At 37.4% G+C, this 57671-nt stretch carries 60 protein-coding genes and 5 pseudogenes (1 of these 65 running past the window's edge); 47 read left to right on the top strand and 18 right to left on the bottom strand.

Annotated elements, in window-relative coordinates; translation table 11 throughout:
• Nucleotides 1–391, top strand: partial view of a sensor histidine kinase gene (locus ACQKKK_RS21810; RefSeq protein WP_427619049.1) — the 3' portion only. The gene continues 971 nt to the left of window position 1, outside the view; the window shows 391 of its 1362 coding nt (coding positions 972–1362); its start codon lies beyond the left edge, outside the window; it ends in the stop codon at nt 389–391.
• A gap of 582 nt (nt 392–973) precedes the next feature.
• Nucleotides 974–1489 carry a hypothetical protein gene (locus ACQKKK_RS21805; RefSeq protein ID WP_427619047.1) on the top strand — a complete coding sequence of 172 codons (516 nt, stop codon included), beginning with the start codon at nt 974–976 and terminating at the stop codon, nt 1487–1489.
• A gap of 425 nt (nt 1490–1914) precedes the next feature.
• Here the strand turns inward: ACQKKK_RS21805 and ACQKKK_RS21800 are convergent, their stop codons facing one another.
• Entirely contained in the window at nt 1915–2319 is a 405-nt protein-coding gene (locus tag ACQKKK_RS21800; RefSeq protein ID WP_427619046.1) for a hypothetical protein, read from the bottom strand.
• Nucleotides 2320–2368: 49 nt separating this feature from the next.
• Nucleotides 2369–2980, bottom strand: a complete 612-nt coding sequence (locus ACQKKK_RS21795) for a TetR/AcrR family transcriptional regulator (protein ID WP_427619044.1) — start codon at nt 2978–2980, stop codon at nt 2369–2371.
• A 205-nt stretch (nt 2981–3185) separates the two neighbouring features.
• Here ACQKKK_RS21795 and ACQKKK_RS21790 point away from each other — a divergent pair.
• The 3 genes and pseudogenes from ACQKKK_RS21790 to ACQKKK_RS21780 all read left to right on the top strand — a co-directional run.
• A pseudogene (locus tag ACQKKK_RS21790) lies at nt 3186–3329 on the top strand (recombinase family protein); the annotation flags it as partial.
• Between the two features lie 247 nt (nt 3330–3576).
• Entirely contained in the window at nt 3577–4233 is a 657-nt protein-coding gene (locus tag ACQKKK_RS21785; RefSeq protein WP_427619042.1) for a GPP34 family phosphoprotein, read from the top strand.
• Nucleotides 4234–4245: 12 nt separating this feature from the next.
• Entirely contained in the window at nt 4246–4509 is a 264-nt protein-coding gene (locus tag ACQKKK_RS21780) for a MerR family transcriptional regulator (RefSeq protein WP_427619040.1), read from the top strand.
• 309 nt (nt 4510–4818) lie between these two features.
• Here ACQKKK_RS21780 and ACQKKK_RS21775 read toward each other — a convergent pair whose 3' ends face one another.
• Nucleotides 4819–6249, bottom strand: a complete 1431-nt coding sequence (locus ACQKKK_RS21775; RefSeq protein ID WP_427619038.1) for an IS4 family transposase — start codon at nt 6247–6249, stop codon at nt 4819–4821.
• A gap of 275 nt (nt 6250–6524) precedes the next feature.
• On the opposite strand from ACQKKK_RS21775, the gene ACQKKK_RS21770 reads away from it, so the two are divergent.
• The 5 genes from ACQKKK_RS21770 to ACQKKK_RS21750 all read left to right on the top strand — a co-directional run bounded on the left by ACQKKK_RS21770 (nt 6525) and on the right by ACQKKK_RS21750 (nt 12775).
• The gene (locus ACQKKK_RS21770; RefSeq protein ID WP_427619036.1) at nt 6525–6779 is read left to right on the top strand and encodes a DUF4318 domain-containing protein; all 255 of its coding nucleotides are present in this window, start codon (nt 6525–6527) and stop codon (nt 6777–6779) included.
• 800 nt (nt 6780–7579) lie between these two features.
• Nucleotides 7580–8749: a serine hydrolase domain-containing protein gene (locus ACQKKK_RS21765; RefSeq protein ID WP_427619034.1), complete on the top strand. Its 1170-nt coding sequence runs from the start codon at nt 7580–7582 to the stop codon at nt 8747–8749.
• 93 nt (nt 8750–8842) lie between these two features.
• Complete coding sequence (locus tag ACQKKK_RS21760) at nt 8843–10927, top strand: serine hydrolase domain-containing protein (protein ID WP_427619032.1); 2085 nt, start codon at nt 8843–8845, stop codon at nt 10925–10927.
• Nucleotides 10928–10939: 12 nt separating this feature from the next.
• Entirely contained in the window at nt 10940–11371 is a 432-nt protein-coding gene (locus ACQKKK_RS21755) for an S-layer homology domain-containing protein (RefSeq protein ID WP_427619030.1), read from the top strand.
• Nucleotides 11372–11389: 18 nt separating this feature from the next.
• Nucleotides 11390–12775 (top strand): IS4 family transposase, encoded by a 1386-nt coding sequence (locus tag ACQKKK_RS21750; RefSeq protein WP_427619028.1) that lies wholly within the window; start codon nt 11390–11392, stop codon nt 12773–12775.
• A gap of 48 nt (nt 12776–12823) precedes the next feature.
• On the opposite strand, the gene ACQKKK_RS21745 is transcribed toward ACQKKK_RS21750, so the two are convergent.
• Nucleotides 12824–13150: an antibiotic biosynthesis monooxygenase family protein gene (locus tag ACQKKK_RS21745; protein WP_125162436.1), complete on the bottom strand. Its 327-nt coding sequence runs from the start codon at nt 13148–13150 to the stop codon at nt 12824–12826.
• Nucleotides 13151–13518: 368 nt separating this feature from the next.
• Here ACQKKK_RS21745 and ACQKKK_RS21740 point away from each other — a divergent pair, with 368 nt between their 5' ends.
• From ACQKKK_RS21740 to ACQKKK_RS21705, 8 genes and pseudogenes are all read left to right on the top strand, one after another.
• Entirely contained in the window at nt 13519–14295 is a 777-nt protein-coding gene (locus ACQKKK_RS21740; RefSeq protein WP_427619026.1) for an aminoglycoside 6-adenylyltransferase, read from the top strand.
• Between the two features lie 47 nt (nt 14296–14342).
• Nucleotides 14343–14893, top strand: a pseudogene (locus ACQKKK_RS21735) (dihydrofolate reductase family protein).
• 245 nt (nt 14894–15138) lie between these two features.
• Nucleotides 15139–16125 (top strand): alpha/beta hydrolase, encoded by a 987-nt coding sequence (locus ACQKKK_RS21730; protein ID WP_427619024.1) that lies wholly within the window; start codon nt 15139–15141, stop codon nt 16123–16125.
• A complete protein-coding gene (locus ACQKKK_RS21725; protein ID WP_427619022.1) occupies nt 16125–16796 on the top strand; it encodes a response regulator transcription factor in 672 nt (223 codons plus the stop codon). Before ACQKKK_RS21730 ends, ACQKKK_RS21725 begins: the two co-directional genes overlap by 1 nt.
• On the top strand, nt 16793–17791 hold the full coding sequence (locus ACQKKK_RS21720; protein WP_427619021.1) for a sensor histidine kinase: 999 nt from the start codon (nt 16793–16795) through the stop codon (nt 17789–17791). Before ACQKKK_RS21725 ends, ACQKKK_RS21720 begins: the two co-directional genes overlap by 4 nt.
• 213 nt (nt 17792–18004) lie before the next feature.
• On the top strand, nt 18005–18874 hold the full coding sequence (locus tag ACQKKK_RS21715) for a cation diffusion facilitator family transporter (protein WP_427619019.1): 870 nt from the start codon (nt 18005–18007) through the stop codon (nt 18872–18874).
• A gap of 451 nt (nt 18875–19325) precedes the next feature.
• Complete coding sequence (gene abc-f / locus ACQKKK_RS21710; RefSeq protein ID WP_427619017.1) at nt 19326–20954, top strand: ribosomal protection-like ABC-F family protein; 1629 nt, start codon at nt 19326–19328, stop codon at nt 20952–20954.
• 232 nt (nt 20955–21186) lie between these two features.
• Nucleotides 21187–21471, top strand: a complete 285-nt coding sequence (locus tag ACQKKK_RS21705; protein ID WP_427619015.1) for a hypothetical protein — start codon at nt 21187–21189, stop codon at nt 21469–21471.
• A 223-nt stretch (nt 21472–21694) separates the two neighbouring features.
• Here ACQKKK_RS21705 and ACQKKK_RS21700 read toward each other — a convergent pair whose 3' ends face one another.
• Entirely contained in the window at nt 21695–22042 is a 348-nt protein-coding gene (locus tag ACQKKK_RS21700; protein ID WP_427619013.1) for a potassium channel family protein, read from the bottom strand.
• A 242-nt stretch (nt 22043–22284) separates the two neighbouring features.
• Here ACQKKK_RS21700 and ACQKKK_RS21695 point away from each other — a divergent pair.
• From ACQKKK_RS21695 to ACQKKK_RS21680, 4 genes and pseudogenes are all read left to right on the top strand, one after another.
• Nucleotides 22285–22386: pseudogene (locus tag ACQKKK_RS21695) on the top strand (VOC family protein); the annotation flags it as partial.
• Between the two features lie 364 nt (nt 22387–22750).
• Nucleotides 22751–23587, top strand: a complete 837-nt coding sequence (locus ACQKKK_RS21690; protein ID WP_427619011.1) for an alpha/beta fold hydrolase — start codon at nt 22751–22753, stop codon at nt 23585–23587.
• 41 nt (nt 23588–23628) lie between these two features.
• Nucleotides 23629–23793: pseudogene (locus ACQKKK_RS21685) on the top strand (PTS lactose/cellobiose transporter subunit IIA); the annotation flags it as partial.
• A gap of 349 nt (nt 23794–24142) precedes the next feature.
• Nucleotides 24143–25045, top strand: coding sequence for an aldo/keto reductase (locus ACQKKK_RS21680; protein ID WP_427619010.1), 903 nt, complete (start codon nt 24143–24145; stop codon nt 25043–25045).
• A 106-nt stretch (nt 25046–25151) separates the two neighbouring features.
• Here the strand turns inward: ACQKKK_RS21680 and ACQKKK_RS21675 are convergent, their stop codons facing one another.
• Entirely contained in the window at nt 25152–25589 is a 438-nt protein-coding gene (locus ACQKKK_RS21675; protein WP_427619008.1) for a VOC family protein, read from the bottom strand.
• Nucleotides 25590–25881: 292 nt separating this feature from the next.
• Here ACQKKK_RS21675 and ACQKKK_RS21670 point away from each other — a divergent pair, with 292 nt between their 5' ends.
• The 7 genes from ACQKKK_RS21670 (at nt 25882) to ACQKKK_RS21640 (ending at nt 32198) form a co-directional block, all read left to right on the top strand.
• Nucleotides 25882–27198 carry a MarR family transcriptional regulator gene (locus tag ACQKKK_RS21670; RefSeq protein ID WP_427619006.1) on the top strand — a complete coding sequence of 439 codons (1317 nt, stop codon included), beginning with the start codon at nt 25882–25884 and terminating at the stop codon, nt 27196–27198.
• 84 nt (nt 27199–27282) lie between these two features.
• On the top strand, nt 27283–28389 hold the full coding sequence (locus ACQKKK_RS21665) for a mandelate racemase/muconate lactonizing enzyme family protein (RefSeq protein ID WP_427619005.1): 1107 nt from the start codon (nt 27283–27285) through the stop codon (nt 28387–28389).
• 29 nt (nt 28390–28418) lie between these two features.
• The gene (locus ACQKKK_RS21660; protein WP_427619003.1) at nt 28419–29837 is read left to right on the top strand and encodes a YfcC family protein; all 1419 of its coding nucleotides are present in this window, start codon (nt 28419–28421) and stop codon (nt 29835–29837) included.
• 19 nt (nt 29838–29856) lie between these two features.
• The gene (locus tag ACQKKK_RS21655; RefSeq protein WP_427619001.1) at nt 29857–31008 is read left to right on the top strand and encodes a M20 peptidase aminoacylase family protein; all 1152 of its coding nucleotides are present in this window, start codon (nt 29857–29859) and stop codon (nt 31006–31008) included.
• 106 nt (nt 31009–31114) lie between these two features.
• On the top strand, nt 31115–31507 hold the full coding sequence (locus ACQKKK_RS21650; protein ID WP_427619000.1) for a hypothetical protein: 393 nt from the start codon (nt 31115–31117) through the stop codon (nt 31505–31507).
• 171 nt (nt 31508–31678) lie between these two features.
• Nucleotides 31679–31888 carry a DinB family protein gene (locus ACQKKK_RS21645; protein ID WP_427618998.1) on the top strand — a complete coding sequence of 70 codons (210 nt, stop codon included), beginning with the start codon at nt 31679–31681 and terminating at the stop codon, nt 31886–31888.
• A complete protein-coding gene (locus tag ACQKKK_RS21640) occupies nt 31878–32198 on the top strand; it encodes a DinB family protein (protein ID WP_427618996.1) in 321 nt (106 codons plus the stop codon). Before ACQKKK_RS21645 ends, ACQKKK_RS21640 begins: the two co-directional genes overlap by 11 nt.
• A gap of 614 nt (nt 32199–32812) precedes the next feature.
• Here ACQKKK_RS21640 and ACQKKK_RS21635 read toward each other — a convergent pair.
• Nucleotides 32813–32959, bottom strand: a complete 147-nt coding sequence (locus ACQKKK_RS21635) for a hypothetical protein (protein WP_427618994.1) — start codon at nt 32957–32959, stop codon at nt 32813–32815.
• Between the two features lie 526 nt (nt 32960–33485).
• On the opposite strand from ACQKKK_RS21635, the gene betA reads away from it, so the two are divergent.
• Complete coding sequence (gene betA / locus ACQKKK_RS21630; RefSeq protein ID WP_427618992.1) at nt 33486–35171, top strand: choline dehydrogenase; 1686 nt, start codon at nt 33486–33488, stop codon at nt 35169–35171.
• 308 nt (nt 35172–35479) lie between these two features.
• Here the strand turns inward: betA and ACQKKK_RS21625 are convergent, their stop codons facing one another.
• Entirely contained in the window at nt 35480–36367 is an 888-nt protein-coding gene (locus ACQKKK_RS21625; protein ID WP_427618990.1) for a glycine betaine ABC transporter substrate-binding protein, read from the bottom strand.
• Nucleotides 36368–36554: 187 nt separating this feature from the next.
• The gene (gene cudC / locus ACQKKK_RS21620; protein WP_427618988.1) at nt 36555–37106 is read right to left on the bottom strand and encodes a choline uptake/conversion transcriptional regulator CudC; all 552 of its coding nucleotides are present in this window, start codon (nt 37104–37106) and stop codon (nt 36555–36557) included.
• 289 nt (nt 37107–37395) lie between these two features.
• On the opposite strand from cudC, the gene betB reads away from it, so the two are divergent.
• The 3 genes and pseudogenes from betB to ACQKKK_RS21605 form a co-directional block, all read left to right on the top strand.
• Nucleotides 37396–38868 carry a betaine-aldehyde dehydrogenase gene (gene betB / locus ACQKKK_RS21615; protein ID WP_427618987.1) on the top strand — a complete coding sequence of 491 codons (1473 nt, stop codon included), beginning with the start codon at nt 37396–37398 and terminating at the stop codon, nt 38866–38868.
• 79 nt (nt 38869–38947) lie between these two features.
• Nucleotides 38948–39664 carry a trehalose operon repressor gene (gene treR / locus ACQKKK_RS21610; protein WP_427618985.1) on the top strand — a complete coding sequence of 239 codons (717 nt, stop codon included), beginning with the start codon at nt 38948–38950 and terminating at the stop codon, nt 39662–39664.
• A 211-nt stretch (nt 39665–39875) separates the two neighbouring features.
• Nucleotides 39876–40127: pseudogene (locus ACQKKK_RS21605) on the top strand (DUF817 family protein); the annotation flags it as partial.
• Nucleotides 40128–40187: 60 nt separating this feature from the next.
• Here the strand turns inward: ACQKKK_RS21605 and ACQKKK_RS21600 are convergent.
• Both ACQKKK_RS21600 and ACQKKK_RS21595 read right to left on the bottom strand, forming a co-directional pair.
• Nucleotides 40188–40535 carry a DMT family transporter gene (locus tag ACQKKK_RS21600; RefSeq protein ID WP_427618983.1) on the bottom strand — a complete coding sequence of 116 codons (348 nt, stop codon included), beginning with the start codon at nt 40533–40535 and terminating at the stop codon, nt 40188–40190.
• A 25-nt stretch (nt 40536–40560) separates the two neighbouring features.
• The gene (locus ACQKKK_RS21595; RefSeq protein ID WP_427618981.1) at nt 40561–40890 is read right to left on the bottom strand and encodes a DMT family transporter; all 330 of its coding nucleotides are present in this window, start codon (nt 40888–40890) and stop codon (nt 40561–40563) included.
• Between the two features lie 751 nt (nt 40891–41641).
• Here ACQKKK_RS21595 and ACQKKK_RS21590 point away from each other — a divergent pair.
• Complete coding sequence (locus ACQKKK_RS21590) at nt 41642–41875, top strand: GNAT family N-acetyltransferase (protein WP_427618979.1); 234 nt, start codon at nt 41642–41644, stop codon at nt 41873–41875.
• Nucleotides 41876–42061: 186 nt separating this feature from the next.
• On the opposite strand, the gene ACQKKK_RS21585 is transcribed toward ACQKKK_RS21590, so the two are convergent.
• The 4 genes from ACQKKK_RS21585 to ACQKKK_RS21570 all read right to left on the bottom strand — a co-directional run bounded on the left by ACQKKK_RS21585 (nt 42062) and on the right by ACQKKK_RS21570 (nt 44309).
• On the bottom strand, nt 42062–42295 hold the full coding sequence (locus tag ACQKKK_RS21585) for a CotD family spore coat protein (protein ID WP_427619077.1): 234 nt from the start codon (nt 42293–42295) through the stop codon (nt 42062–42064).
• A 207-nt stretch (nt 42296–42502) separates the two neighbouring features.
• Entirely contained in the window at nt 42503–43423 is a 921-nt protein-coding gene (locus ACQKKK_RS21580; RefSeq protein ID WP_427618977.1) for a phosphotransferase family protein, read from the bottom strand.
• Between the two features lie 590 nt (nt 43424–44013).
• On the bottom strand, nt 44014–44169 hold the full coding sequence (locus ACQKKK_RS21575; protein ID WP_427618975.1) for a hypothetical protein: 156 nt from the start codon (nt 44167–44169) through the stop codon (nt 44014–44016).
• Entirely contained in the window at nt 44157–44309 is a 153-nt protein-coding gene (locus tag ACQKKK_RS21570; RefSeq protein ID WP_427618973.1) for a hypothetical protein, read from the bottom strand. The genes ACQKKK_RS21575 and ACQKKK_RS21570 overlap by 13 nt, the downstream gene beginning before the upstream one ends.
• A gap of 568 nt (nt 44310–44877) precedes the next feature.
• On the opposite strand from ACQKKK_RS21570, the gene ACQKKK_RS21565 reads away from it, so the two are divergent.
• Both ACQKKK_RS21565 and ACQKKK_RS21560 read left to right on the top strand, forming a co-directional pair.
• Entirely contained in the window at nt 44878–45567 is a 690-nt protein-coding gene (locus tag ACQKKK_RS21565) for an N-acetylmuramoyl-L-alanine amidase (RefSeq protein WP_427618971.1), read from the top strand.
• Nucleotides 45568–46121: 554 nt separating this feature from the next.
• A complete protein-coding gene (locus tag ACQKKK_RS21560; RefSeq protein WP_427618969.1) occupies nt 46122–46250 on the top strand; it encodes a hypothetical protein in 129 nt (42 codons plus the stop codon).
• A 187-nt stretch (nt 46251–46437) separates the two neighbouring features.
• Here ACQKKK_RS21560 and ACQKKK_RS21555 read toward each other — a convergent pair whose 3' ends face one another.
• On the bottom strand, nt 46438–47076 hold the full coding sequence (locus ACQKKK_RS21555) for a LexA family protein (protein ID WP_427618967.1): 639 nt from the start codon (nt 47074–47076) through the stop codon (nt 46438–46440).
• Between the two features lie 134 nt (nt 47077–47210).
• On the opposite strand from ACQKKK_RS21555, the gene ACQKKK_RS21550 reads away from it, so the two are divergent.
• From ACQKKK_RS21550 to ACQKKK_RS21540, 3 genes are all read left to right on the top strand, one after another.
• Nucleotides 47211–47435 (top strand): helix-turn-helix transcriptional regulator, encoded by a 225-nt coding sequence (locus ACQKKK_RS21550; RefSeq protein ID WP_061462697.1) that lies wholly within the window; start codon nt 47211–47213, stop codon nt 47433–47435.
• 117 nt (nt 47436–47552) lie between these two features.
• On the top strand, nt 47553–47768 hold the full coding sequence (locus ACQKKK_RS21545) for a hypothetical protein (RefSeq protein WP_427618965.1): 216 nt from the start codon (nt 47553–47555) through the stop codon (nt 47766–47768).
• Between the two features lie 697 nt (nt 47769–48465).
• Entirely contained in the window at nt 48466–50058 is a 1593-nt protein-coding gene (locus tag ACQKKK_RS21540) for an esterase/lipase family protein (protein ID WP_427618963.1), read from the top strand.
• Between the two features lie 233 nt (nt 50059–50291).
• On the opposite strand, the gene ACQKKK_RS21535 is transcribed toward ACQKKK_RS21540, so the two are convergent.
• Nucleotides 50292–50573 carry a hypothetical protein gene (locus tag ACQKKK_RS21535; protein WP_427618961.1) on the bottom strand — a complete coding sequence of 94 codons (282 nt, stop codon included), beginning with the start codon at nt 50571–50573 and terminating at the stop codon, nt 50292–50294.
• A gap of 331 nt (nt 50574–50904) precedes the next feature.
• Between ACQKKK_RS21535 and ACQKKK_RS21530 the strand changes: the two genes are divergently transcribed.
• Both ACQKKK_RS21530 and ACQKKK_RS21525 read left to right on the top strand, forming a co-directional pair.
• A complete protein-coding gene (locus tag ACQKKK_RS21530) occupies nt 50905–51186 on the top strand; it encodes a glycoside hydrolase family 73 protein (protein ID WP_427619075.1) in 282 nt (93 codons plus the stop codon).
• 12 nt (nt 51187–51198) lie between these two features.
• A complete protein-coding gene (locus ACQKKK_RS21525; protein ID WP_427618959.1) occupies nt 51199–51492 on the top strand; it encodes a LysM peptidoglycan-binding domain-containing protein in 294 nt (97 codons plus the stop codon).
• A 247-nt stretch (nt 51493–51739) separates the two neighbouring features.
• On the opposite strand, the gene lexA is transcribed toward ACQKKK_RS21525, so the two are convergent.
• The gene (lexA, locus tag ACQKKK_RS21520; protein WP_427618957.1) at nt 51740–52363 is read right to left on the bottom strand and encodes a transcriptional repressor LexA; all 624 of its coding nucleotides are present in this window, start codon (nt 52361–52363) and stop codon (nt 51740–51742) included.
• Nucleotides 52364–52518: 155 nt separating this feature from the next.
• Between lexA and yneA the strand changes: the two genes are divergently transcribed.
• From yneA to ACQKKK_RS21490, 6 genes are all read left to right on the top strand, one after another.
• Nucleotides 52519–52830 carry a cell division suppressor protein YneA gene (yneA, locus tag ACQKKK_RS21515; protein ID WP_427618955.1) on the top strand — a complete coding sequence of 104 codons (312 nt, stop codon included), beginning with the start codon at nt 52519–52521 and terminating at the stop codon, nt 52828–52830.
• Between the two features lie 19 nt (nt 52831–52849).
• A complete protein-coding gene (locus ACQKKK_RS21510) occupies nt 52850–53506 on the top strand; it encodes a YneB family resolvase-like protein (RefSeq protein ID WP_427618953.1) in 657 nt (218 codons plus the stop codon).
• A 65-nt stretch (nt 53507–53571) separates the two neighbouring features.
• On the top strand, nt 53572–53805 hold the full coding sequence (locus ACQKKK_RS21505; RefSeq protein ID WP_061462711.1) for a DUF896 domain-containing protein: 234 nt from the start codon (nt 53572–53574) through the stop codon (nt 53803–53805).
• A 220-nt stretch (nt 53806–54025) separates the two neighbouring features.
• Complete coding sequence (tkt, locus tag ACQKKK_RS21500; protein WP_427618951.1) at nt 54026–56029, top strand: transketolase; 2004 nt, start codon at nt 54026–54028, stop codon at nt 56027–56029.
• 294 nt (nt 56030–56323) lie between these two features.
• On the top strand, nt 56324–56764 hold the full coding sequence (gene sirA / locus ACQKKK_RS21495) for a sporulation inhibitor of replication protein SirA (RefSeq protein ID WP_061462713.1): 441 nt from the start codon (nt 56324–56326) through the stop codon (nt 56762–56764).
• An 84-nt stretch (nt 56765–56848) separates the two neighbouring features.
• Nucleotides 56849–57064: a YneF family protein gene (locus tag ACQKKK_RS21490; RefSeq protein ID WP_034312934.1), complete on the top strand. Its 216-nt coding sequence runs from the start codon at nt 56849–56851 to the stop codon at nt 57062–57064.
• The last annotated feature ends 607 nt before the right edge of the window (nt 57065–57671 follow it).

The raw sequence follows: 57671 nt of genomic DNA, 5'->3' as shown, positions 1-57671 counted from the left end.
GGACAAACAGTTACATGTAATGAAAGAGGTTAAGGATATACCGAATTTTATTTATGCTGATGAGGTTGCTTTAAAAAGGGCCATTATGAATGTGATGATGAATGCCATTGAATATTCCCCTGTAAATGGTGATTTGCTGTTCACAGTTGAAACTAGTAATAGTAAGGTCCAGTTCATTATCGAGGATGCAGGAAGAGGATTTACAAAGGAAGAAATGAGTTCAGCTACAGAGCAATTTTTTAGAGGCGATAAAAGTAGAAACTCAAAACATCATCATGGAATCGGACTATATATTACGAAAAACTTTGTAAAGCAGCATGGTGGAAATATTCACTTAAGTAATTCAGAAAAGCTGTGCGGTGCAAAAGTTGTTTTGGAAATATCAGTGTAGAAGGGAGGATAGGCGAGGCTTTGTCTATTTCATAATAGATGAGATTCTATAGAGAATATGAGCGAATATGTGGCTATATGGGCTATTTTACTTTGAGTTTGTGAAATAAAAAACACAAATTTTCCATTTAGGGGGTACTTTAAAATCTTAGCTTGATAGCGATGTGGAGGTACCCCTAATACTTCTAAAAATCTATAAGAATTATATATTTAGATATACACCTCGTTAGAATATATTAATATTAAAATTCACTAGTGGTTTAACCATAAAGAAAAAAACCATCCTGTCCAAAATTCAAAGAAAATAAATTTTTTCTTGTTTAAGGGGCGATAGTTGGCTTTTGTTTGATTGCCATGTCGTTTATACGAACACGTATTGAACTAGCAAATAATTCTGCAAGTAAAATATCGTAATCTCACCAAAAAAGGCATTTTACGTATCCCTAGTATAGTTTATTGGATATACTCCTAACCTATTATAAAAAATGAATACTTCAAATTATTAGCATTAGTGTAAAAAAATATTATGATGAATTTGTATATTTTTTCGGAGATTATTATTAAGATATCAGGAGGTTTTCAATTGAAATATCTATTTAATCGGTGTTTGATTATGATCGTTTTTTTAACTTTTTCCATACTGCTTATAGGATGTTCTAATTCCACCAGTAGTAAAGTAACGATTACTAAAGAAATGGAACAAATCGTTTCAGATACCATAATGGAACAAAACAAAGATACTTTATCCGTTACAGATAAGCAATTTGAAGCACATAAAATATATGGTGCAGATGAAAAGGATGGCGTGATTAGCATCTATATATACACCTTATATGAAGGGTATAACAAATCAACTGGGACAGAAGTTCAAGCTGGAATTTCATATCCTGCACGTATTAAGTTAGCAAAAGATGAAAATGGATATGTATTAAAAGAATATAAAAAACCAGAAGAAGGTGGAGAATTCATAGACTCACTTGAAGATTTGTTTCCTAGTAAATATTCAAAACAGGTATTGAAAGATAAGGGAAATGGTGCTGATTTAGATGAACAAATGCAGAAAGAGGTTAAAAAATGGTTAAGTAAAACGAACAAATAACTATCCCTTTTTTTTATAACCACTATCTAATGGGTAGTGATTATTTAATGTTCGATGGACATAAAATTCATATTGTGTAATCCTCCCTATAACATCAATACATTATGAGGTGCAATAAAAAAAGAACTCCAGATGGAGTTACTTTAAACAATCAATCAAAAGAAAAATCTATTGGAATTAACGTTATCATACTACGAATTTAATGTATTATTCAAAAGTTAAATTTGAAGAATTACAACTAAATAATGTCATCACTACTTATGGCTCATTGAGCTCCAATAATCAATCCAATGTTGCAAATGTTTATTAAACATTATCTAATGTAGCTTTGAAATATAGTCACGATGTATCAGATCCTGATCCTTCCTTCAGAAAAGCTTCCGATTGCGGTATACTTCAAAACTATTTGCTTGCCTTTTAATCTCTTATTTCTGTTCCTTAGCAAAATAGATTCGATTTTTGGGACGTGTAAGAATAATGATTATCATAATTAACAATAACCCTTGTATCCCTTGTTCTAACCGCATCCATAATGGATATACATCCCCACCACCAATTGCTAATGCATAAATACCAAAAGCACCCGCAATAGATATAATCATAACACGTATATACGCTGATCGTTTTCTTTCCTTTAACTTAAAACCAAATCCTATATAAACCAGTGAAAGAATGGCAAGTCCCCCCGAACGCAGCCATACATATCCATTAATGTTGTCTCGAAATATAAAATCCAGTACTAAAAGCAGAATACTCATCGCAAAAAAGAAAATTTGTAATTTGATTACCTGACCAATAGCATTATCAATTGATTTATTATTACTTTGCATAAAAACACTTCTTTCTTCAAATTTAGATTCCGCTGAAGGACAATTAATTTTATTTTCGAGTTGCTAAATCAAACAGTGTTATCAATTCCTTTGTGTAGGATTCGAGATCCAAATCAGAATCCAGAGCTAACTGTAATCCAACGCCATCAATAGCATCACGAATAGTGATTGCTAATACCTTTGCAGAAAAAGCATTTAAAGTTCTAAAACTGCCATCTTGTTGCCCTTGATGTAAAAGCTGAATAATCGGTGCTAATATCTGCTCATTTGCTGTCACATCAAAGAGGCGCTTTCCTTCTTTCGTGCGGGCATTGGCCAAAATCTCTGTCACAGCAATAATATTTTGGTGGTTATCATCCATGAATTTCAAATTCGATTCAATATAAGCTTTTAAAATGTCTTTTGCAGTGCTTTTTCCTTTCATATGAGATTCCATAAAGATTGCACCTGCATGATAAACTTCTATTACAACCTGCTGTATCAGTTCATCTTTGCTGGAAAAATGATAAGAAATCACCCCTTTACTAATTCCAGCTTCCTTAGCAATCTCCGATATAGAAGCATTCACAAAACCCTTTGTAGCAATTACTTTAATTGCACAGTCAACAATTTGGGCACGTCTAGTTTCTTCAATAAAAGAACGATTTTCTTGATTATTCATCTTATCATTTGTACGCATGTACTAATTTTAGTACGTCCGTACAAAAAGTCAAGCATAATTGGAATCAAAAATAATAAAAGAAGGACTAATAAATTAGCACTTCTTTTATTATTTTATCGAAATTAAATTTTAGTAAGCCCATATAAGCTCAATATGGCTCGATTGCTGAATAACCTATTACCATGCTAATTCATACCATTACCAAAAACCATTAGGTAGACCCAAGTTGGATAAAGAAAAGCTTACTGTTGAATATTCTATAAAGGAGATAGTCTCAGCAACTGGAATATCTCAAGGCTCCTTATATAGGGCAGTCAATAGAAGGAAGCTTAAAGAAATAAAAAAATAGGGGTGTTTTATTATTTCTCCTAATTTACTTTGCGGTCTACAGCAAGAACCCTGTCACTAAGCCTAATGAAAGAAGGGGCTAACTCAAAAATCGTGAAAAAATGATTTGCTCCCAAATATTAATTTACTTGACACTAAAAGAAATAAAATGCCATAATTTAAATCTTAAGTAGTAAGTAGTAAGTAGTGTGTAGTAAACGGTAAGTTACATTATTGAATTGGACTAAAACTATTGAGAGGTGTTTTTTATGAAAGATATGGAAATTTCGCAAAAATATTTATTATTAGCACTAAATGATAAAGGCAGTGTTGCTGCTATTGGTAGTATGAGGATTCGTGCTTTTATGGTTGCAAGTGGCATTTTAGAACTTGCAGCAGAAGATATTGTTTCGTTGTCGGAGAATCAAGTGACAGTAAAACAAGATTTACCAAGTAATAAAGGGTATTTGGGTTCAATTTATAATATGATTTCCGAAGATAATTCAATACCCCTGAAAAAATTAGCAAGGGGAATAGTTACTAAACGAAATTTATTCAAGGAATTATTCAACGCAGTCGGTGATTCTTTAGTTGAATTGGATTTGGTCTCCAAAACAAATACTGGCTTATTAGGACATTCCAACCACTTTATACCTAGTGAAGGTGCCAAAAAACTAATTGTAGAGCAAATTCGTGCAGAATTATTAGAAGAGGGACCAGTTTCAACCGATACAGTTGTTCTTTCAAGTTTGTTAATAGGCAGTCGTATTTTGAAGAACTATTTCAGTAAATTTGAGGAAAAAGACCTTAACGATAAATTATCTATGCTTCGCAATGATACGGCTAACAAAGAAATTTTTGCAATGATTGATGCTATATCACACACAATTACTACAATCATTGCTTCTGCTTCTGCAGGTTCATAAGGGGGGATTTAAGTGTCAAGGAGACGTTCATTAGAAGATATTTTGAAATCTGAGTATATATCTATCGGTGAACTGGCTAGAATAACTGATTTGAGATACAGTACATTAAAATATTATACCGAAGCTAATTTAATTCCATTTGAACAATTAGATGAAAATTTAACACGTCGTTACCCTCGAGATGCAGCAGTGGAAAGAGTTGAGACTATTAAAAGCTTAAAGAAATCTGGCTTATCCATTGCGGAGATTAGAGATAAAATAGCGAAACAAAGTTAACAAAATATAACTTTTAGAGTATTGATTTGATCAAAAAAGGGTTACTACCTTAGAATCATTACGTCCGTTGATCAACCAATAATAGTAATAAGTACCGGTTACACCCTTACCGTGGTGAAAACCGGTTATTTTTACACAAATCTCCTTAGCGTTGTAAATTCGCGTTTTGCTGGTGGTACCCCATCGCTATCAAGCTAAGATCATACAACATCAATTATAGTAGAAGCTGTTTCTTTTTTCTAAAGTCTATGCGTAGAGAAGTTAAAGATTTGCATACGAAATAAACCCTAACGGGTTTCCTTTTTTGAATTAAGCCGCTTGATTATCAGACATAGTACAATTGTAAACGACACCTAATATATCAAAGACTGTTTTCTTCTCATATCGATGAGATTTTCGCCCGTTTTGTTGTAGAAGATTGAACAGGCGAAGTAACACCTTTGATAACTCTTGGGTGTCTTTTTGTATCGATTGGAAAAGAAGAAAAAAGTAATCTTTAATCATATATATGGCCTTATATTCACTCAGTTCTCGTTTCTTTTTCATAAGAAGTAATTGTCGCATTTGAAACATGGTAGAAGAACAAAGTAGAATGGCAATTAGTTGCCCATACAAATGGCATTCCAATCGCTCTCGTTTTATCTTTTTACAATGATGAATATGAAAGAATGATTTCCATGTTTTAAATAAAATCTCGATTTGCCAACGTAAAGAATACCAATCATGTACTTGTCCCATCGGGACAAGATCTATAGGGGTATTTGTCATATATACATTGATACCGCTAAGTCGTTTACTACGAGCAGAATACTTCATTCCTTTCTTTTTTTCTCTTACCGTTTGATCGTGTAATCGTTTTTGTTGTTGTTCTTTTGTTAGTCGATGAACAATCACACGAGTTGGGACTTTATCAGTCATTCCTACATAAGCGTTGGATATTTCCCCTGATTGTCCTGGATGAAGAGAGTTCATTAAAACCTCCATATCTATTTGGATATACTCTGTCCCCTTTTTAATTCTGCCATCTTGAAAATAATCAGGGTTTGGATTTTTTTGATAAATACGTGTATTCGATTTGATACGTGATATAAAATAAGCCTTTTTATCTTGTATATGTTGAAGATCTTTCAAATGAAAATAACCTAAATCTCGGATGCATAAATCATTCGCTGTTACAGTTGGGACACACAGGGAACCGTAGGTTCGATCATGTTGTTTACCTGGACCTGTATGAATATGAAGGAATTGTCCACTTAATAAATCATACTCAAGCTGTATCTTAACTCCCGCTATATGGCTGCATCCTCCCGCACCAGGGTAAATTGATGAAAATATATCCGGAAGTTGAAATACAGTTGAATCTAAAATACGAATACGCTTGAAAATAGAAGGATATGAAGAAGAAATCGGCATAGATGAGGTCAGTTTTTGGTTTAGTAGTTCAGCTAATAGATGTTGTAAAAATTGTACAGCCGCTTTATTAAATCGTTGATTCAAGCCCTCAGGGCTGATGAGTACTTCTGTTGATGCTTCTAAACAGCTAGATAACTGAGTTAAAGAAGTCATAGCTACATTTTGGTTCACCCATACACATAAAGCGACTAAATCTTTTGCTTGGTACTTACTGGCTCGTTGTACAAAACCAGCATCTCTAGCAAGATCCCGTAAGGTATTTGGAGATAAAAAACTTTGAATCTCTTGAGCAAATAGTTGTAATTCGTCAGACACAGAAACAGACATAAAAAACGCCATCCTTTCCTATGATTCTACAGAAAGAATAGCGTATTTTTTGCTTTATAGATAGTGCAAAACATTAGCTTTATAGCGATGTGGTGAGACCCCATTCCTATCAATCCAAGTAATCCACTTTTCTATATTCAATTACGTTAAGTTCCTGGAGGCTAACCAAATCCCCTGCCAGCACTTACACTCAAAAACAAGGGGTTACTTCATGGTATAATATGGATGATTTAGAATATTGATTTATATTAAGGATGAAGGGGGAGTAGATTAGGATGAAAAAGCAAAGATTTTTAAAAAAACTATTAAGAAAAAGCTTTAATATTGAACTAGATGATTCTCTTCATTATCCATCTGTTAAAACGATCTGTTCAGCTGTTGAAACCTATGCTATACAGTCTAAGGAGAAATTAAGGTTTGAAAGTAAAACAAAACCGATTACTTTTTATTTAGAAGATACATTGTATAGTGCAGATGTACGTATGGCTCGTGGAGGATATTATATATTTTGTCGAGAAGAGTTAATATGATTCTCTGTATTGGTTAAGCAAAATGAACAGACTAATTAGTACTAGTATCTAAGATTTATTTAGGGCTAGCACCACCATCAACTTAATATTTTGAAGTATCCCCAAAACGATAAAAATGAACTTCTTTCTATAAATGGCACAAATTTTTCGTTTTGGGGGCATTATAAAATTTAAACTTGATAGCGATGTGGTGGTACCCCATTGCCATCAACTTAAGAAAAGTAAACACCCCCAAAACAAAAAAATGAGCTTACTTCTCAAAATAACTAACTGTAGAGAAAGAAAATTTTCATTTAGGGGGTACTTCAAAACCTTAGCTTGCTGGCGATAGGGTCACCATATCAAAAAAAGAAAATTGTACGTTTAGACACATTTTTCAACCGCTTCCTATATGTTAAGGGATTGGTTATTTTTTTTACAGTTTTTTAAAATAAAATTCTAAATATCTAATTATAATTGGTGAAAAAGACGATCAATAGTTTGGGTACGGAAATGATTCGAATTTACATTCTTTCTTAATGCATATTATGGATAAATAAGGTAAAATATGGGTTGGGGGTATGTCTCATGTTGCGTTAATCTAGCAATAACTAAGGATACATAATATGCTTTCATACCTTTAAATAATTTTGTTATAGAAGGGGTGTAGATTTAAATGGCTCAAATTGTTGATATTGATAGATACCTTTGTACTGGGGCTTTAATCTATATGAGTGAGGGCCTTTTCCCTAAGCCTTGTCAGGAGGTAAGGAACAGTAAACAACCACCTATACAATATTAATAGAGGAGAGGAATGCCTTATGAAAATACGTAGGCAAATTACATTTGCAAGTCTGGCCCTTTTAATAGCTGGAAGTTCCCTGTTATATACAACGCCAACCTCAATTGTAAAAGCAGAGCCCACTCAAAATGTATCTAGTTCATTACAAACAAGCAACCAACGAGATCGTAATTCCGTCAAGGAAGCAATGCGGGATACATTGCAATTTGGATACCCGGGGATACTTGCTAAAACTTCTGAGCGTGGAAAAACGTGGGGTTATGCCGCTGGGATAGCGGATCTGAGAACCAAAAAACCAATGAAAACAGATTTTCGCTTTCGCATTGGTAGTGTGACGAAGACGTTCACCGCAACAGTTGTACTTCAATTAGCTGGAGAGAACCGCCTGAATCTAGACGACTCCATTGAAAAATGGTTGCCTGGTGCCATTCAAGGAAATGGATATGATGGTAACCAGATTACCATCCGGCAGATATTGAACCATACAAGTGGTATCGCTGAATACTCAAGGTCAAAAGACGCTGATTTTACGGATACAAAAAAATCGTATACGGCTGAAGAGTTAGTGAAGATGGGGGTTTCTCTGCCTCCAGACTTTGACCCAGGAGAGGGGTGGTCTTATTCAAACACAGGATACGTATTACTGGGTATTCTTATTGAAAAAGTAACTAGAAACAGCTATGCGGAAGAGATTGAAAATCGGATTATTGAACCACTTGAATTGTCGAATACATTCCTACCTGGCAATTCAAGCGTTATTCCAGGCACCAACCATGCCCGTGGATATGTCCAACTAGACGGAACAAGTGAGCTAAAAGACGTTACTTATTATAACCCAAGTGCAGGTAGCTCTGCTGGAGATATGATTTCTACTGCTGACGACTTAAACAAATTCTTCTCTTACTTGCTCGGTGGCAAATTACTGAAAGAACAACAACTAAAACAAATGCTTACTACAGTCCCTACAGGAAAAGAAGGAATCGATGGATATGGTCTTGGAATCTATGAAACTAAGCTTCCGAACGGTGTCTCGATATGGGGACACACAGGTGGCATTCTAGGGTTTACTACTCTTGTTGGGGGTACACTTGGAGGCAAGCATACGTTGGCTGTCAATTGGAACAGTTTGGGTAGCGCTGACAGTCCTAATCCTTTTAAAAATATTTTACTTGCTGAATTTAGCAAGTAGGTCAAAAGGAAGAACGGATAAATTTTATCATATTCTCATAGCTAAACAAATAAATGATGAAATCGATCACTTATCTAAGGAGGCAATTTCCTCATGAAAAATAAGCTAACTGGTGTGTTAGCCGCTATATTAGCGCTAACTATGATCCTACCAACAGGGGCGAAAGCATTTTCTGACAGTAAGACTAGAGTTGTAACTATCGAAGAAGTAGCTAGCCAAGAACTGAAGAAGATTGCAGCAGAGAAGGCTGCGCTACTCACGAAGTCCCATGGGGCGACTAGCGTGCAGTATGCGCTAATTGATAATGGCAAACTTATTTTGTCAGGGCAGGCTGGCAAGAACGATATGGAAGGGGAACAGCCGTTAACCAAAGATACTCTATACGGGATTGGTTCAGTCAGTAAAATGTATGCAACAGCGGCCGTAATGAAATTAGTCGACGAAGGAAAAGTCGATTTGGATGCTCCTGTCGTCAACTATGTTCCTGATTTTAAGATGAAAGATGAGCGGTACAAACGCATTACGCCGCGTATGTTGTTGAATCACTCCTCTGGCTTGCAAGGTTCCACGTTAAGTAATGCATTTTTATTTAACGATAATGATACCTATGCCCATGATACCTTGTTGCAGCAATTGTCGAACCAGAGCCTGAAAGCGGACCCAGGCTCGTTCTCGGTATACTGCAACGATGGCTTTACACTGGCCGAAATTTTAGTGGAAAGAGTCAGCGGTATGAGCTTTACAGAATTTCTACATCAACGGCTTACAGAACCTTTAAAGATGAATCATACAAAAACGCCGCAGGACAAATGGAGAGACGAGAAGCGGGCTGGACTTTATTTTCCGGCGTACCAAGGGCAGCTTCCAATTGAAGCAGTGAATGTGATTGGTACGGGAGGGATCTCTTCCACGGCAGAAGATATGGTAAGATTCTCACAACTATTTATGGGACAGGGAAAAGGGATCCTCTCTGATAAAGTAGTCAAGGCAATGGAGCAAGAGGAATATAAAAAAGGGATGTGGCCGGGGGATGGAGATAATATTTTTAACTATGGTCTTGGCTGGGATAGTGTGAAACTATACCCATTCAGTGAATATGGGATAAAAGCTTTGGCTAAGGGCGGCGACACGGCACTGCAACATGCTATACTGGTCGTGCTTCCGGAACAGAAAATGGCAGCAGTTGTGTTGTCATCCGGTGGACGGAGTTCTACAAATCAACTGATGGCGACTGAATTGCTGCTCGCCGTGCTTAAAGAGAACGGTACTATTAAGGACATCAAGCCGAACAAATCCTTTGGCAAGCCGGTCAAGGTCAAGATGCCTCAAGATGTGACAAAGAAAGCGGGCTTTTATGGCAATAGCGAAACTCATTTCAAAATTGAAATTTCGAAGAATGGAGAACTGTTCTTACCATCTAATCGAGAAGAAAAATATGTATATACTGCGGATGGAAGCTTTATTAATGAGAAGGGTACTTCCAAGCTCAACTTCGTGACCGAGAAGAATGGAAGAACTTATTTGAGGGAGAGCACATATAAATCGCAGCCAAGCTTAGGGCAAAGTGTGATGACTCACTATTTAGCTGAGAAACTAGAAGAAAACGTGCTATCGAAGAAAACCGCTGCTGCATGGGCAAAGCGGGAAGGTGTCAAGTTCTATCTTGTGAACGAGAAATTTAGTTCTATTGAATATCTCGTACAACCGAAACTTATTACCACACAGATTACTCGCAAGGAAGGCCTGGAAGGCTATTGGGATGGCAGAAAAATTACAGGTCCGGACACCGCGGCGCATCAGCTCCAGATCCCCGTGATGAATGGTCGTGATACGACGGAAACCCATTTCTATACAGAAGGCGGCAATGAATTTATGGAGATGGCCGGGTTGTTATACGTAAGTGGAACTAACGTAAAACCACTTGATGTAGGGCAATCATCTAAAGTTACGCTGCAAGCAAATGGGCATGCGAAATGGTTTACGATCCCGCAATCGGCAGCCGAGAAAACGATGACCGTGACGTTGCCATCGAAGGGTTCGTTCGCGGTGTATGATGAGAAGGGAGTATGCGTCGATTTTACCATTGTGAGCGGCAATAACAAAGTAAAACTGCCGAAGAACGGAACGGTTGTATTTGCTGGAGCGCCGAACTCGGAATTTGCAATCACGTTGAACTAGCTACAATTCAAGATGGACTTCAACAAAACCAGTACGACACAGAAAAGGTGTTTTGCTGGTTTTGTTTGTATTTACGCATTATCTTTACAAAGAGGCTTTCCACGAATAATATCACGCTCAAACTCTGCAAGAACAGCTAGCATACCAGTTCTGGGCGATCATCTTTTGCTCCACTCATTTTCTCGGTGTAAATACGTTCGCAGCCGGTATTATGATGTACAAGCCCTATACGATGCAGGAATTATCCGAGGTGTTTCAGCTACTAAGTTTAACCCGTATGGCACACTCACACGTCAACAGGCTGCACTTATGTTAGTACGAACACTAGAATATCTAGGTGTAGAAAAAGAGTCAAATACAGGGCCCTACCACATCGCTATCAAGCTAGTAAAAAAAATGCCGCCTAAAATGAAAAAATACGCTATTCTTTCTGTAGAATCATAGGAAAGGATGGCGTTTTTTATGTCTGTTTCTGTGTCTGACGAATTACAACTATTTGCTCAAGAGATTCAAAGTTTTTTATCTCCAAATACCTTACGGGATCTTGCTAGAGATGTTAGTTTTGTACAACGAACCAGTAAGTACCAAGCAAAAGATTTAGTTGCTTTATGTGTATGGATGAGTCAAAATGTCGCTAAAACCTCTTTAACCCAGTTATGTAGTTGTTTAGAAGCATCAACAGAAGTACTTATCAGTCCTGAGGGACTGAATCAACGATTTAATGCCACAGCCGTGCAATTTCTACAACAGGTGTTAGCTGAACTTCTCAACCAAAAGTTATCTTCAACTAAGCTGCTCTCTTCTCCATACACTTCTATTTTTAAGCGCATTCGTATCCTAGATTCAACTGCATTTCAACTTCCCGATGTATTTTCATCTGTTTATCCAGGTGCAGGAGGATGCAGTCATACAGCCGGGGTGAAGATTCAGCTTGAGTATGATCTATTAAGCGGACAGTTCCTACATATTCATACAGGTCCAGGTAAACAACATGATCGAACCTATGGTTCTCTGTGTGTCCCAACTGTGACAGCGAATGATTTATGTATCCGTGATTTAGGTTATTTTCACTTGAAAGATCTTCAACATATACAAGATAAAAAGGCTTACTATATCTCTCGTATTAAATCAAATACTCGTATTTATCAAAAAAATCCCAATCCTGATTATTTTCAAGATGGAAGAATCAAGAAAGGTACAGAGTATATACAGATAGATATGGAGGTCTTAATGAACTCACTTCAACCAGGACAAACATGCGAGATATCCGACGCTTATGTAGGAATGACTGATAAAGTACCAACTCGTGTGATTGTTCATCGGCTAACAAAAGAACAACAACAAAAACGATTACAAGATCAAGCTGTAAGAGAAAAAAAGAAAGGAATGAAGTATTCTCCTCGTAGTAAACGACTCAGTGGTATCAATGTATATATGACAAACACCCCTACAGATATTGTCCCGATGGGACAAGTACATGATTGGTACTCTTTACGTTGGCAAATCGAAATTTTATTTAAAACATGGAAATCATTCTTTCAAATTCATCAGTGTAAAAAGATAAAACCAGAAAGATGGGAGTGCCATTTGTATGGACAATTGATTGCCATTCTACTCTGTTCTTCTATCATGTTTCAAATGCGCCAATTGCTCCTCATGAAGAAAAAACGAGAGCTTAGTGAGTATAAAGCCATATATATGATTAAAGACTATTTTCTTCTTCTATTCCAAACTATACAAAAAAACACCCAAGAGCTATCAAAGGTGTTACTTCGCCTGTTCAATCTCCTACAGCAAAACGGGCGGAAATCTCATCGATATGAGAAAAAAAGCGGTCTTTTTCTATAGCTGAAAATTCATAAACACAACATCTATGTACATGATGTCTTTGTTTGCTTACTTGCTTGTATAGTCTCTTTCAACCTTGCAAATTCGGGTTGTGTATGACGAGTACCAATCTTTCATACCTTTTTCTTGTGCTTTTTTGTGAGCAGCATTTTCTTTCCAAAGCTTAATGGCATCTAGGGATTTCCAATAGGATACGGTAATTCCTACTCCGTTTTGATCTCTTACGCTTTCGACTCCTAAATAGCCATCTTGTTGGGCGGCAAGTTCGTCCATGAAATCAGCGGTTGAATTATAGCTTGTAGCGTCTTTATCGTTTCTTTGAGAAGTGAAAATACAAGCGTAATAGGGTGGTTCAGGTGTATTTGCAAGAAACATGGAATGGCGCCTCCCTCTATCTTAATATTCAAAATAATATCACAGAGGGAAGAACGTGGATAGGGGCTATTCCACGCTAAAGAAAGCTGGTTGTAAAATTGAAAACTGTTCCAGGTAAGAAAATTTTTACAAACAGCCTATGCAAGGTGAAGGGGGGACTTGACCTCTGGCCAAGAAACTAATAAAAACCAAAAAAGTTTTCAGAAGCTGTTTATTTATAAGCCTGTTAAGTGGAAGGTTTTTTTTCCTGATGCACGAATATATTACTTTAAAGGTTTTACAAAAAAAGGAGATGGTTTCTGTGTGCGGGATTTGTCAGTAAACATAAAGAAAGAGATATATTTTTACCGAAACAACGCGATATTCTTTTGAAAAAGGCATTTAAGGATTTATCAGCAGATCCTGATGTTTTAGCTATTTACCTAGCCGGTTCATTAGCAAAAGGAAACTATGATCATTACTCTGATATAGATTTGCACACCATTGTTATTTCTGAACGGAAAGCAGATTTTTTAAAGGGAAAAAGGAGTAGAGCCAATAACTGGGGAAATGTTTCATTTCATGAAGACTACCATCCTTCTTCACCGTATGTCGTCACTCATTATGATACCTTTGTGAAAGTGGATAGCTGGTATCACTCACCTGAGGAAATGGTACCTTCCATCTGGTTAAAAGAGGCTGAAGTCATTTATGATCCCTTTCATATTATGGGCCATATTGTTGAGGAATCAGCAAAGCAAGTTTATAAACCTTCAGCAGATGAAGTTGAGCATTGGAGAGGAAAGCTTCTTGCTTTTGTCCATGAAATTTACCGAGCTGTTATGAGGGAAGAAATATTTTATGCACTATCTAATCTTGATGGGGTACGGTGGCTGGTTGTGGCCGGTTGGTATATGGAAATGGAAGAACATATAGATGGGCCCTATGGAGTTTGGTCGAAAATCGAGGGCAAAAGAAGTAAATTAGATGAAAAGAAATTATCCCTTTTAGAAAGTTGGGGTTGTGGCCGTAATTCAGATGAAATTATTAAAACGTTGAGAGGTATGATCCCAGAATTCCTTAGACTAAATAAATATCTTTGTACCCAAGTGGGAGTCGAAACAAATGAAGATCATATCAAAAGAATAATGGATATGGCTATCTGATCCATTTTGCCAAAGTTTGAGGGAACGTTCATATGGAGGGATGCTTAGTGACTGAATTGATATATCATGTTGCAGTTTCGATAGACAATTTCATTGCCGACCAAGCTCTTTTGGATGGGAATATCGATCAAACACTTTTCTTATTTGTAGGTGATCATGTTCCAGATTTTTTATCCGATATTCAGCAATATGAAGCGGTGTTGATGGGAAGAAAAACGTATGAATTTGGATTTCAATTTGGGGCTAAACCGGGTGAACCAGGCTATAAGGGTTGAAACATTATATATTCTCGAACTCCCTTCAGTTTGAATCGAACGAGGAAGTAGAACTTATAAAAGGAAGCGCCGTAGCTTTTATTGAAAACCTAAAGCAGAAAAGTGACGGTAAGCTATGGCTTTGTGGTGGCTGGGAACTGGCTGGAACGTTATTGAAACATAAACTCATAGAACAATTAGTGCTGAAAGTGAATCCAATCATCATCGGTGAAGGTATACCTCTTTTCGGCAGCGCTAAGCCATGTCTGAAATTAGATTTAGTTGAAATGAAACAATATCCAAATGGAGTGAATAAACCCACGTATAATGTTATTTATACATAGGAATGTGGGACGGGCAGCTAAATAAAAACTTCATTCCCTAATTAGGGATGCTTTATTTCATGGTAGGGGTTGTGTTGAGCAGCCCTTTTCTTTTTGTTAAAGTTTACTAGTGAAGTGACTTTTTAATTCACTGGTTATTGAAGATAAATTGTGGCTTATCTTAAAAGCAAAAATATTCGATGAAAATTAATGAGAAATTTATTTTTAAATCATATCCTTTCAATATAACTTGAAAGGAGAATACTATGAAAAGATTATTTAAAGTAGTAAAGAAAGTATTTTTTATATTCATTGCTGTGATCTTACTCGCATCAGTATCTGTTTTTATTTACCATAGTTATAAATTGCACAAGGAATCAGCATTAATTAAAGTTGAGGGGAATTTAGTTAATGTTAATAACAAAGAAATTAATGTATATAATGAAGGCAGCGGTGAGGATACGTACGTTTTTATGTCTGGCTCCGGGATTGCTGCTCCTGTTTATGAAATGAAAGGACTATATAGCAAGTTTGCAATAGAAAATAAGGTTGCTGTCATTGAAAGAGCCGGATATGGATACAGTGATGTTTTTCAGGATGATAGGGATATAGATAAAATTTTGGAACAAAGCAGAAAGTCGCTAATTAAAAGTGGAAACAAACCTCCTTATATATTGGTTCCACACTCTTTATCAGGTATAGAAGCTATTTACTGGGCACAAAAATACCCAAGTGAAGTAAAGGGAATTATTGCTTTAGATATCGGTTTACCGCAACAATATGTAACTCATAAAATGGGCCTGGTTGATTCATTGACTGTAAGAGGAGTGAATATTTTAACAAAAATCGGTATTCACCGGCTTGTTCCTTCGTTTGCTTATAATCCTGTAGTGATTCAGCAATCTTTCTTAACTGACCATGAAAAAGAAATGTATAAAGCACTATCATATAAACAATTTTTTAATGATGATATGGAGCAAGAGCTTTTACAAAGTTACAATAATGGTAAAAAATCAGTGAACTTACCGATTCCAAAAGAAACACCTATTTTATTTATAGATGCGATTGCCGATCAATATAAAAATTCAAAATATACAAAACAAAAAAATGAAGATTATGAGGAGTTTGCAAAACAACTATTAAAAGGGGATGTAATAAAACTGAATGGTACGCACAGCATTTATTTATACGCGCCTGATGAGATATATGATCTTACCATGGAATTTATCAAAAAAACTGAAGGACCAAATTGATGAAGGGATATAATATTTTAATTGTTGAAGATGATTTGATGATTGGTGATTTATTGCAAAAAATATTGCAACGCGAAGGGTACAATGTATTCTGGATGAAAGAAGGTAAAGATATTATTGATATTATCCATGAGATGGATTTAGTCATTATGGATGTTATGCTCCCAGGAGAGGATGGCTATCAACTTACAAAGAAAGTGAAAAATCTAGGATTGAATATTCCAGTTATTTTGCTATCGGCTCGAAATGATATGGATAGCAAACTCCAAGGATTGACAATTGGTGAGGATTATATGACTAAGCCTTTTGATCCTAGAGAACTATGCTTAAGAATGCAGAAAATGCTAGATAATAAATATGGTACTTTCACGCATATTAAGCATTTATTTATTGACGCTGAACATAAAAAAGTATTCAAAAATGGCTTGCGTAATGAAGTGGTATTTACTGCGATAGAGCGTAAAATATTTTTCTATTTATATGAAAATAGGGATCGGATTTTAACGAAAGAACATTTTTTTGAATATTTATGGCAACTCGAAGATAGAAATCAAAATATCATTAATGTACATATAAAAAAAGTCAGGACAAAAATCAATGATAAAACGGGTGAGATCATCCAGAATATATATGGAGAAGGGTATAGATTGAATACCTATATAAAGAAATGAAATTAAAGAATAAATACCGGCTATTGTTATTTATTGCAGTTATTAGCGTACCATGTTTATTATTGTTGATTAGTATCTTAATGTCTGTAATTTATGAGAATGTCTTTAAAACGAAAAATAATGACATTCCTTTTCATGAATCTTATGCATATCCTACAATGCTAATCGTTTTTATTTTATCATTATTATTTTTAGCCTTTTTATTTTCTAAATCTATTAACTCGCTATTAAATAAAATAAATATCTTGAATAAAACCATTCGATATTTAGCTAGTGATGAAAAGATTCCGAATAAATTAGAGGTTAATGGCAATGATGAAATCGGTAAATTAATTAAATCGGTGAATTTATTAATTGAAAGAACGACCTATCGAGAATTAGAACTAAAACAACAACAGGAATTAAAAAAGGAACTCTTAAATAAATTAAGGCATGACATCAATACACCTTTAACGGCTGTTAGATTGCAATTATTTTATTTAGAAGGTCAATTTACAGATCAAGCTCCACTAATCGAGTCACTATATCAACAAATAGATTATATTTCCGAATTAACGAATGAATATAATATTCAATCCACAGATTCGTTAGATAATTCTTATATCTTAAACGATGAAGTGAATATGCATGATTTATTAGAAACAATGGTTAAAAAATGGGACTATTTATATAACATGCATGGCATTGAATTAATATATCATCCATTAAATAGAGAGTTGAAATGGATCAGTAACGACTTATGGCTCCAGAGGTTATTTGATAACATTTTCCAAAATGCGTTAAAGCACTCGAAGGCTGACAAACTTGAGATAACCATTGAAAAAAATCTGGTGATAATCAAGGATAATGGGATTGGTTTTGTTATCGATAGTAAAAGTAAGGGGCTTGGTTTAAAAATAATTGAGGACATAGCAAGGATCCTGCATATAAAATATAATTTACAATCAAATGAAAGAGGAACTTTATTTTGTTTTACTGTCGAAAAAACGATTTAAATCTCACTTAGCTCGTTATTTGCGGCGTGATGTAGGATCATTTCATACCTTTTTGTCAAGTTTCCGTAAATATTATTCTTTTCAGATAGTTTGCCGAATGCAACATAGTTATATATCACTTACTTATATAAAGCGATACAAAAAGGTTGCTATAGACCCACCCATTTTTAAGTTGATATTATATTCATGTACTTAATTGTGGGGGGAAGTCGAATGGAAGAACAAAAATATAATGACCTCAAATTAGGCGAACGTGGTGCAATCATTAGTATAATTGCTTATATTTGTCTATCGATCGTGAAATTGGTTATAGGATACATAAGTGACTCAGCTGCATTAAAGGCGGATGGTTTGAACAACACCACTGATATTATCGCCTCGATTGCTGTACTGATCGGATTAAGGCTGGCTCAAAGACCCCCCGATAAAGATCATGGTTATGGCCATTGGAAAAGTGAAACGATTGCTTCGATGGTAGCTTCATTCATCATGTTTGCTGTTGGTGTACAAGTTTTAATAGATGCCGTCGCTTCCATGCTTAAAGGTGGAAAGGAATCACCCGACATTATTGCAGGGTATGTAGGTGTTTTATCAGCAATAGCCATGTATTTTGTATACCGATATAATAAAAAGCTTGCTATAAAAATTAACAGTAAAGCCGTTATGGCAGCTTCAAAAGATAATATTTCCGATGCTTGGGTAAGTATTGGAACAGCTATTGGGATTTTCGGTTCCCAATTAAATATGCCTTGGCTTGATTCCCTTACTGCCATCATTGTTGGATTATTAATATGCAAAACAGCCTGGGATATATTCATTCAAGCCTCCCATGAACTTTCTGACGGATTTGATGAAAATAAAATTCAACTTTATAAGGATGTAATTACAAATCTGAATGGAGTCAAGGGGATAAAAGAAATTAAAGGGAGAAATTACGGGAATAATGAAGTGATTGATGTTGTCATCCTTGTCAATTCTACGTTGGATATTAAAGAAGCTCATGATATTGCGACCCATGTAGAAAAAGTGATGATGAAGAATCATGGAGTATACGATGTTCATGTCCATGTAGAGCCCAATTAATGAACTATTTTTTTTGAGCATTAAGAAAAACGGGTATAAATCAGCTTTACAAAACATATGATAATGTGCAATCATTAATTCATTACATGGAAGGAAAAGGTACCTTATACAATGAAGCAGTAATCTTATCTAATAAACAGTAAATCTAAATCTATTTCAATGGGTGTAAACGGTGTTCAATGCAAGTGAACGTTACTTTGTTTGCTTACCGGTTTTATTGGTGAGTTCTAAGTGAGCGTCACTTTATCATTTGATCAAGAATCTTTTTAGATGCCCATGTGAGATTTTTAATGATTATGTTTAGAGATGGGATTCGTCTGTTCGTTTATAGGTACTAATTTATATACAAATGCTTTTTCTGTTATCGAAATCAGGAGAGGTATATTTGGTTTATGTATATTAATTTAGTAACAGGCGATCTCTCTCTAGATAAAATAGAGGGGGATTTTTCATGTTATTTTTAAAGGCGAATGATTTAAAGAAAAGCTACGGGAACCGTGAAGTTATTTCCGTCGATTCACTTCATCTATACAGTCATGACCGTGTTGGTTTGGTTGGTAGAAATGGAGAAGGCAAGACGACCCTGCTTTCTATATTGGCAGGCGTTAAGGAACCTGATTCCGGTCATATAGAAAGCTATGGAACAGTCAGCTATATCCCACAGATAGAGGAAAATGAACAAGAAATAAGCGGAGCGTTAACGAGTATATGGAAACTGCCAAATGCGGATCAAGATATGATAAGCGGCGGCGAACGGACTCGAAGAAAAATCGCAGCTGCCCTGACTTCCAATGCGGATGTATTGATTGCGGATGAACCTACAAGCCATTTAGATTTATTCGGAATTGAACAATTGGAAAATGATTTAAAGTCTTTTAATGGTGCTATACTGCTTACTTCACATGATAAGGCATTCTTAAATCACCTTTGTACAACAATATGGGAAGTTGAGCAAGGCAAGGTTACTGTATATGAAGGGAATTACGAAGCGTATACAAAGCAAAAACAAGCAAAAACTGAAAAAGAAAAGAAGGAATTTGAAGAGTATACTCGCGAAAAGAATAGGTTGAAACAGGCTGCACAAAACCTGCAAAGCAAATCTGATTCAATTAGAAAAGCCCCTAAACGAATGGGCAATTCAGAAGCAAGGCTTCATAAACGCAGCGCTGGGAAACAAAAAGCGAAACTGAACCGTTCTGCTGAGGCGATAGAAACTCGGATCGATAAGTTAGCCAAAAAAGAAAAACCCAAGGAAGATACCCCTATCATCTTTGATATTTCAGAATTTCCATCACTGCACAGCAAAAGGGTCATTCGATTTAATGGCTGTTCCCTGAAGGTCGGTTCTAGAATGCTGAAACAACATATTTTGGGGGATGTTCCCCTAGCATGCAGACTTGCCATCGATGGTCAAAATGGTTCAGGAAAAACCACATTGATGAAAAAGATAGTGGAACGTCACACTGATATATATGTCGCGAAGCCAGCAAAGATAGGATTTTTTGCACAACAACAAGAAAACCTGAATGAAAGTAAAACGGTACTTGAAAATATTTTGGAGGATAGTCCCTACAATCAAGCCTTCATTCGTACACTATTATCTAGATTGGCTTTTAAAGGAAATGACGTTCACAAACAAGTATCACTCTTAAGCGGTGGGGAAAGAGTCAGGGCCTCGCTAGCAAAAGTTTTTTTGGGAAACTATAATGTACTGGTTTTGGATGAACCTACAAATTACCTGGATATTAATACGAAAGAGGCTTTAACTGAAGTGTTGAAAGCATATCCAGGAACCATCGTTTTTGTGACTCATGATCGTTCATTGATCCAATCACTCGCAACACATGCACTTTCATTCGAGGATGAACCTCCGAGAGTAAGGGCTGTCAATCAGTATTCAACAAAATTGGATATGGGTCAGGATGGCCATCAAGATAAACAGAATGAACTTTTTATGATTGAAGTGCAAATCATCGAGACACTTGGGAAATTGTCCAGGGTTGTGAATGAAGAGGAAAAAGTGGAATTGGATAAGGTATTCCTACAGCTCTTAAGCAAGAAAAAGCAGCTTGAAGGTTAAGTGCAATCATAAAAGGCCCTTCTCATCGAGAGGGGCCTTTTAATGGATAAAAAAATGGTTATAGTAGGTGAAGAATTAGGTTACTCAGAACATCGTATGAAGGTATTCCCTCTTTTATCAAGTTGATTTATATTCTTAAAATAGAATTCTATAAAAAGGAATTAGTAGTAATTAATGAAAAAATAGATGGGTAATGTTAAAATTAACCAGAGACATTAAGGAGGGACTTATTTTGATTGGAATTCGAATTGAAAAAATAAATGAAAATTTGATCATTAAATGGCAGTTTACCAAAGTGACAATCCCAATATCGGACATCATGGCAATAACTAACGATGATACCTATGGAGGAGAAGGGAAAAGTGCAATTAGAATCGGTTCTCCGTATCCTGCCACGGACAGGATATTGATCAAAACAACTGAAGAAACATATATCTTGTTCACTTCGAATGCCGTTTCACTTAAGAAGAGATTAACATCCTATATTAATGATAGTACAAAAACATCCAATATTTAGAAGGGTGGGTACCTTTTCGGAAACACCTGTTATTTTGGGAAGAACACTGAACGGTTTTTTCCTACAATTTTATACGTATATTAATGTACATTACTATACATGAATAATGATTATCATTTCTTCACTTGTTAATGAACTGAAGATGCAGAGTATTATTAGTGAAGGGTGATTGTTTTACGACAAATAAAAAGGAATGCCTATTTTGATTAGCATTCCTATGCATTCAGGTTTTGCTATTGTTGTTTTCGTTTTCCGGTTTCTTTATGATGGCATATGCAAGGTATCCTATTAAGCCCATAAATAATCCGGTGCCGCCTACAATATAAAATATTGTAAACACTTTTCCGAAGTTTGTCTGCGGTTCAAAACTGGGGTGTCCAACCGTGCTAAGGGTGACAACACAGAAGTAAAGCGATTCAACAACAGTCAGACCTTCCTGCTTTACATAGAAGATGGTGCCGGAAAATAACATAACCAGGACCAATACGAAAAGAACTTGGAAGTTCTTCAATTTAAATGCCGACCACAGCGCCTTTATGAAACGCTTCAATGTGAGGATAAATGAGATCATTTTTAATCGCTTTTCCTTTCGGTTTCATTACATGTTAAGTATAGTAGTAAACCCTGATAATCGATCTTGATCAGTTAACCATTCTACTATACAGGAAGCCAGTTCAGATTGACAAAAAATCGTGTTCAGTTTGGACTGGTTTGTACTAAAAGCGTTGGTAATCTATTGTCTTCTTAAGAGTTACTCGATTTATTATTGCCGTATCAGTTTCAGGAGTGGAAGAAAGGTGAAGGAAGCCGATTATGAAATCACGTATTTCTGTCATTACACTAGGTGTGAATGATTTGGAAAAATCTCTGGAATTCTATCGGGATGGCCTGGGGTTTCAAACAGAAGGGATAATGAGTGAACCAGTTGATTAACAGTCTATTCACTTGTGTTGGTATGCCCCCTGTTGGAGATATTCGTAGCATATTGTAGAGCACGACTTAAAGTCACGTGGTTCAAAAAAGTCAGTCATATGCATAACTGCAATCATCACCATCATCTTGGCAGTGGTTTCTGTGAATTAGAGTGCTTCGTCTTTTAAGTTATATTCATGATAAAAAAGGGACTATATGGGAAAATGTTACAAAACAAAAAAATCATCGGAACAATAGGATTTCATGCTTGGAGTCCTCAACATAAACGTGAATAAATAGGCTGCGGGATTCATCCAGATTATTGGAGAAAAGGATATATAGCTGAATATCTATTGGAGGTAGAAAAATGGCAAAAATTACTGTGGGAACCGAAAATCAAACACCGATTGAACTATATTATGAGGATCTTGGAACAGGGAAGCCAGTTGTATTAATTCACGGTTGGCCATTAAGTGGTCGATCTTGGGAATACCAAGTTCCTGCTCTCGTTGAGGCTGGATACAGAGTCATAACTTATGACCGTCGAGGGTTCGGGAACTCTTCACAGCCATGGAACGGTTACGATTATGATACATTCGCTACTGATTTACATCTGTTACTAGAGCATTTGGATCTCCAAAATGTGACACTGGTCGGATTTTCAATGGGGGGTGGAGAAGTAGCTCGCTATATCGGAACCTACGGAACAAATAGAGTGGAGAGGGCTGTATTTGCAGGAGCTGTACCACCATTTCTTTACAAGTCAGCAGATCATCCTGAGGGAGCAGTAGATGATGCAGCAATCCAAGGATTTGAAAATGGAGTAAAAAATGATCGCCTAGCATTTCTTGATGAGTTTACGAGAGGATTTTTTGCTGCTGGAGATCGAACTGACTTAGTCAGTGAACCATTCCGACTTTACAATAGGGATATTGCAGCGGGTGCATCACCAAAAGGGACACTAGATTGTATCGCTGCTTTCAGCAAAACGGATTTCAGAGGAGATTTAGCCAAGTTTAATATACCTACTCTAGTTATTCATAGTGATTCAGATGCAATTGTTCCATTTGAAAATAGTGGGAAGCTAACACATGAAGCTATTCCTAATTCTAAGGTAGTTTTAATAAAGGGTGGCCCACATGGATTCAATGCAACACATGCCAAAGAATTTAATGAAGCACTGCTATCATTTTTAAAGGGCTGATTACAAGTGAGCCCCAGCGAATGTAAGATGAGTTTGTTGCTGCACATAATATCCAAACCGGATTGATTCAACAAGAAGTGAGTGGTGAGGTATTCGAAATTCCAATGCTCTTAATCCATGCTCAAGATCACTTGATGACAGCCATGACAACAAAAGATTTAGCGATAGAAATCGTTGAATTAAACAAGAAAACTCCAAGGAACTAACTAAGAATTTTGATATTTCAGGCTAGCTAGATGGAAATGAATTGTTGATTATTCGATTATGAGGTTGCTGCGGCAGCCTTTTTCTTATGGATCTAACGTGGGATTCTGCATTTACCAGGGGGCGATATATAACTTTATCTAAGGTTCATGAACCTAACTTTCTAAAAATGTGGCATGAGAGGGTCACTCAAGATTAGGATTCTTCGAAACTTTAAATTATACTAAGATTCATTGTAGTAGCCAAGGATACTAGCACAGAATTAACCAATATGTTATGAAACCGCAGTATAGGTAAGAGACGTCTACTTAATTAGCTAGCCCAATCATGATATAAAAGGGGAGAAACAACATGCAAAGAGTCAATTTAACTGAAAATCTAAGTCTTTCACGTATTGTTCACGGTATGTGGAGATTGGCAGATTGGAAATTTTCCACCGAGGAAATCCTATCTCTTATTGAACATGGAATTGATCGGGGAGTCACTACATATGATCACGCTGATATATATGGTAACTACACTTGTGAAGAGATTTTTGGGAACGCCCTTTCATTAAAGCCATCGTTACGCGAAAAAATGGAGATCGTTACGAAATGTGGTATAGTCATACAATCAGAAAACCGCCCTTCTCATAAAAGTCACCATTACAACACTGATAAAACTCATATTATAAAGTCTGTTGAACAATCCCTTATGAATCTTAAAACGGAATATATTGATTTATTACTTATCCATCGTCCGGATCCCCTGATGGACCCGTCGGAAACGGCTGAGGCGTTTAATCTATTAAAAGAATCAGGAAAGGTCCGTAACTTTGGGGTATCGAACTTCAAAAAACCGCAATGGGATATGCTTCAAGCTTACCTTGAATATCCTCTAGTTACGAATCAACTGGAACTTTCTGCATACAATCTTGAAAACTTCGAAGACGGAACCATTAACTTATGTCAGGAAATGGGCGTGGCTCCTATGGCATGGTCACCACTTGCAGGAGGAAGCATCTTTGAGGAATCGAACGAAAAGGCTGTCCGCTTAAGAAAAACGTTAGAAATCGTAAGGGAAGAAATCGGTGCTAATGGAATAGATGAAGTTATGTATGCATGGCTGTTGAGACACCCTGCAAAGATCATTCCAATCGTTGGTTCCGGTAAGAAAGAACGGCTGGATAGTGCCATTGATTCACTAAATCTAAGCATGAAAAAAGAACAATGGTTTAACATTTTAACTAGCTCGATGGGGCATGATATCCCGTAATGCATTTGTACCTTTGAACAAGGACCATTTCCCTGAAGCGATGGGACTCCCGAATGGGGGTCCCATTCTTAAATTGCAAAAATAACTACTGGAAACATCTCTCCATTTAAATTGGGAATCGTTTATACCAATCTTCTAATGACATCTCTCCAAACCTTTCATCAAAGTCCAACCTTAATGGAGCGATCAATTCAAGTACATTTCCGTCTGGATCATTAAAATAAATGGCCGCATGAGCTTGCGGGTTATTATTGAGAACCAAAGGCTGCTGCCCTTCAGTAAAATTAAAGAAAGGCATATTGTCATTTCCTCTATTTTTCAGCCAATCTTTCGCAGATGGCATGTCACCTATATCAATTTTAGAGAGGAAATTTTTCACTTGGTCCGTTTCCCAAAGACCAAGCCAACTTTTCCCTTTCTCAAGCCAGAAGAAAACGACCCTCTCGCTTCGATAGGCAAGCTCTAAATCAAGTTCGCGGTAAAAATCAATCGACCTTTGCATATCTGATACTGGTAAATGCGCTTCATAGAGACCTTTGATCATCTTGAACTCCTCTCAGAAAAAACGTTGATTTGGAAACTTTTAAAGTGAAACTAAAAAGCCGGTAATTCGAAGTTGAAACCGGATAAATTCCACGTAATACAACATGCAATTTGAGAGCGCCATGCCAATGAAAAAGCCCTCCATTTACTTTTCTGAAATACGTTAAAATTTCCGATATTTGATGAAGATACTGACTTAAACTTACATGCAGGATTTTGGTGAATATTTGTAGTTACTAATACGATTCAACCGTTATAATAAAAATAAAATTTTATTTTCGAGGTGAAACAACATGAAAATCGGTGTAATAGGCTCAAAGTATTTTTTGGAATCCATATCTGTCCACTTTCCCTTGTTTCCTGAGGTACAATTCATTTCCTTTCAATATGATATGCCGGAAGAAACCAGTCTATTAATAGAAGATGCGGGTAAACAAACCGATCTAGTATTGTTTTCAGGTTCCATCCCTTTATATTATGGATACGAACAAGTTAAAAGAAATTTAATAGAAGCTATATATGTCCCTTTTGATGAATTGACAGTTGCGCTTTCGTTGTTATCTATTTCTCATACGGAAAAGGTTACTATAAATGAAATCTCAATTGATTTACCGGACAAAAACCGGTTAATGAAGGTATTGGAAGAATCGGAAGTCGTAGTAAAGTCCCTTTATGTGAAGGATTACCCTTGGATTTACAATAGGGAAGAAGGTACCCAGACACTAAATATAGGCGAATTCGTTCAATTCCATAGCAACAGGCATAAAGAAGGAAAAACCCATTTCGCACTAACGAGCATTCATGCTGTTTATCAGGAACTTCAAAGGCTATCCATTCCTTCCAGATTTATGGTTCAGCCCAAACACACCTTAATAGAAAGTCTTACAGGAGCTATATCTTTGTTGAAACTGAAGAAAACGGAAGAATCACAGATTGCTGTCATTTCCATTCAAGATTATCAACAAAAGCTTAAGGAAAGTGATCTATTTTTAAATTTTTTACAGAAATTGAGTAAGAGATTACAGGCTCGTGTTTCTCTTGAATACTTTAATCCACATTTGATTTATACTACACGCGGAGCATTGCAGGCGTTTGAATCAGATATGTATGATGAAATCATCGGACAAATGGAACAAGAATTTAAAACTCTCTTTCAAATTGGCATTGGATATGGATATACGATTCAAGAGGCGGAAAAACATTCGGCACAAGCATTATTTTTTACCGATAAATTTCTAAAAAGAAAAACGGTAGCATGCTTGGTGGATGAAGATCAAAAACTTCAGGGACCATTATTTGAAGGGAATCACCAAGTGGAATTGAAAAATGAAGATGAAACCATTCAAATACTGGCCAGGGAACTAAAAATGAGTGCGAAAAATATAAAATTGATTCATCGGTTTATTTCGATAAATCATTTTCGGGCTTTTTCTGCAGCAGAGCTAGAGGAATATATGAGATGTACTAGACGATCGGCAGAAAGATTCGTTAAAAGACTTACTGAAGGCGGCTGTCTCAGAAAAATTGGAGAGGAACATCCATATGGGCAAGGAAGACCTCGGAACTTATATGTACCTGCGGAGAAATTCAAGAAACTTGCCGAAAATTAAATTTTCAGACTTTACAGGAAAAGGAGATTGGTATATATTGTTTTTATTAACGACATATAGCGACAGTGGAAGGGGAGGTTAATTTTGCTTATTGAGCGTTGTGAAATTCATGCCACACATTTGCCATTAAAAGAGCCATTTGTCATTTCCTATGAAACATACAAGCATATGCCCTCTGTTATCGTAAAATTAATAGCCGATAACGGGCTGGTGGGATATGGGGAGGCAGTGCCTGATGAACATGTAACTGGGGAATCGTTTTATTCGACATTCGAAGTACTAAAGCATGTCCTGTTACCTGCTGTAAAGCAGGAAAACCCATTTAATATGGAAAAGATTCACGATATCATGAATTCCGCCATCAGCGGAAATCCCTCGGCAAAAGCGGCCATTGATATAGCTTGCTATGATCTGATGGGGAAATACACCAAATTGCCGATTTACGATTTATTAGGTGGGAAGTTCCATGAATCCCTCTCCTTCGCTAAGGTTTTAAGTATAGACGAACCGGGCACGATGGCTAAAAAAGCACAGGATGCTGTCGACCTAGGTTATAGCTCTTTAAAGCTTAAGGTTGGCTGGGATATTGAATCAGATGTAGATCGGATTGCTGCGGTTCGACAAAAAGTCGGGAAGAAGGTTCCAATTCGGGTTGATGCGAATCAAGGATGGGGCACTTATGCCAATGCACTTCAGGCAGTGAAGGCTTTGGAACCATTTAACCTTTCATGGTTGGAACAGCCGATTAGAATGGGGGATATTGACGGTCTTGCTGAGCTTAAGGAAAAAACGACGATACCACTAATGGCAGATGAAAGCATCCATAATGGAACACATCTGCAGGAAATCATTAAAAAGAAAGCCGTAGATAAAATCAATATTAAACTAATGAAATGCGGCGGGATCTATCAGGCTATCCAATTGGCAAAGACAGCAGAGGTCGCAGGAATCAGCTGCCAAATCGGGTCAATGGTAGAATCCTCGATCGGGTCTGCAGCAGGGTACCATACAGCCATTTCACGAAAAAACATTACCAGCACTGAATTGACTGGTCCGCTGCTATTCAGTCTCGATATTGGGAATCTTGATTATGAAATACCGTATGTCCATCTTACAAGAGAACCTGGTCTTGGAATCGTAATTAACGAGGAAGTTCTTGAGCAATTAACCATAAAAAAAGAGCTGGTTTAATTATAAGATGTCCAGGATGGGGTGAATGGATGGAAACCGAAAAAAATATTGTGCCGGTCAAGAAAAGAGCTTGGTTAAAAGTACCGCATACATACACGATTATCTTCATCATAATCATCTTGGCAGGACTTGCTTCATATGTGATTCCGGCCGGTGAATTCGACCGGGTTGAAGATGGAGAATCGGGGAGAATGCTTGTAGTCGACGGAAGCTATCATGCTATTGAACAAGACCCTGTTAGCTTTTTTGACCTTTTCACCTCCATTCCATTGGGATTGGAAAAGGGAGCCCAAATTATTTTTTATATTTTTCTTGTAAGTGGTGTATTCGCAATCATACGCACTACCGGGGCCATTGAAGCAGGGGTATACAAAGGGGTCCGATCTCTTGCGGGGAGGGAAAAGCTTTTAATTCCGTTGAGTATGCTGCTTTTTTCCATTGGCGGTTTTAGCATGGGGATGGCAGAAGAGACCATTATCTTTGTACCGATCGGTATCGCTATAGCTAGGGCAATGGGCTTTGATGCAGTTACTGGAACGGCCATGATTACACTTGGTGCAGCCAGTGGGTTTTTCGGGGGCATGCTCAATCCATTTACGGTAGGGGTGGCGCAATCACTGGCTGAAGTACCTTTATTCTCAGGAATCGGTTTTCGATTCGTTATTTATATTTTTGTACTGTCATTTGCCATTTGGTATGTTAGCCGTTATGCGAATAAGGTTAAGCGGAATCCTGAAAATAGTGTAATCTATGATATTGAACAAAAAGAAAAACAATCGGCTGGTTTGGTCGATTTCCCTGAATTGACGGGCCGACACAAGCTGGTCTTCATAGCGATGACCTTTGGGCTGGCTTTTAACATTTATGGTGTGTTCAAATGGGATTGGTTTTTAACCGAGCTCACCGCTTCTTTTTTGATTATGGGCATCGTTAGCGGGCTTGTAGGGGGTCTTCAGCTTGGGGAAATTTTCGATTCATTTATCGATGGGGCCAAAGCAGTAACATTTGGGGCTTTGATCGTCGGATTTGCAAGGGCTATAACAGTAGTACTGGAAGAAGGGAAAATCATAGATTCATTGATCTTCATGGCGGCGTCCGGAATAAGCCACCTACCGCAAACGTTGAATGTGGTAGGCATGTTCTTCACCCAAGCAATCCTGAATTTATTCATTTCTTCGGGTAGCGGACAGGCTGCCGCAACAATGCCGATCATGGTTCCCATAACGGATATATTGGGTTTGGAAAGACAGCTTGCCGTTCTTGCCTTCCAATATGGGGATTCGGTTACGAACTCTATCATTCCAACGTCATCAGCGTTGATGGGATATTTGGCCATCGCTGGGATTCCCTATGAGCGATGGGTGAAATTTATTTGGAAATTAGTTCTCGGGTGGACTTTGATTGCTTGCATTGCACTCATGGTTGCAGTGGCCCTCGGTATCTCCTGAGAGAATAAGGAGTGGTTTGATGAAGGAATTATTGAATGAAATTAAACCTCAAGTTTTAGAGATTTTCCACCACCTTCATGAGAATCCTGAAGTGAGCTGGAATGAATATGAGACTACATCTTATATTTCAAGTGTCCTCAAACAAAACGACCTTGAAGTGACCAGTTTTGTGGATATGCCTGGGATTGTGGGGAAGTGGTATCCAGAGGAAGGACGAAATAAGTTAACGGTCGGATTGAGGGCTGATATGGATGCTCTCCTTCAGGAGGTGGATGGGACAATACGTGCCAACCACTCATGTGGGCATGATGCTCACATGACGATTGTATTGGGTGTCTTGCTGTTATTAAAAAAAATGAAGGCAATTCTTCCAGGTACGTTAAAGTTTATTTTTCAGCCTGCCGAGGAAGTTGGTGAGGGTGCTTTAAAGATGATTGAAAAACGGGTATTGGATGATGTTAATTTTCTCTATGGTCTTCATTTGCGCCCCGTTCATGAGATTAAACATGGACAAGCTGCTTCAGGCATCATTCACGGGTCAGCCGATACAGTGTTTGGTGAGATTCACGGATTTGACGGACATGGTGCCAGGCCCCATTTGACTTTAAATGCCATTGAAGTGATCAGTAGCATCGTTGAACAGCTTAAAGGAATACGGCTAAACCCGCAATTATCTTATTCAGTTAAAATGACTCAGGTTTCTGCAGGAGGGGAAAATGCGAATATTATACCTGGGTCCTCCAAGTTCAGTCTGGACTTACGCGCCCAAACGAATGAAGCGATGGACGAATTGATCGAGAAGGTGGACGATGTCTTGAAGAAAATATCCATCTTCCATCAATGTCAAATTACCTTCAAGCACAAAGAAAGAGTTTATGCCGCATCCATTGATCAAGAAGCGGAACGGTTGATGGAGAAGGCAATAGAAAAAACCTTAGGGGCCAATGGGGTAGTGAAGCCCATCATCACCCCCGGAGGTGAGGATTTTCATTTTTATACAAAGGAAAGACCTGCAATCAAAGCCACGATGTTGGGTGTTGGCTGCGATTTAGAGCCAGGTTTGCACCATCCCAACATGGTGTTTAATCATGAAGCCATTTTCACGGGTATTGAGATATTAACCAGGGCAGTCATTGAAACTTTTTCTGCATATAAAAAAAGTTCCACTTAATTTTTAACCAATAATTCACTTGGATCAGACCTATCATTGAGAGAATATTTTATTTTTCATATGGAAAACAAGCGAAGGCCGCTAAAGGATTAGTGGCCTTCGCTATGTGAATACGCTTGAATGTAAAAGGTCAAACCCATTATATTTACCAGATGAAACCTTTGCTGCGGTGATCATTTTCAGCAATATCACGGCTTATGTTCGCTCAGCAAAGTCTTTGCATTTCATTGATTGCAATGGTTGGTTTTGGGTAATGAAACAGAAGATGCAACTGCCACAGTTCATTGGCCTTGGCTGGATGATGGCAGGGATCACTTTATTAGGGGTATACTTGAAGGATACAAGAAATAGCCAAGTGAATTTTAAAACAAACCTTGTGAATGGAGTTACTATTTTACATTTATTGTACATAGACAAAATTGGTTTGGCTTACAAAAGCAAATATAACCTGAAGAAAAGAAGTGAAATAAATGGCCGAGCTTTTAAAGGATTTATATAGTGAAACTTTCATTCGTGAATTCAGTGAAAAAGTAAAAGATGTCCATCCGTCCTTTGGAATGGAGTGGTTCGGCAAACTTACAAAAAAGATGGTTTTCACTGACGTCATTTGTCGGTGGAGTTGTCTTACCATATCGCTGTAATTCGAAGAAAAATGGAGGAGGAATATTTGATGAAAAAACATCATGCGTTACAGTTGTATGATCATCATGTTTGGACGAACAACAAGTTTTTCGGGAGATTGAAAGAATTGCCGAAGGACATTTATGATCGGGAAATTCAAAGTGTTTTTCCCTCGATTGCAGAGACGCTCGTTCATACTTATACGGGAGATACAATATGGCTTGGTGTAATGCGGGAGAATAGTATGGATGATATTTAAGCTTCCATCGCTCAGGCACAAGAGAAGACCAAGGATAAGGGTCTTGAAGAAATGGAGAAGCTGTTTCGTGATTTGTCAGAAGAGTATCAAAAATTTCTTAACAATGAAAGTGATTTGGATAAAGAGATTTCCCTCCCAACATCCTCAAGTTGGACTTTTAGATACTCATCTTTCCGAATTGGTTCAGCATGTTATCAACCACGGCACATATTATCGCGGAAACCTCACGGCGATGATACGTCAACAAGGTTACTCAAGCGTACCCACTGATTATGTTTTCTATCTTTATGAAATCAGTTCAACGAAATAGTTTTCCCTAAACTTCTATCAGGAAGATAAATAAAGTATGTATCTAATTTTCGCAATCGGTCGCGATTTTTTAATAAGGTTCGCTTTTCTTCATGAACTAATGGGTGCTTTACTTCAATAAGGAGGTTGCTGAGGCAGCCTATTTCTTATGCAACTAACGGGGTAGTTTAGTTCCAGAAGGAAAATTACAGACAGATATAGAAATAGTATTTACTACTTAGGTGGGAGGGTCTTAAGGTCGTTGATAAAATTACCTTTTTACTTTCTATTAAATTGTCAATTGAATGGGCGGCATGATGTAATAGCTGCTTAATCCTTTGATATATAAGGATTTTTAAGTAATTGATAACAAAATGTAAATTAAAAGAGGTTTCTCATTAGTTGACTAAACTTTTGGGAAGCTTCTTTTTTCATGTCTTCTGTCACAAAATGATAGATGATCCGGGGCGGTATCGTCATCAGTGTATCCCAGGCGTTCCATAATATCCTCTAAAAATTCGTGTATTCCTCGAACTGCCGGTAATATTGTTATCTTGTTGTTTCAGTTGTTCCCCGTTTCTTCATCCGTCATAACTTGTTGCAGCTTCTTTTCAGCGTGATGGATGGCGGAAAAATTTAATTTGGCCCCCCTTTTCCACTAGTTATCAAATAATTAAAAAAATAAAAAAATGAAAGAAAACTTTCTCGGCCAACATAAAGATCCACTTTTCTGGCAATCGAGCCTGCTGCTTTATTTTGTTTTCCATCCATTTCTTGTTCCAAGGAAATCCCTCCTATCTATGGGGATTTTATAATTCAATTGATTAAATATAACTCATTTATTCATTACTAAAACGTATCTTGAGTGAATGTAAAAAAATATATAAAAGAAGAATATAGACCCGGTTTACAAAAAAAATCCACTATGGTATATTAATAATATTAAATATGTTAAATAAAAATTTAACAAAATTAACGTAAGGGATAAAATGTTCATCATCGGGTAATGGGTTGAGGCTCGTTCCGGAAAAAATGAGGGACATCACCCATATTTTACACAGGCCATGGGGTAGTATAAACAGTCTGACATTGAACGTTAGTTAGGAGAATCCGGATTGGAAGAGTACATAGAAACGAAACATATCTATCGGAATCTAAAGCCTGTGTCAATGAATGGGTTAAAGTAAATCTATTAAAAAACTACCAAACTATTAACTGGTTTAAATAACTTAAGGGAGGGTTTTGATGAATGCTTTTAATGTTGTTTCGATCACTGCATTCAATTTCAACATTCAAGGAGGTCTAGAAGATGAATGAATCATATGACATTGTTATCATTGGTGGAGGTAGTGCGGGTTCTGTACTCGGCAACCGTTTAAGTGAAGATGGGACACGCAGTGTTCTTGTTTTAGAGGCGGGACGTAGTGATTATTCATGGGACCTATTGATCCAAATGCCAGCAGCTTTGCCGTTCCCCGCAGGGAAACGCTTATACGACTGGAGATACGCATCTGACCCTGAACCTTATATGAATGGACGACGCATCAAGCATGCCCGGGGAAAGGTGCTCGGAGGTTCGAGCTCAATCAACGGTATGATTTTCCAACGTGGCAATCCAATGGACTATGAACGTTGGGGAGCTGACCCAGGTATGGAAACATGGGGCTTTGCGCACTGTCTCCCGTATTTCAAACGCATGGAAAATGCTTTAGGGTCGGATCCAGAGGATGAACTTCGTGGCCACAATGGACCTCTCAAATTGGAACGCGGGCCTGCAACTAATCCTTTATTCCAAGCCTTCTTTGATGCAGCTGTCGAGGTTGGCCACTCACGAACACCTGATGTAAACGGTTTTCGCCAAGAGGGATTCGGACCGTTTGATAAGCATGTGTACAAAGGCAGACGTTTGTCAGCTTCACGTGCATATCTGCATCCGGTTATGAAACGTCAGAACCTCACCGTGAAAACTCGTGCTTTCGTTACAAGTATTGACTTCGATGGAAGCCGAGCCAAAGGTGTGACATATCAACGAAACGGGAAAACGCATCAAGTCAATGCAGGTGAAGTCATACTCTCTGGCGGTGCAATCAATACGCCGCAGTTACTTCAACTGTCAGGCGTGGGCGATGCTGATCACCTGCGCTCGATTGGCATCAAACCGGTAGTTGATCTTCCTGGTGTAGGCGAAAACCTACAAGATCATCTCGAAGTCTACATCCAACACGCTTGTCCGCAACCGGTTTCAGAGCAGCCGAACTTAAATAAAGCGCGGATGCCTTGGATCGGTTTGCAATGGCTGCTCAGACGCACAGGTCCAGCAGCAACCAACCATTTCGAAGGTGGAGGTTTTGTACGTTCGAACAAGAACGTCGACTACCCAAATTTGATGTTCCACTTCCTTCCGGTAGCGGTACGGTACGATGGACAAAAAGCGGACACTGATCACGGATTTCAGGTACACGTCGGACCTATGTACTCTGATGCTCGAGGGACATTAAAGATTCGTTCGAAAAATCCTAAAGAGCATCCGAGTATGGTCTACAACTATCTTTCGACCGAACAGGACCGAAAAGAGTGGGTTGAAGCGATAAAAATTTCACGTGAAATCCTATCTCAGCCAGCTATGGCACCCTACAATTCGGGAGAAATCTCCCCCGGACCTTCCGTTCGTACAGACAAGGAGATTTTGGATTGGGTGGCGACAGATGCCGAGACTGCACTTCATCCGAGTTGCACGGCAAAGATGGGGCCCGATTCAGATCCTATGTCTGTCGTAGATCCGCTAACTATGAAGGTCCATGGACTCGACAATGTACGAGTGGTCGACGCATCTGCCATGCCTTACGTAACTAACGGAAATATCCATGCACCGGTGCTGATGTTGGCGGAAAAGGCAGCGGACATAATACTTGGACGTAAACCGCTGGAGCCTATTCATGCCGACTTCTACCGTCACGGAGTACATCCAGCCGACGCAGGCACAGTAAAAGCTTAAGCTGAATAATGCTTTCCACGAGAAGGCCTCTTTCAAAATGTATTTGCCCGCAAGCATACATTTTATGAAAGAGTTCCTTCTCTTTTTTTGGCTAGAAAATGGCGATTTTGACAAAAACAAAGAGGAATTTATACAGGGAGATTTCCTAACGGCCTTCTTTACAGATATATTAGGCTATAAAAAATAAGTCTCGACCGCCCCGCGGAAAGCGAGCATCATGTAGCGGGAATCAACAATCAAGTTTAACAGAGCCAAATAAAAAAGAAGCTAGTCTCTCTAAAAATGAGGGACCAACTTCTTCATTTCTACTATTTTACCCATTCGCCAATCAATTCTTGATTCTCTTCAACCCATTTCTTAGCCCCCTCAAGAGGGTCTTCGGCACTTTCTACATAGTCGATAAGCTGGCCGATTTGTTGTTCATCCATCTTCCAATTTTTAAACCATTCACTTACTTCTGGATAATCTTTTTCAAATCCATGTCTTGTAGCATGGTGAATTTTTTCTACACTACCGAATGTGTTTTGTGGATCTTCTAGGAATTTCAAGTCATATTTGGAGAATACCCCGTGAGGGCTCCAAAGTGTTGCCACGATTGGTTTTTCATTTTCGACTGCTTTTTTAATCTCAGATAACATCGCAGGTTCAGAGCTGGGTATTAGTTCAAACTCAAGATTATAATCTTCAATTAATTTTTCCGTTACTTCCATCGTACCTGAGCCAGGATCAAAACCTATAATATCTCCATTAAACAGTTCTTTATGTTTATTTAAATCTTCTACACTATTAACTTCTTCTAAATAGGTTGGAACAACAAGTCCTACTTTAGCATTATCAAACCAAGTAGATTCTGAGAAATTAACAGTATCTTGAAATTTTTCTAAATAATTAGCATCTTGGACCGGTACCCATACTTCTAAACTAGCATCCAGTGAACCACCTTTTAAAGCCATCATCATAGGACCCATGTTCAATACGCTTAACTTTACGTTATAACCTTTATCTTCTAAAATTGCTTTCCACATATTTGTAACTGCAATATTTTCAGCCCAATTAAGTTGTCCTATCGTTAATTCCTCATCACTTACCCCTGTTTGTTCACTTTTTGTTTCCCCACTAGTGCTTCCGCATGCTGTCAGTACAACAACCAGTAGCAGAACTAAGATAAAACTAAGTTCTTTTTTCCATTTGTTCATATAGAAAAACTCCCCCTTTGTTTTTTATGTAATTAATGTAAAACATCCCAAACGTTAAATATGTTAAGAATATTTTTAACAATAATACAAAACTAACTTATCTCTTATTTAGAAGAGATAAGTACAACACTATACTGGGTAGTCAATTGCTACCTTTCTAAAGACTACCTGATAACTTCTTTTCAAATTAATCTTGCTGATCTTTAGGTATAAACTCAAATATCTTACCACTTTTTATACTAGCAACTAAGTCTTCCAACCAGTGATAGTATGTTTTTGATTCTTCTAATTGATCATAGAATTTTTTTGCCTCTGCAACAATTTCTGGTGTGCTAGTGGAATCTTTAATGACATTTATAAAATCTTCTTGCGCTTCCTCAATTGCTTCCATATTCATTTTTATTTCTCGTTCCCACATCTGACAATAAAACACCATAAAGGAACGGAAGAAATTTTTCTCAGCTACATAGGTATGTTTTCTAGAACCGCGTGTAAATGTTTTTTTCACCATTTCTATTTCTTGGAGTTTACGGACACTAGTACTCATACTCGGTTTACTCATTCCGAGCTCCGTACGCATTTCATCAAGAGTCATCTGATTTTTAAAGTACATCGTCGCATATAAATTTGCAGCAGCTGGTGTTACACCATATAAATCCATTGTCTCTGCAATTGCACCAATGATTTTATCTTTGGCTTCTTCTATTTTAATTCTGGATCTTTCAGTAGATTCACTCATAAAGTTGCTCCTTCAATATAAAGTAAAGCGTGTTAAATATTTATTAAATCTTCTTCACAAACTTTATGATAACGTGTTCAGATTAAATGTCAAATGGAAAACGTGATTTTAACGAATTTCAAATGTCTACAAACTTAGTAATTTCAACCATTCTAGTTAATCTTAATTCTTTCTAAAAGTTTGTTTTTATATTATCTTTGACAGCCTTAAAAAGACATGTTACTATTTTCAAAAAGTTAAATATATTTTTAACAAACTTAATTTATTCAAAAAACTGGAGTTGATAGATTTGAGTCTAAAACAACAACAATACATTAATGGTAAATGGGTGGGGGCAATTTCCAGTAATACGCGTGATATTATTAATCCATTTAACCAGGAAGTTATTGCTACTGTTCCAGAAGGTAATGAATCAGATGCAAAAGCAGCAATCGCTGCAGCAAGAGCAGCATTTGATAACGGAGAATGGTCTTCTACTCCAGCAACAGAACGAGGGACTATCATAAGGAAGATTGCTGAATTAATAGAAAGAGATAAAGAAGAACTTGCTAGATTGGAATCTTTAAATACTGGTAAAACAGTAGAGGAAAGCCATGGAGACATGGATGATATTGCTGGAGTATTTCGTTATTATGCAGGGCTTGCAGATAAAGATGGCGGGGAACTGATTGATTCTCCAGTACCAAACTCTATTAGTAAGGTAGTTCGCGAACCTGTTGGAGTTTGCGGTCAAATTACACCTTGGAATTACCCATTACTACAAGCATCTTGGAAATTGGCTCCAGCATTAGCTACAGGTAACACACTAATTATGAAGCCAAGTGAAATTACACCACTTACTACGATTAAAGTATTCGAACTAATGGAAGAAGCAGGAGTGCCTGCTGGTGTTGCTAACCTAGTACTTGGTGCTGGTAATACAGTTGGCTCAGAGCTATCTAGTAACATTGATGTGGACCTTATTTCCTTTACAGGTGGAATTGCATCAGGGAAGAAAATTATGCAAGCGGCAAGCGTTAATGTGAAGAAGCTTGCACTTGAACTTGGTGGGAAAAACCCTAACATCATCTTTGCTGATGCTGATTTTGAGACAGCTGTTGACCAAGCATTAAACGGGGTATTCTTCCACGCAGGACAAATTTGTTCAGCGGGTACAAGACTGATTTTAGAAGAAAGTATTCACGATGAGTTCGTTAACGCACTTGTTGAGCGAGTGGAAAAATTTAAGCTAGGAAGCGGATTTGACGAAGATACACAAATGGGCCCACTTATTTCATCAGAGCACCTTGCGAAAGTAGAAAGGTATGTAGAAACAGGTATTAAAGAAGGTGCTACATTAGTAGTTGGTGGTAGCCGTCCAGAAGAACCAGAACTACAAAATGGTTTTTTCTACCTACCTACTATTTTTACAGACTGCACAACAGACATGAGCATTGTTCAAGATGAAGCTTTTGGGCCTGTTATCACGGTTGAGAAATTCCGTACGGAAGAGGAAGCAGTAAAGCTTGCTAATGACTCAATCTACGGACTTGCTGGTGGTGTTTGGACAAACGATATTGTAAAAGCTGAACGTTGTGTAGCAAAGATGCGCATGGGTACTGTTTGGATTAATGACTTCAACGTTTACTTCCCACATGCACCATGGGGTGGATTTAAGCAGTCTGGTATTGGACGCGAACTAGGAAGACTAGGTATAGAGGAATATACAGAAACCAAGCATATATTCCAAAACCTTAAACCTGAACCTATCAACTGGTTCTAAGCTATCTATTCATTATTAATTACTATATATAAATCATATAAGAACAAGGTGTTTTTTCTGATGTAGTTAATCAAAATCAGTGTTGTTCACGCAAATATCTATCGCTTATGGTGATATCGTTTCAAAAATTGAAGGAGGAACCTTTCCGACAAATTCAAAGCTTCCTTCTGAAAGCAGCTTCATGGAAGAGTATGACATATCCAGGGATACTGTAAGAAAGTCATTACAGTTGCTTGAACAAAATGGATATATCCATAAAATCAAAGGCAAGGGTTCATTTGTCTTGGATTTCAGCAAATTTAATTTTCCTGTAACAGGGTTGATTTCCTATAAAGAAATGGTGGAAAAGTTGAATTTGCATTCCAAAACGAGCATCCATAAGTTGGAGCTTGAGACCCCCGACGCAAACATGACCAAGCTTCTGGACTTAACGGATGGTGGTAAAGTATGGAAAGTGTTCCGGGTACGCCAAATCAATGGCAAGAAAATCATACTGGACAAAGACTATTTCAAAAACGAGTTCGTAACTAACCTGACAAAGGAAATTTGTGAGGATTCGATTTATGGATATATCGAAAAGGAACTTGGGCTCCAAATCGGTTTTTCTAATAAGGAGATTACCGTGGAGCCATGCACTGAAGAAGATAAACTATTATTGGACATAGAAGACTACGATATGGTGGCAGTTGTGAAAAGTACGGTCCATTTAATCGATGGAAGCTTGTTTCAGTATAGCGAATCCAGGCATAGACCCGATAAATTCAAGTTCACGGACTTTGCTCGACGGACTTGGTGAAACTCAGATTTATATGATGGCAGGCAAAGGAAGAAATGAAAAAACAAATAGATTATCATGAAAAAAAGGCAGGGAAAATTAAATTCAATTGAAGGACTGATCCATGAAACTCAGCTCCATTCAAAAGAGAAGGTCGCGCAGGCGGCCTTTTCTAATGCAGTTAGGTTAAGATAAATTTGTAAAAAAATGTAAGTTGGATGATTACAGGGATACGTATGCCATGGCATTGTCTTTTGTATTAATCGGCTTTTTCATTTGGATTGCCGAAAATATTGCAACATTTTTTGGGGCTTGGCAATACCCAAACCAACAGCTGCAATGGGAAATTGTTCATATCGGAAAAATCAGCTCCTGGTTATTGCTTGTTATTGTCAGCTTTATGATTGTTGCACTTTTGAAACATTTAAAAGAAGATCGTTTACAAATGAACAAGGTGAATAGGGAATTCTACAAGGAATTCTAATAGCCATTGAGTTCAATTTATTTTAAGGAGCAGCTCGGGGGAGGGGGGATCGTCAAACCATTAGTTTGACGATTCTTCTGCAGGTTTGGTAGTGTGGGAAGCGTTTAGTAAAACTACTCCACCAATGATTAATACCAAGCCACCCATCGTAATGATACTAAATGGTTCATTCCATATTAGTACACCTATTGATGCAGTTAAAGCTGTGCCAATTCCTGCCCAAATGGCATATGCCAAGCTTAACGGAATTGTTATAAGACATATGGATAAGCAATAAAATGCTATTCCAAATCCAATAATGACCCCAAATGAAGCGAATAAATGGGTGAATCCTTCAGATAACTTAAGCATGGTCGTGCCAAATACTTCACTTATGATTGATATTCCTAAAGCTATGTATCCTTTCATATTATTACCTCCGTTTTTCAAAATGTTAATGAGCGCCTCCACTGGAGAGTTTCAATACAACCACTCCTCCAATGATTAGGGCTAAACCTAAAAATTTTTTCAGGTTAAAGTTTTCTTTATAAACGATAACTCCCACTAAAGCAGTTAAAGCAGTACCTATTCCTGACCATATAGCATAAGCCGTTCCAAGTGGAATTGTTTTAAGAGATAAAGACAGGCAATAAAAAGCCAAACCCATTCCAATTACAACACCAATTGAAGGGAATAACTTTTTAAATCCGTTTGATACTTTTAACATTGAGCTGCCAAATACTTCACTTATGATGGCTATTGCCAAATAAGCATATGGATTCAAGATGAACTCCTCCAATCCTTTCATTTTTTCTTCCCCAAGCATCTTAATATCCAAAGGCCCCATATTAAACTAAAACCACCTATATCCAGTCTAATAATTCTTACCGTTTCAGGATATATCTTATTCTGTTCCACAATATTATTAAGCTTATCCTATTTAAAATTCATATTATAAGCCACTTCAGATTGCTTAACAGCAGTTCGGATAATAATGAGAACAAACTTCCTTTATGTTTTTGAATCTTTAGCAACATTGAATGAGTCATAAAAAACGTCAAGATATTTCCTATATTGAATAATACCAGGGTTGCTGCCAAGCGCATCCATTACTCTAGTTGTTCTACATTTGATGGGCCATCTCGTATATCAGAAAGATTAAGTGAATATGCATTGCCTGCGTGACTTTTCTTTATATCGAATGCCATTGGGCTGATCTTTTCTTTTGCAAAGCTCGCAATATAAGAAAGTCAAACAGGAATTTTTAGGAATTTTGCCGAATCAAGTTCATTAAATGATTATGATGGGGTGAACTTCTTTCATGGAATTTATAATAAATAAAGAATGTTTCAATAAGGCGATTTCAGATGTCAGACATGCAGTTTCAATAAACCATGTTATTGTATAGACAGGGGGATTATTATGTATGTTAGTCAAACCCGGGATCATGAAGTAATTGCAAAATTAAATCAAAATGTCCACAGCCTGCATGCGAAACTATTCCTAAGTATTTTAAGGAATATAATTATAGTGCAATGAAAGAAACTTTCAAAAGTTTGGTTGAAAACAAAAGTTTTGTTTTTCTTCTTTTAAAAGAACATGAAGAACCGATCGGTTACGCATGGATTGAAATTAAAAATTATCCAGAAAGTGCTTTTAAAAATGAATATAAATCAGTATATGTGCATCAGCTTAGTATCGCTGAAAGTCAAACCCAAAAAGGTTACGGTAAAAAACTAATGAATGAGATATATGAAATTGCGAAATAGAATGATATAGATTTAATCGAACTGGATTATTGGTTTGAAAACACTGATGCAAAAGAGTTTTATAAAAAACAACACTTTAAAAAATATAGGGAGTTTGCATTTAGACAGTTGTAAATCCTTTGAATGTCAATTCCCAAAGATTGATGGAAGTAATTAACAAAAAACCCCGATTCGGGGTTTTTTAAATTAATATCTTAACATTCTCCTCGAAAAACTGGGGGATTGAGGAACTCCGCAAACAAAGCTTTGGGTATAACACTCTTTCACGATACTTCGGGTATGCGGTATATATGTCGTGAAATGTTTATTCACGGTAGTTGTATGTGTCGGGTGAAAAACCGGAATCACAGTGTTAATGACATTAGTTTTAACATATTGCTTTGGCGGGGAGATTTGAGGTGGATTATACTGAGTAGGCATTCTGTGAGGTGGGCAATATTGTGGTGGACATTGACCGCCTTTCGGATGCCCCCAGGGCTTATTATACATTTAAACACCTCCTGGATTTTTTTGGTAGTCATTGTTAGTTTATGAAAAAAGTTGATAAAGGGACTGGTATAAATGCCTTTATCAAAAGTTCATGGGCATATCAGATCTGTCATTCATTTTAAAAAAATTGAATAAACATTAATTTAAACGAATTTGGTTAATTGCTTGACGAACAAATGACTTGTGTATTTTCTTCCAGCTATTTTCCTTGCTTTTTTCGAAGCCCCATTCAGGAAAATCAGATAACCGTAATGCGGCAAATAATTGCCAGAAGGGTAAGTTTGTAAAATTCAACTCCGGCATCATGGTTTTATATTGAATGGTGAAGTCACTCATTGCGTCCATTCCAAAATGAAATAAAATCTCGAGTTGACTATTGGCAAGGTCAGCCAAAGGGTCCCCTAAGCCTGAGTCTTCCCAATCAATTATAGAAACTAGTTTATCTTCTTTCCATAATATATTTCCAGGCCAATAATCACCGTGAAGGATCACTTCCTTATTCATTGGGTGTAATGGCATGTATGATTTTAACAAATCTCTAATCAAGCTCAGATTTAAGGTTTCGTCCAGGATTACCCCATCTTTAATATCTAACATTTCCCCATATGAATTTTCTAGTTTAGGGAGGAAAGATAAAGGTAGCTTTGCACAATCAACATGATGGATTTTTGCTAGATTGATTGCCAATTGTAAGATATGATCATTAAGATTTGAGGGGGTAAAATCTGGCTTGCCCTCAATAAACTCGATAAGTATACATGGCTTGGAAAAAACCTCGCAGGATTGCTCGATGTAATAAGGCTTCGGTACAGGCAAACCAGCAGCCTTCAATATCCCTAAGAGCTTGTGTTCATCTGCCGCAATATTCGGATTCCGTTTCAAGTCATTAACACCATGCTGACGAGCGATTATCCTTATTATCCTCCCTGTAGATTGTAAAATTTCAAGTCCTGTCACCTGAGCAGAAATTCCGCCTTTTAATTCCCATGCGCGAATGAGTTTGATGCCTGGATCCAACTTTTGAACCAATTGTTCAAACTTACCAAATTCATTTTTCATACGTCTTCTCCTTTTAAAATCCCGGACAATGTTCAGGCGTTTAAGTTCACATTATAGATGGGATATCAATATTAGCGTTCAAACACTTTTTTTTCTTCTTTTAAGAAGTACCCACCAAAAAAAGAGAAAAAAATAGCACAATAGGGAAAGAAGAATCCATATTTTACGGGATGCAATTGCGAAAAGGAATTTTCAGCTGCTGTTGGCCCAAAACCAGTCTAATATAGATTATTAAGCAGCTTAAATGAGTGGAAAGACAGCAAATGGGAATAAAGGACAGTTTTACATTCGTTTTAAACATTTATCAATTTTTCTCCATTGACGTTTAAAAAGAATTTTATGTCATCACTTCTTCATCAGTTGATTCAATATAGTTTTGTATAAGGTTAATAAACACCTGTTTCATTAGGTTTTGATCACATACTGCCTTAAGGGAGGTTGTTTGGATTCAAAAATAATCCGGGTGCCTTAAATTTCACTGTAGTTCCATGAATTTAATGATATTCGATATGATGGAGTTAATATTGTTTCTACTGATTTTCATGGTTTCATCAGGTTTTGCTATAAACATAAATTCATTACCGTTGTTATTAATCCCTATCCAGTTCCACCATCATGATCTCAAGATATTCTTGGATGCTTGCATTATGTATCCGTTCACTAATGATTTGGTTAAAGAAGTCAAAGGATTCGGATTTCATGGGATATTCCAGCACCAATTCACCTGCTCTCTCTAATTTTTCCAATTCTCGAATTCTGCTTTCACTTCTTTTTTTTTCGGTGATATCGATTGCCGTTCCGATGACATCAAAGGATTCAATGATGCAAGATAATGGATATCATCGACTTCCCCTTCATAATTCACCGTTTCCCCACACCATGCCATTTTATAAAACCTTTGTTTTTGTGTTGTTTGTTCTATTGGTAAAAGTCAGATGATTTTTTTCCAATAACCATAGAAGTTGACGTGATTGATTTTGTAATGAAATCCCCTTCAACGAAAGTATGAATGAAGTCGATATCTTTTTTTATAAATTTGAATAAAAGTCCATTTCACGGGATTAGGTCACGGTAAATAACATTATCCAAACCCTTAATTTCTTTCATGTATCAGCATCCTTAAAAACCTGGTTAGTGAATTCCATGTACTATGGAACCTTTATTTAATCTAAGTTATTGTTTGACTTACCAAAGTAAAATAATAGAAGAAAGCTTTTTCAAGAAGTCAAAAAATTCTCGTTCATTGGGTGAATGTCATAATATAATGCCATAAACACCTTTAGGGGTGTATTTTTTTGGGAACGAAAGGGGAGAAGGAGTGCATCATTTCGTGTTAATCGAGGCATCCGAAATATAGAATTCTATATTATTATAAAATGAAATTTCTTTAATCCGGTAGTTATGTGTACAGGCATTTGTTAATGCGCAACATAAGATTAATAGAGGTGAGTGAAATGGTAAAAATATTTATTGATCCCGGCCACGGAGGTACGGATTCAGGATCGGTGGGTAATGGATTGAGAGAAAAGGATTTAACTTTATCCATTGCAACTAGAATCAAAGACATGTTATTAATAGAATATAATAACGTTTCTGTAAAAATGAGCAGGCCCCAAGATACGTACCCCTCTTTAGACGATCGGACGAATCAAGCGAATTCTTGGGGAGCTGACTTCTACCTCTCCATCCACATTAATGCTGGGGGAGGGACTGGGTATGAGGATTACGTTTATACGTCAACCAACCAGGTAACGAAAACGTATCAAGATCATATTCATTCAGAGGTCATGAAGCTTATCAACTTCCAAGACAGGGGACAAAAAACAGGCGATTTACATGTGCTCCGTGAAACGGACATGCCCGCACTCCTGACTGAAAATGGATTTATCGATAATGTCAATGACGCAGCCAAATTAAAAATGGCATCCTTTATCGAAACACTGGCTCGCGGACATGTAAACGGTATAGTTAAATGCTTCAATCTTACCAAGAAAATTACAGCGGTATACCATACAGTCGTTAGTGGAGACACCGTATACTCCTTAAGCCGGGCCTATGGCAGTACAGTTCAGCAAATTAAAGATTGGAACGATCTTGACAGCCAGTTCACCATTACCGTAGACCAGAAATTGCGGGTGAAATGAATAATTAATAATTGACTGGTTAAATTATTTATAACTTCCAGAAAGCACATCACGCAGAAAGTCCTTCTCTAAAAAGAGAGGGACTTTTCCCATTTCCGCCATTCTTTCAATATTGGCGGAAACCTTTGTGAATATATTGAAAATGTTTTTATGGAAGGACAAGCCATTTTTACTTTTATAACCGGTGATACAAGGGGAGATCAATAGGCGTAGCCATTCTTAATCATCAAGCCTGGCTTGGCAGTATATATAAATCGCAGTTCATCATGGAAACAAGCCTCTGACGGGATTCGAACCCGCACTCCTTTCGTAAGCATAGGTTAGGGGAGAACACGCTTCCCTACGGATTTTCACCGGCTGGAATTCCACCTGCCTCAGCTTATTTGCTTTTCGGTGCTTCTGAAACCCTTACCTTGCGACCCGGTGGCTACAATGTTTTCCGGCGCTCTTCCCTGCTAGAGCTACAGAGGCAAATACTTATCATCCCATTATACGATTCTTATATGGAGTTGTGAACCAAAGAATAAAAAGTAAGGGCAAAGGAGAATGGAAAAATGAAAATTAGATTTCCAAATACAGAAGGTTTTTTCTTATTTGGTGGAACATTTACTGGGAAAAATAACGGAGCACCTTGGCTTGGGTTGACGAAATGGTTTAGTCTGCATAAAAAGCAAGGAGATTGAAAAAAGCGTCCTGGGCGAAGTTAGTTGACGAATGCATTCAATCAATAAAAAATAATATTAAAAAGCACAAACCATAATGGCTTGTACCTAATATGTATAAGTGGATAAATGTTTGACTGAACGAATTGAATTAATCTATGTATTATAGCTTTTCACTAATTTGCTAATGAAACCCTAGAGATTGGTACTAATCGTATATTTTAATGGCCTGTACCACTTTTCCTAAAATTCGGACTCTATCATTTTTGATATGATAGGTTTTTTCTTCATAAAAAGGATCCGTACTGCAGGGAATGAGTGTGATGAGTTCTTCATTTATATTCACTTTTTTGACTGTAGCATCGTGACCATTTACTAAGACCACACCAATTTTTCCGCTGTCGACATAAGTTGTTTTTTCAACGAGGATCAATGATCCGTCACTGAATTCTTTGTTCATGCTGTTGCCTTTTACTCTCAGGAAAAAATATTCCTTATTCGATTTTAGCATGGAATTTAAAGTCGGCATATATGCTTCTATATATTCGTTGGTAAAATCAGGCTCTCCGGCAGGTATATTTCCATAGACACCAATTAATCTGACATTCTTTTCGTTTAAAAATTCCATTGCAGGACTATTTCTAATGATAGGTGCTCCTTCAATGAGGTGGGATAGCGGGATTTCGAAGCATGTGGATATCATGCTTAATTTATCCATTAAAGGTTTATTCCGTCCGGATTCCCATGCTGATACTGCCGTTGGGGCCACTTTTAATATGTTTGCCAAATCTTCTTGTGTCATTTTTCTTTCTTTTCTTAACATTTTAATCCTTTCACCAATGTGCATATTTCTTCACCTCTAACTTGAATATACACTATGAGTGAAAGTGAGTAAACTTAAAGTGCGTGAATTTTACAAAAAATCGTTGGTAACTATACTTCAAGTGTGATATTATTTTTTTAGATAGGTGGTGACAAGGTATGACAAATGTTAAGTTCACACTTAAACAAGCGAGGAAGTATAAAGGGTTAACCCAAGAGGAAATGGCTAAAGTGCTAAAAATGGCCAAGAGGACCTACATTGACTATGAGCAATATAAGATTCCTTTGCGAATCGATAAGGCGTATATGTTCGCTGAATGTGTAGGATTCTCCATCGACGATATCATTTTTTTTGACCCTCATCTACACTTCAAATGTAGCTGAAGGTTCAAGAGAAGCCATTCCTGGAATGAAAAATCTTATCAATAGTAATCCTAACCTGCCAAGGGACAAGTTCATGGTTAAGATGATTCATGTGAGAATGGAAAGAAGGTGAAAAAAGTGGAAAGAGAAATTAGGTCTATTGAAGTTGCAGTAGGAGTTGTCGTTAGCACCTTTGCGATTGGAAAGGAAATTCGTGGAGAGTTCATTGAGGATATTATCATACACGACGGTGTATTCAAACTGTACAATCGAAAGGACGAACTTATCACTGAAATCAATTATCCAGTTCTCAGGGTGAAATACAGGTATGATGGGGGAGGGGGAAGTGCTTAACGGAGTTAATAATCCAAAATCCCAATCGGCATGCTGTTGTTGTTTTTATGGAAATGTATTTCGATGGAGGTTCATGACAGCGATCTAAGTTGAATATATGGATTTTTTTGTAAAAAATAACCGATTGTTACTGGGATTCTATTATGACAGCCAATTGCTGTGAAAGACTTTTTTCAAATCGATTTATTTCTTGAAAAGGACGGATTTCAAAACAACATGATTAGGGGCAATTGAACAGTGGAATATTCGACGGAAAAATTAATAATGCGGTCAAAAAAAGTCAAGCCCTCTATCCTTTGCAGGAGAAGGGCTTGTTTTCTTTTTTTCTTCGTGTTTACTAGCAATCGCTATAAGGATATCCTTCATAATTTCTTCTGCAGCCCAATTGTTCATGAAGTGATGTGAGCCAGATAAACTCATGTATGCATCAAACTAAATCGGCTTTTCATCTTCATGAACATCTTCAAAAATGAAAAAGCCTGAATTAATAAATGAATTCAAGGAAATCTTCATACTTTATCTCTATACATAAATTTTTCTTCTAGTTTTTTTCTCCCATCTTTTATGAAGTTAGCAGGTAATGGCAGGAAAAAGTACAAATATAAACTAATGAATGATATAGAAGACCCGTAAAGGAGGGCATTGATAATTAGGTGAATTCGAAAAAATACCTTGGGATATAGGAGGAGAATAACAAATGAAAAGGAATGTAATCAAATATGTCGTTTTTCTTGTCCTCATACTAACCATATTAATTATAGCAAAGCCGAACTTTTCCTCAGCGGGAAAATTGAAGCCGCCATCCGAAACTTTCAACCCAGGGGATTGGTTTCTGGGAAGTACCCCTCCCAATCTTGACACAAATAAACCACCAATCGTATTTGTCCAAGGGAAAAATGGCAATTCAGCCAGCTGGTACGGTGAAACGGAATATCACGGTGTCAATGATATGTATACCAAGGCATATGAAGCGGGCTACCAAACGGTTTTTGTGCAGCTTTACGATTCTGCTGGAAATGGATCAGTGAGCCAATATGCTAATGGAAGGCTGCTAGCTCAAATGCTTGCAGAAATCAGTAACCATTTCGGGGGCGAAAAAGTAAATATTATAGCTCATAGCAAAGGGGGGCCAGACACCCAAGCGGCTTTAGTACACTTTGGAGCACACCAATATGTTGGAAGGGTCATCACTTTAGCTTCCCCTCATCACGGTTCCAACCTGGCTGATTTGGCATATAGCTGGTATGCGGGCTGGCTTGGTTCCTTATTGGGCCAAAAAGATGAAGGAACTTATTCTTTACAAGTTGGTAAAATGGCGGAGTTTCGTTCTGTCACGGATAACCATGCTAACTCCCGGAAAAATATGTATTTCACCGTGGCCGGTATGAATAGAGGGCCGGTTCTTTCCGCTTTATCAATGGGTGGACAATATTTATCTTCATATGGAGATAATGATGGTTTAGTGAATGTATGGAGTACAAAAATACCCTACGCGTCACATTTATTTACGGATCCAAACTATGATCACGACAATATTCGATTAGGCTCAGCCGTATTTTCAAGGATTGAACCCTATTTAAGAAGTACTTCTATTGCTGGGATTCCTGGTTTAAATCTCAATAATAAAGAAAACGTTGAAGATGATGTCATCACAACCGCTCTCTCGCAAACTGTCCTGGGAGATGTCCTGCAACAAAATGTCTGGAACGAACAAAGTTTCCATGTAAATGAAGCAGCTCCAAGTGATATAACCATATACACTGCCTCAAATGATGTCGAGGTTGAATTGATTTCTCCATCTAATAAAAAGTATACACCTTCCTTAAAAGTTCAATCTGCAAAAAATCAAACTTCCTTTTTTAATGGTGCAACCATACAAACATTTAATGGGAATAAACTTGAAATTGGTGACTGGAGAGTGCGAATGAAGACTAAATCACCAAAAGATGCATTCCTTTTCACGGCACAATTTAACGAAAAGAATCCAATTACATTAAGTATGGCTGGAAAAGTTAAGCAAAAAGATGCTAAATTTATAATTAAGAATCCGATGAATGATAAAAAAAGGCCAATCAGCACAACATTTCTGGTTCATCTAATAGATGAAAGCGGGAAAGAAATTAGTGAAAAAAGCACAATTCAGGAAATGGATACCGAAAATTTTTCGGGTTCCCTTCCAGAAGTGCCTAAATCAGGTGTTTATAATGTAACAATTGACGTCAAGGAAAAAAGCGTGAATGGCACTGAAAGAACCCGTACGCTGATTCGTTCGGTCTATATTGAAAAGTAGTGAAAATCACCAAAAAATCCCTCTCTTAATTGAGAGGTTTTTTTAGGTTGAAATGTGAGGAGGTGTGAATTGGTTTACTTGGGTTATGTTGATTCATAAGGAAAAAGCCGGGCCGTAATTGCCAAATAGGTATTTATATAAAAGCGTGATCGATGGGTATATAAGCTAGATTGGTCTCCTGCAATAATAAGATTGATGAACCTCAGGCGTGTGCTATCCTGCATAGTTTAATCCTACTTTTGATAAGATTCTCTATAAGTCAAAATACTAGTTTTGAGAGCAGCATAGTTGCCTATGCTTGCATAGCCATAAAACCAGCCCATGAAAATTCCTGCAACCAAATGATGTCGATGGCTGATGAAAATGGAAATGAATAAGCCTAGAACCAAAGCGATGGCAGGGATGAATTTTGGAGGTATTGGAAACATGACCTTAATTATTTGAGTAAGTGTCATGATGGTAGGAATGGCTATCACTGCATCCCAAAAGTTTGTATGAATGGTTGGGAAGTCCATAATGTCACCACCTTAGAAGTTTTCAAAATTAATTTTTACCATTTACAAAGGATTTATACCATATTAATTAATGCAATATAAACGATTGATCAGAGAAAGTTGATACAACAAGTTTCGAAGATTTTCAGAGTTCAATGTGAAGCCGCTCAATGTATGCTTTCTTTTTTTGATCATAGTGAAAACAATTAACCAAATATCAGTACCTTTTTTGCTGGACATGCTGTCACCCTTTTCATGGTTTAGAATACGATATGAAGGAAGATACCCAGTTAAGAAAGTGAGTCCTAATATTGGAGAGGTTCTAATGAGCAAGGAAACGTTTATTTAGGAAATTGCTCCATATGCCCAGAAAATTCAAAAGGAATTTAAAATTTTGTCTTCTGTGGTCATTGCACAGGCTTGTTTGGAGAGTGGATATGGGACAAGCTTATTAGCAAATCAAGGAAAGAATATATTCGGTACAAAAGGTGACTTTAAGGGCGAGTCAGTCATTATACAAACAATGGAATATGTCAACGGTGCACCCGTTCAAGTATGGAACAAATTCAGAAAATACCCAACATGGGAAGAAAGTCTAAGAGATCTTGCCAATCTATATGTAAAGGGAACTTAATGGAATAGAAGTTTGTATACAGCCATCATTGGAGAACAAGATTACAAAAAAGCACTCAAAGAAATATTCGATGAGGGTTACGCCTCGGATCCGAAATATATAGAAAAACTGGAGAACCTAATCGAAACAAGTGATTTAACTAAATATGATGGAAGCATCGAAGAGGTCTATCATATCGTCAAAAAAGGGGATTCCGTATCTGCGCTTGCAAAAGCATATGGTTCTACGCAAATGCAGATTCAACAGTGGAATGGATTGGTCGATCTTAACCTTATTAAAGTGAACCAAAGATTAAGAGTGAAATGAACATTAACAGGGAGCGGGATTTTATCTCGCTCTTTATTAATTTGAATTATGGTTTCATATTTTTCCTAAAGTACATATATTCAGAAAGCAATACTTTGCCTATCAACCGCCATAAATGAAAAAGGTGTTTACACGCCTATGAAAACACGCTTCTATTAAAAAAATATTTCAAACCTAGTCTTCCAAATGCATAATGAGAGAATTTCGGACATAAATTAAACAAACAAAAAAAGCGCGGTTAGCGCTTTTAATGTATTTGTCTATATAAGCCTATTACTTTTCCAAGTATCGAAACATCTCTTAAAATAATTGGTTCCATATTTGAGTTCTCAGGCTGAAGCCTTATGTAATCCGGTTCCTTAAAGAATCGTTTTACAGTGGCTTCATCATCTTCCGTCATGGCCACGACGATATCTCCATTATTTGCACTGCTTTGTTGTTTCACAATGACATAATCTCCATCATGAATTCCTGCTTCAATCATACTTTCGCCCATGATTTCTAGCATGAATACATGGTCATCATGTGGAACCATGCTTTCGGGAAGCGGAAAGTATTCTTCTATGTTCTCAATGGCCGTTATCGGCATGCCCGCAGTTACTTTTCCAAGTAATGGCACGTTCACGACACTAGCTTTGGGGATATTGTTCGCTTCCTCCAAGTTCAGTATTTCAATGGCCCTCGGCTTGGTTGGGTCACGTCTTATCAGGCCTTTACTTTCCAGGCGGGATAAATGTCCGTGTACTGTTGAACTTGATGCAAGTCCCACTGCTTCGCCAATCTCCCGGACGGAAGGTGGATACCCTTTTTGGCGGACCTCATCTTTAATGAAATCAAGGATATCTTGCTGCCGTTTTGATAGTTTAGTCATACGTGCACCTCTTCTCCAATGTTCTTTGCTCCATTATAGCATGGCCCCCAACTCTATACAAACATAAGTTCGAATTTAGTTGTTGACTGAAACAAACGTTCGTATTATAATTTTGACATAACATACGAACGAACATTCGCTTTGGAGGGATATTTATGAAAAAATTATACAAAAATTATGTTTATACTATTCTGTTAGCTGGATCAGTATTCATCTTTTCAATTTTATTCTCTTGTACATTGGACAATGATCAAAAAAAAGATTTCCTTTCTATAGAAGTAGGTAAAGGCGACACCCTATGGGGAATTGCCGAAAAATATGAAGAAGCTGATTTGACAAAAAAAGAATTCATTGGTTGGATAGAAGAGCATAATGGGGTCAGCGCGGATTCGATTAAACCTGGTCAAGTCATTGTCATACCGGTTAAAGGGGAAGAACTTGTTCAGAATTTGGCAAGTCAGCAGTAAGCAGTGAAGGTAGGGTATTATGAAGGCAATAATCTATTGTAGGGTTAGCACAGAAAAAGAGTCGCAGGAAACATCATTGGCAAGGCAGGAAGATGAATTAGTCAAATTGGCGGAAAAGTTGGATATGGAAGTTGTTTCCATAATAAAAGAGCAGGAAAGCGGTTATGAGTTAAACCGGGATGGCATTTTTGAAATGATCGAACTATTTAAGGCCAAAGAAGCCGAAGTTTTATTAATCCAGGACGAAACAAGACTGGGAAGAGGGAATGCCAAAATAGCCCTTTTCCATGTCATCCTTAAAGAAGACGTGAAAATTTATACGCTCTCACACGATGGGGAAATAGAGTTATCGGATTCGGATGCCATGGTCATCCAGATAGTCGGTATTGTAGAAGAATATCAAAGGAAATTACATAACCTAAAAATAAAACGGGGGATGAAAAGAGCCGTTGAAAAAGGCTACCGCCCTCAAAACAATCTTCAGAACCAAAGCAATTCTACTGGAAGGGAACGTATGGAGATTCCCATTGAAGAGATTATTAAACTCCGGGCCAATGGATTGACATTTGCAGAAATCGCAGCCACTTTAAGGGGCTTTGGATACAATGTATCTAAAGCTACGGTGAACAGGCGTTTTCTCGAACATCAACTGAATACACAGGAAAGTCAATCATAGAACTTGTAATTTCGCTTTTTTTTTAATACCATGACAATATCCGCAGTTTACGAAGGAGCGAAATTATGCTATCAAAAGAAAAAATAGCCCGTATTAATGAACTTTCTAAAAAGGCAAAGGCTGAAGGTTTAACGGAAGTCGAGGCGAAAGAGCAAACCCAATTAAGAAGTGAGTATTTGGAAACATTCAGACGGTCCATGTCCGATACGTTGGAGCACGTGAAAGTCGTTGATCCAGAAGGTAATGACGTCACTCCTCAAAAGATAAAGAATATTAAAGAAAAAAGAAACTTACATTAATGCTTGGACTATTATGATGACACTCCATTTTAAGCTTTAAGGATTAAAAAAGGAGTGCATTCATGTATGTATTCTCCTCTTTAGCTTAATCTAAAGAGGGGACTTCTTTAATTTCCAGAAAACATTGTAATATCGGGTCGTAAATAGTGTTTTTAGTTGTGATATTATGCTGGTCACTATAATATAAAGAGGTACATTACAAGAAGGGATGTTTTACGATATGTTAGATAAATTAGATGCACTTTCTATCAATACGATTCGTACATTATCGATTGATGCAATTGAAAAGGCTAATTCCGGCCATCCAGGCATGCCCATGGGTGCAGCGCCGATGGCGTACAAATTATGGACTGAATATATGAATCATAACCCGAAAAACCCAGATTGGTTTAATAGAGATCGCTTCGTTCTTTCAGCTGGTCATGGGTCTATGCTGTTATACAGCCTTCTTCATTTATCGGGCTATGGTTTAACTATCGATGATTTGAAAAGCTTCCGCCAATGGGGCAGTAAAACTCCCGGACATCCCGAATTCGGACATACCGCTGGGGTAGATGCAACGACAGGACCTCTTGGACAAGGTATTGCAATGGCAGTCGGAATGGCAATGGCAGAACGCCACCTGGCAGAAAGCTATAACCGTGAATCTTATAATGTGGTCGATCATTATACATATAGCATTTGTGGAGATGGAGATTTAATGGAAGGTGTTTCTGGAGAAGCAGCTTCATTAGCAGGACATCTGCAACTTGGAAGACTTGTCGTTTTATATGATTCAAATGATATATCCCTTGACGGCGACTTAAGTCAATCATTTAGTGAAAGCGTAGCAAACCGGTTCAAATCATATGGATGGCAATATATTCGCGTTGAGGACGGGAACGATCTTCAGGAAATTGCCAAAGCGCTTGAAGAAGCGAAAACCGATGATGCACGCCCAACATTAATAGAAGTGAAAACGGTTATTGGTTACGGTTCACCAAACCGTTCAGGTAAATCTGCTGTTCATGGCGCTCCGCTTGGTGCAGATGAGCTGAAGTTGACTAAGGAAGCTTATAAATGGACATTCGAAGAGGATTTCTATGTCCCAGAAGAAGTTTATTCCCACTTCAATGAATCTGTTGTAGAGGCAGGCGCCCAAAAAGAAGAAGCTTGGAATGAAATGTTCAACAATTACAAAGAAGCACACCCTGAGTTAGCCCAGCAATTGGAGCAGGCAATCAAAGGTGAACTGCCTGCTGAGTGGGATCAGGAAATTCCGGTCTATGAAGAAGGAAAAACATTAGCTTCCCGTGCTTCAAGCGGAGAAGTATTGAATGCAATTGCCAAAAGGGTCCCTAGCTTCATTGGTGGTTCTGCAGATTTAGCAGGATCTAATAATACTGCCATCAAAGGTGAGACAGATCTATTACCTGGTAATTACAGTGGCCGTAATATATGGTTCGGTGTACGTGAATTCGCTATGGGAGCGGCTTTAAATGGAATGACCCTTCATGGTGGATTAAAAGTGTACGGAGGTACATTCTTCGTATTTTCTGATTACTTGCGTCCTGCCATAAGAATGGCAGCACTGATGGGACTACCTGTAACGTATGTCTTCACACATGACAGCATTGCTGTAGGGGAAGACGGACCGACACATGAGCCAATCGAACAATTAGCATCATTGCGGGCAATGCCTAACCTAGGGGTAATCCGTCCGGCTGATGGCAATGAAACAGCAGCAGCTTGGAAAGTGGCTATGGAGTCTACAAATAAACCAACAGCCCTTGTACTGACTCGTCAAGGATTGCCAACAATAAAACATACTTCCGAAACTGCTTATGAAGGTGTTTCAAAAGGCGCTTACATCATATCCGCTGCTAAGAAAGAAGAAGCTGATGCATTACTACTTGCGACTGGTTCTGAAGTGAACTTGGCTGTGGAAGCACAGAAAGCTTTAGCGAACGAAGGAATTGATGTTTCGGTAATCAGCATGCCATCATGGGATCGATTTGAAACTCAATCTAAAGAATATAAGCAAAGTGTAATCAATCCAGCCGTGAAAAAACGTCTAGCTATCGAAGTGGCTTCACCGTTTGGCTGGGATCGTTATGCAGGTGATGAGGGTGAAATATTGGCCATCAATCATTTTGGAGCTTCTGCACCAGGCGGTAAGATCATGGAGGAATTTGGTTTCACTGTAGAAAATGTAGTTGCTCGTGTTAAAGAAATGCTTAAATAATAGAAATGGGGAACTGACACCAACTAGTTTGGTGTCAGTTTTTTTATCGAAACTTCTAATTGTATGTTGAAAGTGCTCTTATTCTCTGGGAAGTCATCCATTCGACAAAAAAAGAAAAAAATTTCTCCAGCAAACAACATATCTTTTTAGTTTGTCAATATATAATGAGAATAAATAATTTTCGTTTAAATGTGTCAGTTAAAGGGGAAAGTCATCAAGGGTAGGAAATAATGGAAGATCCTGATGGTAAGTTGTTCTGGTGACCAAAATAGGAATGCTAGGAGGCGTTGGCTGATGAGAACCTATCAAATTTTTTTAATCGAAGATGAATTTGCCCATCATTATTATGGAAGAGAAAAGCTATTTTTCAATTTGTTTTTGGAGTATATTCAAGCAAGGGGCAGACTGAAGAGTATTTTGCAAAAACAAATCGAATTTGTCACCAAAACAGTCCCCATTATCCAGTTGCAGGTAGCTATTGAACAACGTTTACAAAAAAAGATGAATTTTTGGTCTCAAAATGGTAAATACTATTTAGAAAAAACAAACGGATCAAGTAAAGCCGTTTTAATCATCCAGGATGAGTCCATCACACTTAAAGCTGAAGGAGACTATGAAGCGGAGACAGCTTTTTTTGAATGCATTCGAAAATATGAAGCGAGTTTTCTGGCCATTGATTTTGAACACGAAAAATACGGTTGGTTAAAACCGATAAAAGAAAGAAAATTTGTCTAAATGGGGGACTTTTCGGTAGCGGGTATTGTATAATAACCTTTGGTCTAGTACACTGATGTTAGACAACACGAAGGAGGAAATAGTATGTGGGTTTACATTCTAGTTGGCGTACTGGCATTGATTGCTGGAGTAGTGCTGGGATTTTTCATCGCTCGTAAATACATGATGGATTACTTAAAGAAAAATCCGCCAATTAACGAACAGATGCTGAAAATGATGATGATGCAAATGGGTATGAAACCATCCCAAAAGAAAATTAATCAAATGATGAGCGCCATGAATAAACAACAAACAAAATAATAAGCATGAAAGACCGCTATTATAACCTTGTTTTTATAAAAAGATAGGATAAATGTAAAGTTATAACGATAAACCACGTAAGGATCGAACCTTCGATTGATTTAAGTGATAATTAAGTTTATCTTCCTTTTTAAACGTAAAGCCACTTTTCCTGGACGAGTTTCAGGAAAAGTGGCTTTTATTTTGGAGTTGGGATATCATTGGTAACAATTTATGAGAATGGCAAGCAATAAGGTTTTATAGGAACTAGAAGAGAAGCGATAGTGGACATGAACTTGTGAACAAAGCTAAATAGCTTGAACAACAGTACCTGGAGTCAATAAATTCAGTAACCTAAATATATCAGTGCTATGTCCCTGAATTTGAGTGTCTAGTGTGCAGTTATAATAAAGTTGTTTAATTTACAATAAAGTTATATAAAAAATAATAAAGTTGTTTACTGCTTACAGAACTCCCTCAGTTTAATAGATAATGCTCACGAATAAGCCAACTTTCGTTAATAATGTGAATGGAAATTTACGCTGCTAGTTGTTCAAGAGGGAAGACCATTTCCGGTTTATAGGCAGAGCCATTACGAGCAATCCCTACTAGGACACGGGCGAGTTTT

The organism is Peribacillus sp. NPDC006672, assembly GCF_050274955.1.
Classification (GTDB): Bacteria; Bacillota; Bacilli; order Bacillales; family DSM-1321; genus Peribacillus.
This window is presented reverse-complemented; position numbering and strand designations above follow the sequence as displayed.

Bases quoted from the DNA above. Each gene is read 5' to 3' on its own strand.
- ACQKKK_RS21800 (WP_427619046.1), bottom strand. From the start codon at position 2,319: ATGCAAAGTAATAATAAATCAATTGATAATGCTATTGGTCAGGTAATC.
- ACQKKK_RS21795 (WP_427619044.1), bottom strand. From the start codon at position 2,980: ATGAATAATCAAGAAAATCGTTCTTTTATTGAAGAAACTAGACGTGCC.
- ACQKKK_RS21785 (WP_427619042.1), top strand. From the start codon at position 3,577: ATGAAAGATATGGAAATTTCGCAAAAATATTTATTATTAGCACTAAAT.
- ACQKKK_RS21775 (WP_427619038.1), bottom strand. From the start codon at position 6,249: ATGTCTGTTTCTGTGTCTGACGAATTACAACTATTTGCTCAAGAGATT.
- ACQKKK_RS21770 (WP_427619036.1), top strand. From the start codon at position 6,525: ATGAAAAAGCAAAGATTTTTAAAAAAACTATTAAGAAAAAGCTTTAAT.
- ACQKKK_RS21765 (WP_427619034.1), top strand. From the start codon at position 7,580: ATGAAAATACGTAGGCAAATTACATTTGCAAGTCTGGCCCTTTTAATA.
- ACQKKK_RS21760 (WP_427619032.1), top strand. From the start codon at position 8,843: ATGAAAAATAAGCTAACTGGTGTGTTAGCCGCTATATTAGCGCTAACT.
- ACQKKK_RS21755 (WP_427619030.1), top strand. From the start codon at position 10,940: ATGGACTTCAACAAAACCAGTACGACACAGAAAAGGTGTTTTGCTGGT.
- ACQKKK_RS21750 (WP_427619028.1), top strand. From the start codon at position 11,390: ATGTCTGTTTCTGTGTCTGACGAATTACAACTATTTGCTCAAGAGATT.
- ACQKKK_RS21745 (WP_125162436.1), bottom strand. From the start codon at position 13,150: ATGTTTCTTGCAAATACACCTGAACCACCCTATTACGCTTGTATTTTC.
- ACQKKK_RS21730 (WP_427619024.1), top strand. From the start codon at position 15,139: ATGAAAAGATTATTTAAAGTAGTAAAGAAAGTATTTTTTATATTCATT.
- ACQKKK_RS21725 (WP_427619022.1), top strand. From the start codon at position 16,125: ATGAAGGGATATAATATTTTAATTGTTGAAGATGATTTGATGATTGGT.
- ACQKKK_RS21720 (WP_427619021.1), top strand. From the start codon at position 16,793: ATGAAATTAAAGAATAAATACCGGCTATTGTTATTTATTGCAGTTATT.
- ACQKKK_RS21715 (WP_427619019.1), top strand. From the start codon at position 18,005: ATGGAAGAACAAAAATATAATGACCTCAAATTAGGCGAACGTGGTGCA.
- abc-f (WP_427619017.1), top strand. From the start codon at position 19,326: ATGTTATTTTTAAAGGCGAATGATTTAAAGAAAAGCTACGGGAACCGT.
- ACQKKK_RS21700 (WP_427619013.1), bottom strand. From the start codon at position 22,042: ATGATCTCATTTATCCTCACATTGAAGCGTTTCATAAAGGCGCTGTGG.
- ACQKKK_RS21690 (WP_427619011.1), top strand. From the start codon at position 22,751: ATGGCAAAAATTACTGTGGGAACCGAAAATCAAACACCGATTGAACTA.
- ACQKKK_RS21680 (WP_427619010.1), top strand. From the start codon at position 24,143: ATGCAAAGAGTCAATTTAACTGAAAATCTAAGTCTTTCACGTATTGTT.
- ACQKKK_RS21675 (WP_427619008.1), bottom strand. From the start codon at position 25,589: ATGATCAAAGGTCTCTATGAAGCGCATTTACCAGTATCAGATATGCAA.
- ACQKKK_RS21670 (WP_427619006.1), top strand. From the start codon at position 25,882: ATGAAAATCGGTGTAATAGGCTCAAAGTATTTTTTGGAATCCATATCT.
- ACQKKK_RS21660 (WP_427619003.1), top strand. From the start codon at position 28,419: ATGGAAACCGAAAAAAATATTGTGCCGGTCAAGAAAAGAGCTTGGTTA.
- ACQKKK_RS21655 (WP_427619001.1), top strand. From the start codon at position 29,857: ATGAAGGAATTATTGAATGAAATTAAACCTCAAGTTTTAGAGATTTTC.
- ACQKKK_RS21645 (WP_427618998.1), top strand. From the start codon at position 31,679: ATGAAAAAACATCATGCGTTACAGTTGTATGATCATCATGTTTGGACG.
- ACQKKK_RS21640 (WP_427618996.1), top strand. From the start codon at position 31,878: ATGATATTTAAGCTTCCATCGCTCAGGCACAAGAGAAGACCAAGGATA.
- betA (WP_427618992.1), top strand. From the start codon at position 33,486: ATGAATGAATCATATGACATTGTTATCATTGGTGGAGGTAGTGCGGGT.
- ACQKKK_RS21625 (WP_427618990.1), bottom strand. From the start codon at position 36,367: ATGAACAAATGGAAAAAAGAACTTAGTTTTATCTTAGTTCTGCTACTG.
- cudC (WP_427618988.1), bottom strand. From the start codon at position 37,106: ATGAGTGAATCTACTGAAAGATCCAGAATTAAAATAGAAGAAGCCAAA.
- ACQKKK_RS21600 (WP_427618983.1), bottom strand. From the start codon at position 40,535: ATGAAAGGATACATAGCTTTAGGAATATCAATCATAAGTGAAGTATTT.
- ACQKKK_RS21590 (WP_427618979.1), top strand. From the start codon at position 41,642: ATGAAAGAAACTTTCAAAAGTTTGGTTGAAAACAAAAGTTTTGTTTTT.
- ACQKKK_RS21585 (WP_427619077.1), bottom strand. From the start codon at position 42,295: ATGCCTACTCAGTATAATCCACCTCAAATCTCCCCGCCAAAGCAATAT.
- ACQKKK_RS21580 (WP_427618977.1), bottom strand. From the start codon at position 43,423: ATGAAAAATGAATTTGGTAAGTTTGAACAATTGGTTCAAAAGTTGGAT.
- ACQKKK_RS21570 (WP_427618973.1), bottom strand. From the start codon at position 44,309: ATGGCATGGTGTGGGGAAACGGTGAATTATGAAGGGGAAGTCGATGAT.
- ACQKKK_RS21565 (WP_427618971.1), top strand. From the start codon at position 44,878: ATGGTAAAAATATTTATTGATCCCGGCCACGGAGGTACGGATTCAGGA.
- ACQKKK_RS21560 (WP_427618969.1), top strand. From the start codon at position 46,122: ATGAAAATTAGATTTCCAAATACAGAAGGTTTTTTCTTATTTGGTGGA.
- ACQKKK_RS21555 (WP_427618967.1), bottom strand. From the start codon at position 47,076: ATGCACATTGGTGAAAGGATTAAAATGTTAAGAAAAGAAAGAAAAATG.
- ACQKKK_RS21550 (WP_061462697.1), top strand. From the start codon at position 47,211: ATGACAAATGTTAAGTTCACACTTAAACAAGCGAGGAAGTATAAAGGG.
- ACQKKK_RS21540 (WP_427618963.1), top strand. From the start codon at position 48,466: ATGAAAAGGAATGTAATCAAATATGTCGTTTTTCTTGTCCTCATACTA.
- ACQKKK_RS21535 (WP_427618961.1), bottom strand. From the start codon at position 50,573: ATGGACTTCCCAACCATTCATACAAACTTTTGGGATGCAGTGATAGCC.
- lexA (WP_427618957.1), bottom strand. From the start codon at position 52,363: ATGACTAAACTATCAAAACGGCAGCAAGATATCCTTGATTTCATTAAA.
- yneA (WP_427618955.1), top strand. From the start codon at position 52,519: ATGAAAAAATTATACAAAAATTATGTTTATACTATTCTGTTAGCTGGA.
- ACQKKK_RS21510 (WP_427618953.1), top strand. From the start codon at position 52,850: ATGAAGGCAATAATCTATTGTAGGGTTAGCACAGAAAAAGAGTCGCAG.
- ACQKKK_RS21505 (WP_061462711.1), top strand. From the start codon at position 53,572: ATGCTATCAAAAGAAAAAATAGCCCGTATTAATGAACTTTCTAAAAAG.
- tkt (WP_427618951.1), top strand. From the start codon at position 54,026: ATGTTAGATAAATTAGATGCACTTTCTATCAATACGATTCGTACATTA.
- sirA (WP_061462713.1), top strand. From the start codon at position 56,324: ATGAGAACCTATCAAATTTTTTTAATCGAAGATGAATTTGCCCATCAT.
- ACQKKK_RS21490 (WP_034312934.1), top strand. From the start codon at position 56,849: ATGTGGGTTTACATTCTAGTTGGCGTACTGGCATTGATTGCTGGAGTA.